Raw genomic sequence first — 57671 nt, 5'->3', positions numbered from 1 at the left:
TACGAAGGAACTGTATGAGGCCACGATGAAGATAACGCGTGAGTTAGCCGAGGAGTTTCAAGTAAGTATTCCGGCCATGGAAGAGATTCCGGCACATGCAGGTCGGCTAAAGCTCGTGTATACAAGCCGTTATTTTCAGCCTGAGGCGGAGAAGCTGGACGACAGCTTTATTTTCGCCGGTCCTTCGATCATACCGCGTCAAGATGCCCCGGCCTTCACGTTCGGGCAGCTTCGTGAACGATACCCGCAAACCGTGTACATTGCCATGGGAACCATTTTGAACAAAAACTTGGATTTCTACCGGCTTTGCTTTGAAGCGTTTGGAGATCTGCCGGTCCATGTCGTTCTATCTTCAGGAAGATACACGGATATGAAACCGCTGGCTGATGAGATTCCTGCTAATTTTATCGTCAAGCCATACGTGGCGCAGCTAGACATGCTCCAGCATACGGATGTTTTTGTTACGCATGCCGGAATGAACAGTACCAGTGAGGCGCTTTATTACAACGTTCCGTTGGTGATGATTCCGTTAACGTCGGATCAGCCTCTGGTCGCCAATCGGGTACAGGAGCTGGGGGCGGGTATCGCTTTGGATAAACATAACCTCAGCCCGGCTGTTTTGAGAGAGGCATTAGCGGAAGTGCTGAACAATCCGCTGTATAAACAGCAGGCGTGCCTCATCGGTGAATCTTTACGGCAGGCCGGAGGTTATAAGCGGGCCGCCGATACGATTATGAACCATTTTGCGAAGGTTTAATCGTCCTAGTCCGTACTCGAATACACGTCTTTTGGACTCCAGCGGCAGAGGTTTTGTGATTACGGCACGGATTGAAAAAAGCAGACCGGAGGGTCTGCTTTTCTGTTTTTACAAAAAGCGCTGCAGCAGCGCTGTTTTTGTTCATTGCGATTAAGTGACCGGGTGGCGCAGCCATACTAGAGGATGGACCTTAAAAAAATGAACGTTCAAGAAAACCGCGCTCTGCGCGGTTTTTTTTCGTGATACAGGAATTACTAAAGACAAAGTATTATAATAAAAACACTACCTTGACAGTCATAGTAATATGTCTTATCATGCTGATATGGAGGTGATTGAATGAGCGAGAACAAGATCACATCCGACCTGTTGCGCGGACATACGGATACGATGATTTTACGGCTCTTGTCCGAAGCGGATCATTACGGTTACGAGATTGTCAAGCTGATCTCCGAGCGTTCGGGCGGCGAGTATGAATTAAAGGAAGCCACGATGTATTCCAGCTTCCGGCGGCTTGAAGCGGACGGCGACATCGAATGGTATTGGGGCGATGAATCACAGGGCGGACGGCGCAAATATTTTAGGATTACCGATAAAGGCAAGGATACATACGCCCGCAACAAAAGCAATTGGGAGTATGCAAAGCGCGTGTTAGAAAATTTATTATAAGGGGATTTGATGGAATGAATCAGAAATTGACGAATTATTTGAACGGCATTTTTACGCCATACGACGGGGTCAAAAGCGTCACCGAATTAAAGGCCGACCTGCTATCCGATTTGCAGGAGCGTTACACGGAACTGAAAGCCGAAGGTAAGGACGATGAAACGGCGTTTAAGATGACCGTTGAGAGCATCGGCGATATTGAGGAGACGATTCTGGAGGTCGCCAACCTCTCCCGCTCGCTGGAGCGGCAGGTGCAGATCAACCTGAGTGCGATCAACTTGCAAAAGAGTGACTTCGCGGGCGTTACTTTGCACAAAGGAAAATTCAAAGTGAGCGAGATGCAGGGAGCCGACTTTGCCGGCGCTGACTTGACCGGCAGCTCGTTTGCGGCCAGCAATGCGAGTGAAGCCAATTTCGACGGCGCAAATCTGACGGACTGCACTTTTTCCACCCTTGACCTTACGAATGCGAGTTTTCATAAAACCATCCTTGTTCGCACCCACATCAGCACATCCGGACTGGACGGAGCAACATTTAAAGACGCAAAACTGACCGACGTCACGCTAACGAAGACCGACCTTAGAAAAACAATCTTTGAGAACTGTATTTTTAACGGCGTTGATTTCAAATTATGCGATCTGCGGGGGAAAAGTTTTGAAGGGCAGACCTTCGTCGGCGTCAAATTTGACAAGTCTGCACTGAACGACGTTTCGTTTAAGGGAGCGACCCTCAAGAACGTGTCATTCCGTCTGCCTTTTTCCGTGACCAATAAATCTTACCTTGCCTTCAAAACGGTCTGCTTCGACGGTGCGACGATGGATAAACTGACCTATGCCGCGCTTAAAGGCCTATGGGTTGCCGATTTGTCAAAAGTTACCGTCATTTAACCATCATTTAAGGGAGGGAATCCGATGCTAACCGTGCAAACCAAGGCCATTGAAGTAAAAGGACTGCAAAAATCCTACAAGCAGCATCAAGTACTGAAGGGCGTGGACTTCGAGGTGGAAAAGGGGAGTATTTTCGCTCTCCTCGGCTCCAACGGGGCAGGCAAGACAACGGTTGTCAAAATCCTCACCACTCTGCTCAAACCGGACGGTGGAACCGCGGCCATAAACGGGTTCGATACTGTACTCAGGCCCGATCATGTGCGGCAGGCGATCGGCCTGACCGGGCAATTCGCCGCCGTCGACGAAATATTGACCGGGCGGGAAAATCTGATCATGATTGCCAAGCTGCGATACCTCAAAAATCCGCGTCAAGTGGCGGATAACATGCTTGAACGCTTCGGCCTGACAGACGCCGCCGACCGCAAGGCCTCCACTTATTCAGGCGGTATGCGCCGCAGGCTTGACATCGCCTTGAGCCTTGTGGGTAACCCGCAAATCATTTTTCTGGATGAGCCGACCACCGGGCTTGATCCCGAGGCACGGATCGAGGTGTGGAAGATTGTCAAAGAGCTTGCCGACGGCGGGACGACGGTACTTCTTACCACGCAGTATTTGGAGGAAGCCGAGCAGCTTGCCGACCGAATTGCTATATTGCACGAAGGCAGGATTATCGCGGGCGGCACGCTCCAGGACCTAAAAAAGATGTTCCCGCCCACAGAAACTGTGTATGTTGAAAAACAACCGACACTAGAGGAAATCTTCCTCGCAATCGTCGGCAACCAGGAGGGGAAGTAAATGGAGACGGCGAAGAAACATTTCTTCATCGATATTAGCGTTATGCTCGGACGTTCCATGCGCCACATCTTTCGCAGTATGGACACCATCGTCACGGTCACCATCATGCCCATCGCGATGCTGCTGCTTTTTGTCTATGTGTTCGGCGGCGCGATTCAAACCGGAACGGATAACTATGTGAATTACCTGCTGCCCGGAATCCTCCTTATGGCGATCGCCAGCGGAATATCCTACACGTCATTCCGTTTGTTTACCGATGTGCAGAGGGGCATATTCGAGCGTTTTCACACCATGCCGATTTCGCGTTCCGCCTTGCTTTGGGGGCATGTACTGACCTCGCTGTTATCCAACGCCATATCGGTGGTCGTCATCATTCTCGCAGCACTGCTTATGGGCTTTCGTTCGTCCGCGGGAGTGCTGCCATGGCTTGTCGTAGCCGGCATCCTCGCGTTGTTTACTCTGGCCCTGACTTGGGTCGCGGCAATCGCCGGACTGTCCGCAAAAACGGTCGATGGCGCCAGCGCCTTTTCCTACCCGATTATCTTCCTGCCCTTCATCAGCTCCGCATTTGTGCCAACCGAATCCATGCCTACCGCCGTTCGCGTTTTTGCCGAAAACCAGCCTGTCACCTCAATCGTAGAAGCCATCCGTGCCTTGCTGTCCGGTCAGCCGCTTGGAAGCGATATATGGATCGCGATCGCTTGGTGTGTCGGAATTATGCTCTTGGCATATATTTTTGCAATGAGAGTGTATAAAAAGCGGATATAAAAAAAGATACATCAGCTTCTGTTTGCGGGTCACGATCATACCGGTTGTAAACGGTATACACATGTAGTGAAGCTTAAACTAAACTTGCGCCTTGTTTGCTGATTTTTGAAAATCGGTAGAGAGGGCGTTTTTTTGTTAGTTAAGTTGAAAGTAGTAAATAAGATAACTTAAATTTCGTGAATGATCTTAATTCTTATGTTGCTTATTTAGCTTATTGGAATTAAATGGTTTTCCATCTCAGTGCGAAGTGTTCTTAGATCTTGGGACTTTGCAGAGATTGCGAGTAGGGTGAGTTATACAACGGGTGATGGAGTCTATAGATGCTTGATTCTAACCCAAATTGGCGAGCCTATTATATTGGGTCACTTAATTGCCATTGAAAATGGCTCTGTCATTCAACTAACCCAGACAAATCACCTTGATTTTTCGGACTTTTTAATTAGCTTCAATACATATGACACGAAAATGAAATCACTCTGCAATAGGGGGGGGGAAATACGACGACTGGCTATTACGTTCAAAAAGTATCTGAAACGGTCGTAGCAAATATTCGAATATCACTCACTGAAAGTACAGAACATCTCCATATAATCGTGAAGCAATTTATTTTATACAACTTATTAAAAGAATTACAACAAGAACGACAAACAGATGAATACACACTGGAACAAAGAATTGAGCGTACGGTTACTTATATGCAGTAAAAATACAATCAAATGATTACAAGAGATGAGCTGGCAGCTATCGCCGGATACAGCCCATGGTGTTATTCAGCAAGGGACCTGATTCGATCGGTTCCGCTTGCTTGAAACCCTCAGCTTGAGCTTGATTTTGTTAAGAAAATAGCTATAATTACGTTTAATAGTTTAAACGAATGAACGAAATGGGTGGATCGTATGAGCCAGCAAACCGAGCATGTTCTCCAACAATTTAAAAATTGTATCCCTCTATTGGAAGTACTGACCGATGAAAACCGTCAAGCTATTATTATGCTGTTGGCACAGAATAAATCGGGACTTAATGTAAATACAATATCGGGCCATATGGATTTGTCCAGACCTGCTGTATCCCATCATTTAAAGGTGTTGAAACAGTCCGGTTTTATTACATCCGAAAAAAAAGGCGTAGAGAACTATTATGTATTGACTGTCCGTAAACCACTTGAACAGCTCAAATCATTAATTACTGCCGTTGAAGATGAATGCAAATGACGCCATGTTTACCCTAAGACTTGAAGGGGGAATACTGCAGCGGGACATTTATTTTGCACATTTGGTTCGTTCGTTTAAACTAATAATCATATATGGAGTGATTTCAAATGAAAGCTATGATCATTGAGAAATACGGGAAAAATGTCCCTTTAGTGTTGACAGAACAACCAACGCCTACTATCGGAGAACATGATGTGCTCGTGAAAATTCATGCAGCCAGCTTAAATCCGATTGATTTTAAAATTAAGGAAGGGAAAATGAAATTCCTGCTGAATTACAAGTTTCCGCTAATCTTAGGAAATGATTTCTCCGGGGTTGTAGTCAAGGTTGGCGATCGGGTGAATACATTTAAACCTGGAGATGAAGTTTACGGAAGACCCCGCAAAAATCGAATCGGAACATTAGCCGAATTTATTGCTGTTCACGAGGAAGATATTTGGCTGAAACCGCACAATCTAACCTTTGAAGAAGCGGCATCGATACCGTTGATTGGACTTACGACTTACCAGGCTTTTGTCGATCTATTACATCTTCAAAAAGGCCAGAAAATTTTGATTCACGCAGGTTCGGGAGGCGTCGGAACTTTCGCCATCCAATTGGCCAAGCTGATGGGCGCTTTTGTTGCCACAACAGCAAGTGAAAAAGGCTATGAATTGGTCAAATCGTTGGGGGCCGATCTAATTATTAATTATAAAAAAGAAAATTTTGAAGAAATGCTGACCGGATATGACGCTGTTTTTGATACTTTAGGAGGAGAAGCCTTGGAAAAATCATTCCGCATACTAAAACCAGGCGGACAAATTGTATCCATCTCCGGTATGCCAAACGCCAGATTTGGCAAAGAAGCGAAATTGGGTTGGATGAAAACAACCATTTTGTCCATCGCGGGCCGTAAAATCAAAACCCTCGAGAAGGGGAGCGGAACAAGGTATCACTTCCTTTTTATGAAACCGAGCGGAGAACAATTGAAGGTTTTAAAGGAATTTATTGAAGGAGGTCTCATTAGGCCTATTATGGATAAGGTGTATCCTTTGAAAGACGCCGGGCAAGCATTTAATTACCTGGAAAGCGGAAGGGCCAAGGGAAAAGTAGTCATCAGAATAAAGTAAGAGCCGCCGCCGCGGACGTTCCTGCATGAGCACATCAACCAAAATGCTCATGTTTACCGTTTTCAATCGTGTGGTATGATGGGGACATTAACCTATCTAAAGGATGAATAAATAATGAGCCGGTATTACAATCGTTCGCTAGGATTATGGACAGGTGGGCAAATATGAGAAAAGGCATTGTTCTTAAGCTTTTTTTGTTAACGACCGCATTATGTATGCTCATTCTGGCTATTATTTTTATTGGACAAACCGTATTTTTTAAACAATTTTATGTGAATCAAAAAGTGGAGGATGTAAACGCAGGTCTCCTGGCTTATAAAAACGAGTACCTGAAAAACGCCGGGGATGCACAAACAGCCGCTAGACTGGAACAACAATTTTATCAAAAGTATAACACGTGGTATGCCGTACTGGATTCACGTGGCAGTTTGACAAATACCGAAGATTTTTTTATGGAGATTAAGCTGAACCATTCGAACAATGATCCCGATTATTCGGGGCGTACGATAAAAATCCCACTCTATAAATTTCTGAATGTAGAGAATTTTTTCAGCGGAAACACGTTTACGGATCCATGGATCAAAGAAGGGGAATCGATTACCGTTGAAGGGGTAGAGATAAGCAACCAGCTCGATATTCAGCGGATGGGGTGGAGCTCTGCCAATCTTCGGGAAGAAAATCGATTGGAAAATCGGCAGATGGTGAACAAGGAATACGAAGTCGTTAGCCGATATCCAAGTCCTACCGAATATCATGAAAAGTACCCCAACATCTTGGCCTCCGGAACGATTACGAAAGTACAAATACCGGAAGGTGCAGGAAATACGCGTTATATGAACCACTTGTTTCTGGAGCGTATCAAAGCTTTCGAGGCTAATCTGTTATACGGTGACTATGATCCTACCCGTGACGCGAATCAAATTATAGACTATGAAGAAAATCACGTGAACTACAAAATGTTCGTGAATCGTTTCGAGGACCGGGGCGGAAATCCCGCCTACCTTATTGCGATGACATCGCTGCAGCCTGTGAATGAAGCCGCGGGAGTTATGCAGCATTATTATGTTTATACGGCCTTAGCGACTCTGCTGCTTGTGCTGCTGGCCTCGTTCTATTATTCCCGGCGGATCGCACGGCCGCTGCTGCGTATCACAAGGATGACGAAGCAAATGGCCGGCCTTGATTTTTCGGAAAAAATTCCGGTTACGACCATGGATGAGATCGGCGACTTGTCGAACAACATCAACGTGCTTTCCGAGAGGCTGCATTCCCATATCCTCCGTCTCAATGAAGACATAGAGAAAGAAAAGCAGCTGGAGCATACGCGAAAAGAATTTATTTCCGGGGTTTCGCATGAATTGAAGACACCGTTAAGCGTTATCCAGAGCTGTCTTTCGATTCTTAAAGACGGAATTGTCAGCCACAAGCGGGATTATTATTTTAACGCGATGGAAGACGAAGTCAAACGAATGAATCTGTTGATCGCGGATATGCTGGAGTTGGCCAAATACGAATCGGGAACCTATAAAATGAAGATGGGCTCTTTTTACATCGATACGATCATCAACCAGATATGCGGAAAACTGGCGGTAGACATCTCGGACAAGCAATTGCATCTGAACACGTCGGTTGGACATGTGGAAGTAGTGGGGAGCGAGCTGAGGATTGAGCAGGTCATCATTAATTTCCTTACCAACGCCATACGTTATACGACTGAACGGCAGTCCATCCTCATAACAACCATGGAAGAACAAGACAAGGTTAAAATTTGCATTGAAAATAAAGGAGCGCACATTCCTGACGAACAATTGGAAAAAATCTGGGATCGATTTTATCGGGTCGAGCCTTCTCGCCAGCGGTCAACCGGAGGAACCGGCCTTGGTCTCGCTATTTCGAAGAAGATTTTAGACATGCATGACGCGGCTTATGGCGTAACCAATACATCCGACGGGGTTCTCTTCTACTTTTATTTGAATAAAAAAGGAAAGTAGACGCAAAATTAGACTTCTGCATCTTATCTGCACAGTTCCCTGTTATGCTGGACAAGTGTATGTTGAACCGGCTCGGATCTTCCATTTCCCGCGTTTCTTGCGACAACATTTTCCTCACAGGAGTTTACCGGATGAATAAAACTGTTCTTATTGTTGAAGACGAACCCATTTTACGGGAAATCATGAAAGATTACTTGACCGATGAAGGATACAAAGTACTGGAGGCCGGTGATGGCAGAGAAGCGCTGGACTTATTCCACGATCATGAAGTTCATCTGATTCTGCTCGATATTATGCTGCCCGGCTTGGACGGCTGGTCTGTCTGTCAGCGGATCCGCAAAAATTCAACCGTTCCCATTATTATGCTGACCGCTCGTATGGATGAGGACGATACGCTGCTCGGGTTCGAGCTGGGAGCCGATGATTATGTCACCAAGCCGTACAGCCCGGCTATTTTACTCGCAAGAGCGAAGAGACTGCTGGAAGGACGCCAGGTTAGCGGGCAGGCAAGCGAACAGACGGGCAACTTGTTGTCCAGCGGCGGGATAACACTTAATTTTCTTTCACGCATGGTTACGGTCGACGGCGAGCCTTGCTTTTTGACTCATACGGAGTTCGAACTGCTTGCCTGTCTCATGCAGAACAAGGGCAATATCATTACAAGAGATCAACTGATCACTAAAATATGGGGCTACGATTTTGTCGGCGACGAACGCACGGTAAACAGCCACATTCGGAACTTACGCTCTAAACTGGGGGCCAAATCCGCCTGTGTCGTAACAGTTATTCGCTCCGGTTACAAATTCGAGGAGCCGCAAGAATAAGGCTTATCCTGACCGGCAGTAGAGGCCAGCCTACTTGAAATCCATAGAAACGCAAAGTTACAAAGCGGAGAGCTTACGGCTCTCCGCTTTTTCTATTTCATACGTTCAAACTTTAAGTGAACTGGATTTGGTCTGCATCTCATCTTTATACGGCTCTACTAAACTTTCAATTAACAGAGAGAGAGGAGTTGAGTAGAAATTGACCCGGCAACAACATGGCAGACCCAAACAAAGAAGAAGCATCGGCAGACGGAAATGGAGATTGGGATTGTTTACGGGGGCCTTCCTTGTGCTGCTTTATGGATTCTATGAGTTTCCTTCGTTTTTGGATAAAGCGGAGGCCTTGCAGAACGAGAAGGTGCTAGTAAATGAAAAAGCCGCTCAGCCGACGCCGTCAACATCCGGTAAGGTTGTGTACTTAACCTTTGACGATGGACCGAGCGAATTAACGAATCAATTTCTGGACGTGTTGAAGGAGAAGGGCGTTAAGTCAACCTTCTTCATGCAAGGGAGAAATTTGGAGCGGGAAAAGCTGCACTCCGCTGTCAAACGTGCGTCGCTGGAGGGACATTATATCGGCGGGCACAGCATGACGCATGTTTACAAGACCCTGTATGAAGATGGACAGTTTGTAAACGAAATGAAGCAAACGTTATCTCTCATCCGCGATATAACCGGCAAGTCGCCGCATCTCGTACGTCCTCCCTACGGTTCCGCACCGGGGCTGTCGGATAAGAAAATCCGCGACCAACTGGCCGAAGCAAAAATTAAAGTATGGGACTGGACAATCGATTCCAATGACTGGAATCTTAGTGGCCGGCCGCAAGAAATACTGACCACGATCAAGAATACGACCAAGCGGAAAACCGAGATCGTCCTGCTTCATGAAAAGCCGCAAACCCTTAAGGTTTTGCCGGACATTATAGACTTCTATAAAAAACAGGGCTATACATTCGGAGTCTATGACGATGCGAAGCATTTTTCGCTGAATTTCACGAAGGATGAACGGCTATGAGAACGTTTATTGAGCTGATTAGTACTGAAATTCAACCAGAATCGGAGAGGAACATAGATATGAAACCAATAACGACAACTTCAAAAACATCACACACAGCATATAAAAAATGGGCGGCGGCTGCATTTGCGGGACTTCTTGCCTTAAGCTTGTCGGCGTGCGGGACTGTCAAACAGGAGAGCGGGCAGACGATGCCTCTCACCGCATCGCAGTCTCCACTTCCCACATCCTCTACGTCTTCCTATAAAACGCAGTTTAAATCGGTTGTTTTCCTGGGAGACTCCATTACGGAAGGGTTATCCTTTCATGATGTTCTGGACAAAGCAAACGTTTTGGCCGGGGCCGGAAAAACGGCCGAGTTCTGCTTGATGACGGAGGATATAGACGATTTAACCGGACGTAATCCCAAGCAGGTGTTTCTCCAACTCGGTTCGGATGACATTTTATGGCCGACTGAAAATCCTAAGGAATATTCCTTGAAGCATTACAAGACACTGATTACAAAAATTAAAGAAAAACTCCCGAATGCAAAGATTACCATTTTGACCGTCACTCCCGTAACGGAAGCGGCGGAGAAGCAAGAACCCCGTTATAAAAATATCGCGGATTACAACCAGGGACTGAAAGAACTGGCGGCAAGCGAGAAGACCGGCTTCGTTGATCTGACATCGCTTATTCAATATAGCCCTGATTTGTATGATTCGGACGGCATTCATTTCAAATCCGGGTATTATACGATTTTTCTGGATGCTTTGAAAGCTTATGTGAAATAACGGCACCATAGAAAGACCTAGGAGGTAATAGAGTTGGTCTTCAGCAGTCTCCTGTTTCTTTATTTATTTCTTCCCCTGACATTAGTGCTCTATTATGTTTCTCCCAAACCATTCCGCAATGCAATCCTGCTTATCGTAAGTTTGCTGTTCTATGCGTGGGGCGAGCCCGTTTACATCGTCCTAATGATGTTTTCAACATTATTCGGCTATATGAACGGGCTGCTGATTGAGAAATACCGGGATCGGAAACGAATCGCCAGAACTGTCTTTATGGGATCTCTTCTTGTGGATTTGGGGATGCTAGGGTTCTTTAAATATGCGGGATTTGTGGTGAATAACCTGAATGAAGCCTTTGGACTTCATATGAACGCAACGGATCTTCCTCTCCCGCTGGGAATTTCATTCTATACGTTTCAGACCCTATCTTACATCATCGATGTTTATCAAAATAAAATACCCGCGCAAAAAAATCCGATTACCTTTGGCGCTTATGTGTCCATGTTTCCGCAGCTTATCGCAGGTCCGATCGTTAAATACGGGGACGTAGCCGGACAATTGAGGGAGAGGAGGGTGACGCTAAGCGACTTCGGCGAGGGAGCACGGTTGTTCATTCGGGGACTGGCCAAAAAAGTCCTGCTCGCCAATAACATCGGACTGCTGTGGACAAGTGTAAAAGCGGAGCCCTTCGCGGAACTCAGCGTCCTATCCGCCTGGATAAGCATCCTCGCTTTTACGCTGCAGATTTACTTCGATTTTAGCGGCTATTCGGATATGGCGCGGGGACTCGGGAGAATGCTCGGATTTGATTTTATGAAAAACTTTAATTACCCGTATATATCCAGAAGTGTTACGGAATTTTGGCGCAGGTGGCATATATCGCTCGGTTCCTGGTTTAGGGAGTATGTTTACGTTCCTTTAGGCGGCAACCGGATAGGACGCCTCAAACAATTACGAAATATGGGAATCGTCTGGTTATTAACGGGACTGTGGCACGGAGCGAACTGGAATTTCATTTTGTGGGGGCTGTATTTCGGCTTCTTCATTTCCTTGGAGAAATTGTATGTACTGAACTGGCTCAAGCGAAGACCCGCTTTCATCGGTCACTTGTATACACTCGTTATAGTGATCGTGGGATGGGTCATCTTCGAGAATGAACAACTGCCGCAAGCCGTTGTTTTTATCGGAATCCTATTCGGTATAGGAGGACACGTGATCACGGACATGGCCTCCATGTATGCTCTTTCGACCAACTTTCTCCTGCTGATTGTGTGTGCCGTGTGCGCCACTCCGCTTCCTGGGAAGGCTTTGTCTTCTTTTACGAAAACATACAAAAAAACCGGCGCTGTTATTCTACCGGGTTTATACGCCTTGTTCCTGCTCTTATCGACCGCTTATCTGGTCAATGCAACGTATAATCCCTTTCTATATTTCCGATTTTAAAGGGGAGAAGCGGCATGAAAAGATTTTTTAAACCCCCGGCTGCAAGCATGACGTTCGTTCTATTGACCGCAATCTATTTGATTTTTGCCGTTAATCTGCTGATACCCTCCCGGGATTTTTCCGAAGCGGAAAACCGCAGCCTCGAACAACGGCCGTCCTTATCGCTGGGGAGTCTGCTGGATGGAACGTTTACGTCCGATTTCGAGGCATACATCTCCGATCAGTTTATGCTGAGAGATATCTGGATCGGGATAAAATCGGGTACCGATCAGCTTTTGGGGAAGAAGGAGAGCAACGGGGTCTACATCGGCAAGGACGGATACCTGCTGCAGAAGTTTAACCCGCCTGCCGATAGCGAATTGCAGAAGAAGGCGGAAGCTTTAAACGGCCTGGCAAGCCTGGTACCTGGCGTACATACGTATGTCATGCTTGCACCTACGGCGCTCAGTGTTCTTACGGAAAAGGTCCCCCATTATGTTGCGGGCGAGAAGATGCTCGAAAAAATGGAGAAAGTACGCGGGCAGCTTCAAAATATCTCTTTCGTCGATGTGTATCCGGCGCTGCATACGAAGCGGAATGAAGAGATCTACTATCGTACGGATCATCATTGGACGATGCGAGGTGCTTTCTACGCTTATCGGGAGTTGGGTCAGCAGATGGGCTTCGTGCCTAAAGAAGAAAAAGATTTTACGATACGTGAGGTATCAAATGCTTTCTATGGCACGCAGTATTCCGCAAGCGGCTATAAATTCGTGCAGCCTGACAGTGTGAAACTGTTCCTTCCTAAAGTCCCCGACGCCTATACGGTAGAATATACCGCTGAAAAGCAGACGTCCGCTTCTTTGTACAATTTTGACTATTTAAGCAAAAAGGATAAGTATGCGCTGTTTATGAACGGCAACCATGCTCTCGTGAAAATCAAAACCGGCAGCCGGGAAAAGAGGAAGCTGCTTGTTGTCAAAGATTCATACGCCAACAGTCTGGTTCCTTTTTTGACTCCGCATTTCAGTGAAATCTTTGTGGTCGATCCCCGCTATTACGAAGAGGATATCCGGAAACTGCTGGAGGACAACCAGATTCATGACATGCTGGTGCTTTATAATTTACACACTTTTTTCGAAGATGAGTCTCTCTATAGAATGGCAGGGCCCGTGGAAAAAGGAAGGAGTTAACACCATGCTCAACAACCTAACGAACAGAAGCCTTAAAGGAGCGCTGCTGATTTTACTGCTTGCCGGCTTATGGATAGCTGCGGGATGCTCAGGCAAAGGGAAGAGTGAAGTTATTCCGGCCGATGAGATAGGAAAGCGTATCGAACAGTCCGTGAACTTAGATAATCTGAAGAAGGGAGACCTCGAAAAAGCACTGAAACTGTATGGTCTCGAACCGGACGTTGTGGAAGACGTTATTTTGTATACCGCTTCTTCCAATGTAAAAGCGGATGAAATTGCAGTCATTCGTGTGAAGGAAGAAGGGAAGTCCGATTACGTGAAACAGAGGTTATTGAAGAGAATTGACGAACAGACCGTAAAGTTCAAAGACTATCGGCCCGACGAATATGTTCTAATTAACAAGCATGTTTTGAAGGTAAAAGGGAGCTACGTTCTTTTTGCGGTTTCTAAAGATGCCCGGTTAATTGAACGCGCTTTTGATGAAGCTCTTGGCAAATGATTGAATGGAGGTAAACATAAAATACTCCCCACCTTTCAAGAGCCTCAAGCTCATGAGAAAATGAAGGCATCTTAAATGAGGAGGTTGCCTCATGACAAAAAGAGATCAACGACAAAACGAGTGGGCGAAACACATTGAAGCTTATAAGGCCAGCGGACTCACGATGGTAGCATGGTGCAGTGCCAATCAATGAAATAGAAAAACTTATTATTTGAGTAAAGTTCTTTACGCCGTTCTCCTCGTAACTGGGCATAGATCTGAGTAGTGGATGCCTTCTCATACCCAAGCATCCCCTGTATATATTTAAGCCCTATGTTTTGTACATTTTGTCTCCCCAGTTATAGAAGGTCAAAATATATCATTCATTCCTATGCGATTATCCATTTCTGAATGTTCTTATCCCTCATACCATGTGACGGAGGGGGTGATGAACAGTGGCAAATCCAGTTACTATTGGTTCGAATTGTATCGCTCACATTGGGAAGCAATTTTTTCTAATAGCAGAAATTGAAGCAAAAGCACCGGGCGTTGAAATCGATCCATTATTCGCTATTAGAGCGACGGCTGACCAAGCACGACGTCTTATACGTGCGGGTGTAATGCGATGCAAAATTCAAAGTACCGTTCCGAGACCGACTCGTGGAAAGAAAGTTGAGCTGAAGGGAGTACTATTCGCGAATGGTCAGATATTTTCTGTATTCGATGTAGAAAATTCTACCGATGAAGCGGTACTCGTAAGAATCAATGTGGCTCAGGCACAAAGACTGATTAGTAAAGGGGCACGCATTATTAAAGTTATTCGACGTCCTTTTATCTGATACAGAAATCAATTACAGAAACGTAAGTCAGGAATAATATCGAGAAGTCGTTCCAATAAGATCCCTAAAAAGCTCGGCCTGTTGACTGCAGTTCCAGCATGGGTACGCAGACTTTGGCATTCATGAGTTACCCTCCGTATTCAGGTTAATCTCATGATCTCATAGCTAAGTTAGTAGTTGAAGGTGTGGAGAGTTTGACGTTTACGAATGGAGAGAAGCATTTTATGCGATCCTCATTTTTGTGAACATTGAAAAAACTTTTAAAGTGCAAGCTGGCTCCGGGACCCTACCGGTACACCAGCTTGTTTTATTTTGACTGAAGAATCGATGCAAGCGTACGAATATTTATCAAACGATTGACCGGCTGCTGAGCCTGTTAAATGAAGAATTTTTTAATAGACTGTACCCGCCATGCTTTCCAACCTCAGAGTACAAAGGAACCCCCATGCCACTTAATTCTTGCAAATATCTAAGCATGGTTCGATAGGACACATGGAACTCTTGTGCCGGTTCATCGACCGTAAACTTCTGTATTTCGTAAATCCGAGCCATGACATCATGCAGCCGCTGTGTTTTAGTCAACTTTTTCACCCGTTCACATGATATTCTGACAGCATCTGTCATCGTTCTATTATAAAATAGAACATATAAACCAAGCCATGTTTATCTGGGAGGCGATACAAATGGAACAGAGGAATGAAGCCGGACTTATTACAAAAGAGTCTTTTAGTGCCGTTGGATTGAAATGGGCAGGTACATTCGAAGAGGCGAACGCGGGAGAAATTCGGGTTGTACATGACGAAATGCGCAATCGGTTAAAAGAAATCAAACATATCCTGAATCCGGAGCTTCTTCTGGGGCTATCTTACCAGATTACCGAGGGTGGATTTACCCATTATGCCGTCGTTGAAGTTGCTAAAGTCGAGGATATCCCGGAAGGAATGACAACCGTTACGCTTCCGACATTAACCTATGCTAAATGCGAGCACAAAAAAGGACAAAAGATTGATAGTTCCTATAACAATATGTATGCCTGGATTGAGAGTCAAGGTTATAAGCTTCATCAAGGGGATGTTAATCATTTCGAAGAATACCCGATGCATCAAGACCCCTACTCAAAGGACCCCGAATTTGTAATCATGATCCCTGTTGAAATAGGATGAAACTTAAGGTAACCGAACATAGAAGGAGGATCGGGCGGGGTGAAAATAAGCGAGTTGTCGCGATTGACCGGTGTAAGCATAAGGTCGATCCGGCATTATAATAACAAAGGCCTTTTGGATGCCGTCAGAATGGAGAACGAATATAGGGATTTCGGCGAATCGGCCGTAGGAAGAGTCAAGTCGATTCAACTATACTTGAAGCTCGGATTAACGACAGATGAGATCGGAACTTTGTTCAGAGGCGAAACCGCGGATCCTGACGAATATGAATTTTGCGAGGAAATGCTGGCGACATATGAACAGAAGCTCGGCCATGTGAATCATCAAATCGGAGCGCTTCATGATTTGAGAAGAGTATTGGAGAGGCAAATCGAAATAACGAAGAGGAAGAAAACCACCGTCTGACGCAGCGCGGTCCCGTCGGGCATGATGAAATGTTCCAGAGCCGGTTGTTCGTATTGACTTTGACACTAGTGTAATCCTTTATGATGGGCTTGAATTCATCATGAAGGGAGTTTTTACAATGAACCGTAATGCGCATGCATCCGAGAATCGCAAATCGGTGACTGTCATCGGCCTGGGTCCGATGGGCCAGGCTATGGCGGGCGTGTACCTTGAGCGCGGTTATCAGGTAACCGTGTGGAACCGGACCCCCGATAAAGCAGACGAGCTTGCAGCGAGGGGAGCCGTCAAAGCATCCTCAATCAACGAAGCGTTGGCCGCTAACGAACTAGTCGTCCTAAGCCTAACGGATTATGATGTCATGTACGCGATCCTCGAACCGGCTTCGGAACATTTGTCAGGCAAGGTTCTCGTTAACCTGAGTTCGGATACCCCGGAGAAAGTCCGTAAGGCGGCGAAATGGTTAACGGGCCGCGGGGCCAGCTTGATCACCGGTGGAGTGCAGGTTCCGCCTTCCGGAATCGGCAAGCCGGACTCTTCCACGAACTATAGCGGTCCTGAGGAGGTTTTCGAGGCTTACCGGACGGATCTGGAGGTCCTTACCGGTACGGACTATCGAGGTGAGGATCCCGGACTTGCCATGTTGTATTATCAGATCCAGATGGATATTTTCTGGACGTCCATGCTGAGCTACTTGCACGCGCTTGCTGTGGCGGGCGCGAACGGCATTACGGCAGAGCAGTTCCTGCCCTATGCTTCAGCAACCTTGTCGTCGTTACCTGCATTTGTCGAGTTTTACACGCCGCGACTCGACAGTGGTAAGCATCCCGGCGATGTAGACAGATTGGCCATGGGGTACGCAAGCGTCGAGCACGTCGTTCATACGACCGAAGATGCCGGCATCGACATCGCTTTGCCATCCGCCGTTCTGGATATTTTCAAGCGAGGTATGGAAAAGGGCCACGCCGGCGGCAGCTTTACCAGCCTCATTGAAATCTTCAAGAAATCATCCGGTGTTCGTACATAAGCAGGAGGCCATTCCTTACGGGGTGGCCTTTAAACTTGCCGCTGTACGAGCTGCGGGCGAATTGATCGGCGGCCTTCTCAGAGTTAACGGACAAAATTGCTCAGCAAGCACGACCGCATAAAAAAAGAGGTCGACCAGGAAGTTCCGGTGACCTCATACTACGATCGGCAGCAAAGATCGGCCGCATTCTGACGATGAACTATCCGTCAATACGAAGCGCCAACAAGCGTTTTAGGTTGTCATCAATAAATTGATTGTCGTCACGGTTGATTCCGCGACCGGCAAAATGCCCCCAGATCGACTCGATAGGATTAAAAACGGCATTAGGCATAAGCTTAGCCTCGTATTCGTTATCATTCGCCGGGCAGAAAAGATCCGTGCTCCCCGGCATGACGCAGGCATGCGCTTTAATACTTCTGAGCGCCTTATCGAAATCACCGTTATAGTCGGGGTTTGCGCTAATATCTGAATGCTGGCCCGTCCATAACATAGCGAGGACATTGTGCGGATCCATCTGCATAAAGCTATTTTCCCAGACGCCAACTATAAAATCCGCCAAGGAGTCAAATCCCATCTCCCGATAAAGTCCCTCTCTGTAAAACGCCTCCGATACGCCCCATCCCGCATAGACACGGCCAACGGCGCGCATGTCTTCAGAAGTCAACTCGTTTAGTTTACTTGAATCGAAGCGGACTGCAGCCATGAGCGGAGCTCTCATTCCTTCCAGAACCACATGCGTTTGGGGCCAAGTCTTGGCAACTCCCGCGAAAGGTGCGATTCGTTCCACCATGTCCGGATAACTTGCCCCCCATTGGAAGGATTGAATGCCTCCCATGGACCATCCCACTACGAGAGCGATCTTTTGAATGCCGAATTTTTCGGTCACCAGGCGATGCTGGAATTTAACGTTGTCATAAATGGTTACTTGCGGAAAATTAGCCCGGTCGAATGGGGCGGGCGTGTTGCTGGGAGAAGAAGATAATCCGTTGCCCAGCAGATTTGGAACGATAATGAAATATTTTTGCGGATCAAGTGCCATGCCGTTACCAATCAGCCATTCATTCTGCACATGGTGGTCGCCAAAAGCAGTTGGATAAACGATGACATTATCTTTCTTTTCATTCAATCTTCCATAAGTCTTATAAGCAAGAAAAGCGCTCGGTAATATCACTCCCGATTGCAAGGTTACGTCACCCAAATCAAAAATTTCATAATCCATCGTATAGTCGCTCCCTTCAAAATGAAACCATTCGGTTAGAATGTATTTCTTGTTGTTAGTATAAATCCATGATACTCTCAATAAAAGTGAATAAAATTCATAGTAGTTTTCAATAATATTGAAAGTAAAAGGGGGATGGGAGGATGGAATTGCGCCAACTGAATACGTTCCGTACGGTTGCATTCACTTTAAACTTCAGTCGGGCTGCGGAAGTGCTGAACTATGTTCCCTCCAACGTCACGATGCAAATAAAAGCATTGGAGGATGAGCTTGGCGTTCGTCTCTTTGACCGCTTGGGCAAGCAGCTCGTTCTCACCACGGCGGGGAAGCGCTTTTTAACTCATACTCAAGAGGTTCTAAACAAATTGGACGAAGCCCGCAGTGACGTTCATGACACTGAAAATCTAAGCGGCACCCTAACGATAAGTGCCAACGAGGTTCTTTGCGCCTATCGGCTTCCCGTTGTCTTTCACTTATTTCGTTCGCGTCATCCGGGAGTTCGTCTCATTTTTCGTTCCGTTCCCAACCAAGAACTCAAGCAAACGCTCTTTGAGGGTACCGCGGATGTCGTCTTTGTGCTGGACGAATCCATTCGTTCAAGCGGACTTGCCGTGGAACCGATGCTGGAAGAAACTTTTCGTTTTTTCGCCGCTCCCGATCATCCCCTTGCGAAACGAACTGACCTGCAGCTGGAAGATTTTCAAGGGGAAGTGTTTCTGACGAATGAAAAAGGTTGTCCTTATCGAACCATGTTTGACAGGCCATTTGAGAAAGAGGGCATTGACAGCATTACGTATTTAGAGTTTCAAAGTGCCGAAGCCATTAAACAATGTGCCATTACGGGAATCGGTATTGCCTTTCTTCCAGAAATAACGGCGAAAGCCGAAGTTGAACGGGGCGACCTTGTCGCTCTTCCTTGGCAAATTCCGGACTTGCACGTGTACACACAAATGTTATGGCATAAAGACAAGTGGCTTTCACCCATCCTGTTATCTTTTATAGAAACGGCAAGGGAGGTTATCGGAATAGAGGAAGAGAACAGAATTGTTTAGCCTATTCAGCGATAGATCCCAATAAAAAGGAAGTGCAAATCATGAATCTGGAAACGGTTATGGGAGAGCTTGAAGCTCTCGGCAAGGAACGCACGAAGAAAATATACCAAGCCAACGGCGCGCACGAACCGCTTTTTGGCGTGGCCACAGGTGCAATGAAGCCTCTGTTCAGGAAAATAAAACGCAATCAACCGTTGGCCGAGCAGCTCTATGCTACTGGAAATTATGATGCTATGTACTTTGCCGGCATGATCGCGGATCCTGAAGCAATGACTGAAGCGGATTTTGAACGGTGGATGGATAAAGCTTATTTTTATATGTTATCGGATTATGTGGTAGCCGTAACTTTGGCAGAAACGGATATAGCGCAAACCGTTTCCGATACATGGATTGCAAGCGATACGGAGCTAAAAAGGTCGGCAGGCTGGAGCTGTTACTGCTGGCTGCTCGGGAATCGTCCGGACCGTGAATTTTCGGAAGAGAAAATAGCCGGTATGCTGGAACTTGTTAAAAACACGATTCATGATGCCCCCGATCGTACGAAGTACGCGATGAACAATTTCATTTACACGGTGGGAGTATCCTATCTGCCTCTCCATGATAAGGCGGTCGCGATTGCGAAGGAAACAGGCCCGGTGGAAGTCAATCGCGATACCGCAAAAAGCAAGTTTTTGAACGCTTCCGTTACTATTCAAAAAGCGGTAGATAAAGGGCAGATCGGTTTCAAACGAAAATATGTCAGGTGTTAGGTATGAAATAAGATAGGTCTTGTTTTCAAGGAGGTAAAACATGGACTCCACTTCACCGATTGAATCGGAGGGACAGGTGAAACAGTGGCCTAAAGTGACCCTAGCGGCTGGCCGTCGTCATACCGTTGGTCTTAAATCGGACGGAACGGTGACGGCTGTAGGAGATAATACATACGGTCAATGCGATGTAACCGGCTGGCACGATATGGTGGCGGTTGCGGCAGGCAATGTTCATATGGCGACGAACACGGGTAACGCTCATACAGTCGGCCTTGTATCGGACGGAACGGTGGCGGCTGTGGGTTGGAATAAGCATAACCAATGCGATGTGAACGACTGGCGCGACATTGTGGCGGTGGCTGCGGGTTGGCGTCGTACCGTCGGGCTTAAATCGGATGGTACGGTGGTGGCTGCGGGCCGAAATCATGAAGGCCAATGCAATGTAAGCGGCTGGCGTGATATAACCGCGGTAGCGGCGGGCGACTGGCATACCGCCGGGCTTAAATCGGACGGCACGGTGACGAGTGTGGGGAATAACCGGTATGGCCAGTGTGATGTGAGCGGTTGGCGCGATATGGTGGCGATTGCGGCAGGCTACCTTCACACCGTCGGACTTAAATCGGACGGCACGGTGGCGGCTGTCGGTTTGAATAAGCATGGCCAACGTGATGTAAGCGGCTGGCGCGGTATTGTAGCGGTAGCCGCGGGCAGTTATCATACCGTCGGTCTAAAAGAAGACGGTACTGTAGTGGCTGCGGGCCGGAATGAGCATGGCCAATGCAACGTATGCGGCTGGCGTGATATGGTGGCGGTAGCGGCTGGCTGCGCTCATACTGTCGGACTTAAATCGGACGGCACGATGGTTGCTGTGGGGGATAATGAATATGGCCAGTGCGATGTAAGCGGCTGGCGCGGCATCCGACTGCCCATAGATTAGATTCTCAATATAGTAAGTCGCATCTTTGCGGCTTTTTTTGTTTTAGGTTGTTTTTCTAAAAGATTGTTATTTTAAAGGGGAATTTTGTCAATATCCTATGTTAGAATAAGTGAAAACGGGGGTGTTAGTAATGAGAATGAAACTCCTGAAAGAAGAAGAGAAAGACTAAGGCACGAAGAATTAAAAAGTAATCCGACCGGAAATATGAGCGATGCGTTTAATCGGGCTGAAAATGGAAACCTTGCTGATTTAACAGGTAGTTTAGGTTGGAAAAGCACTGGAATTCTTATTCTTGTCATCATCCTAGGAATTGTGGCTGCATCCATAGTCTTAAAGTAAGATGAGTCGCTCCAAAGCAAAAACAAGACCTTCCCATTAGAGTGGCGGTCTTGTTTTTCTATAAGAGAGGGCAATCCTTACTGATTCGGTACTGCCGTGTCTCGCAAAAGTACTTTTGGAACAAGTCGAATATACAGTAATTCCCCAATCAGTTCTACAATTGTTTGCGTTACGATTACTGCAGACGCCACTCCGTTTAGAGGTTCAGGCAGCGCCAGGGCAAAGGGAAGAACGACAAGAGAATTGCGAGTTCCCGCACTAAAGATAAGAGCCCGCCCCGCCCCTGTATCTAAACGGAAAATACGAGAAACTATACGGGCCAAAATGGGTATGATGATCATATATGCGGCATAGGCGGGAATCACCCGGATAATTGAATCAAAAGAGGTATACACTTTAGAGATTTGTGAGGCAACGACAACAAACAGGGTTAGTGCCATAAAAGGTACGGGAAGCCATGCTGTCGCATCAAGAAAACGTTCTCCCAGCGGTTGTCGTCTTGACCACCATTGAGTAAGAAGAGCAAGAACCAGCGGAACAACAATAAGACCTAAGAATGCTTCGAGAAACGGCCCGACGCTCACTATTTCTGCCGCCGTCTTGCCCATAAAAAGCCATAGATAGACCGGTAATAAAAGCATTTGGGTCACGAAAAGTATAGGGGTTGAGACCAAGATAAGCTTCTCGTTCCCGCGCCCAAGATGTGTAAAGACAATCACATAGTCAATGCAGGGAGTAAGCAAAACAAGAAGTACACCTAACAGGATTGCCGGATCGTTCGGAAGAAAACGGGTTAATCCCCAGACTAGGATAGGTACGACTATGTAATTCGTAATCAATAGCGCGTAGATGAACTTTCGATTCGTTAGCGCCTCTTTCAAACGAAAGAAGGGGATTTGGGCAAACATTCCATACATCAAGATGGCAAGTACAAATGAAATCATACGGTCTAAGTTTTCGCTGGAATCCGGCCACAACAAACCAAATCCAGCGGCGATGATTAGTACGAAAGCATAAAGCCATGCTTGATTTTTTTCTAATTGATCTCTTGAAATCATTTCTTGCACGGTCCTTTCTAACATGAGTCACTCTGGAACGAATCGAGATCGGATCAACCTTCGCTTTAGCACTCATCTTAACATAATTAATAACGTTAACTATTAATATCTCTAAATTAAAAATCGGCCCACATCATCTTCCGCAAAAGGATGTGCTACTTATGAAGGATGACATCCTCTCCTCTCTGCTGGAAACAGCCGAGTTGAAAATTTTGACGTTCGATATCCATCACCGTACGGAGATGAACTATAGAAAGAACATCATTAAAGAATTTTATATGATGACTTATATAAGAAAAGGATCGGCCAAACTCAGAGTTCAGAATCAAATCTATGACATTGATCCGGGAACTGTCATCTTTATCCCTCCCCATCTGGAATATGATCAATACAAAGATAATGAGGAGGAGACTGAGTTTCTATGGTGGAATTTCACTTTTAAGATTCAGAATGTGGTTGATGTTCTGCCGCTTCTACAAATCCCCTACATTTATCCGCTGAAAAATCACAAAAAGTTCGAAGCCGTATTTGACGAATTTATGCTCTCCAGGACACAAGGGAGTTCCATATCCAACATCATTTTGCAAAAAGCCAAATCGCTGGAGTTGCTGTATTTATTAGTAGACAATGCTTTTGAAAATGTTCACGCCGTCGAGATGAGGCAGCAGTCTCACAGCTTTTTATCCATTTTACTGAAAATCGTATCTCAGCCGGAGGCTTACTTTTCGTTATCGGATCTAGCCGAGGAATTACATATGAATCCAACCTATGTCAGTAACCGTTTCAAAGAAATGTTCGGCAAATCGCCCATCCTGCTGCATCGGGAGATCAAAATTGAAAAAGCCAAATCGCTTTTAAACATACAGGAAATGAACATGACGGAAATTAGCACCAGCCTTGGTTTTAACGATGTCCAAACCTTTACCCGTCTTTTCAAAAAGTACACGGGTATTTCCCCAAGTCAATACAAGGGATTGTTTAATAAAAACCTCTAATAGTCATCCGACATTTTGACCTGTATAAGTGTTAAATTTCTGCAAAACCATGCTCTTCTTTTCTTAATCCGAAGGATCTAAGCTAATCACAAAGGTAATTCATCCCTTCGGAGGAGGAATGAAGATGGAAACATTAAGTATCGTTTTCGCTGAAAAACAAAAGGTAGAGATTCGCAAGGAATCGTTCGATTCCAAACTCGGAAAAACAGAAATTTTATGCGCGGCTATCACTTCACTCATTAGTACAGGTACGGAACTTCAATGTCTTAGAGGTGTGTTCGACAAGGATACTAACTGGGCCAGTTGGGTTAAGTATCCGTTTTCCCCCGGCTATTCGATGGTCGCTGAAGTACTTGATGGCGGTGAGGATGTCCGGACCGTTCACAAAGGCGATCGCGTATTTTTTGATGGACCGCATACCCAATATTTTAAGACAGAAGCCACCCAAGTAACCGTGCTTCCCGATGAAGTCAGCTCCGAGGAAGGCGTATGGATCAGTCTTGCCAAAACAACGCAGCTTGGGGTAAGGAGAGCGGAGTTATTTCTCGGAGAAACGGTCGGTGTGATCGGGCTTGGACTCCTTGGACAATTGGTTACCCAATATCTCTATCTGTCCGGGGCCAAAGAGATATACGCCATAGATCCGGCGGAAAGCCGAATCCGGCTCCTTCCCGAGAAGGCGAGCATCCATCGGATGGCAATGGATGCGGCGACAGCTAAGGGCGAAATTTCAACGAAGACTAAGGGGAAAATGCTTGACGTTGTCTTCGATATTACGGGGCATCCGGCTGTATTGGCTCATGCCACGCAACTCGTCAACAATTTCGGACGCGTGATTTTACTTGGGGATACCGCTACTCCTACTGCACAGGGAATGGGAAGCAATGTGGTGTCCAACTCCGTTGCCATTCTGGGCATCCATGGTACCATGAATTACAAAGGTTGGGATCATCCCGATATGACGGCTCTGTATTTGAGCTACATTACGCAGGGAAGAATGAATGTAGCCCCATTGATTACCCATCGCTATTCTCCGCTAGAGGCCGCTGAGGTCTATGATTCACTGGTGCAAAACCGAAGTACGGCCATGGGGGTTCTTTTTGATTGGACGAATTTAAAGGATCAGAGCTAAGTAAGGAATTAAATTCAATTCATAAAAGAATGGGCAAAAGACATTTTGCTCATTCTTTTTAATTTCCATATAAAAAACTAAAGTTTGCTAAGTAAGTATGGCTGTATAATAGACACAAGGAAATTCATGGCATTAAATAAACGAGGAGTTAGTGCCCTACATAAATGTTTTAGAAGAAATCGAATAGGAGAGGTATATTTCTTGGGGAATCATTCATCGAACGATCAAAAAAAGAAAAGCTATATGCTAGTCGTGCTAGCATTGTTAGTCATTATTCTGTCCGGTTCGCGCGTTTTGTGGATGGAGATGTTTCGTGATCAAAAGCATGAGCCCATTAAAAACGGGCAACTCGATTTGCGTTATTGGAATGCGGAAGACGGAAAAGTTGTTTTACTTGATGGGGAATGGGAGTTTTATCCTTCTCAACGACTGATGGATGGCAGGCGGCCGCAACAATTTGGCGAGAGTCAGCCAAAGCTTATTCAGGTTCCGGGAAAATGGAATGAAGCGTTGCATGCCGAGAAGTCAACTCCATACGGATTTGGGTCTTATCGCTTGCGAGTTTATGTAAATCCGGAAAAGGACCTGAATTATAGTATTCGTGTGCCCAGCGTACGCACTTCATCGGAATTGTACGTCAATGGCCGATTGCTTGCAAAATCCGGACGGGTGGCGGAATCGGAAAATGACTCTATGGCGAAGAACCTTCCTTATTCTACCACGTTTACGGCAGACAAAAACGGTGTCATCGAACTCGTGATTCAAGCGGCCAATTATGTGGATAGTCGAAGCAGCGGCATTGTTCGATCCGTTAAATTCGGTTCAGAAGAAGCGATTACGAAGGAAATCAAGGTTTCCATTTCTATGCAGCTTCTGGCATCCGTCCTATTTCTTATGCATTCTGTCTATTCGCTTATTTTATTTTTACTCGGAAATAAGGAAAAGAAGCTGCTTTATTTTTCTTTGCTGACATTTTCGATCCTGCTTACGAGTGTATTAAGCAACGATGAGAAGTTGTTTCATCAAATCGTGTATATCGGCACCGTTTGGGATTTCCGGTTAACTAATGCGGCTTTAATGATTGGAGTTTATGCCCTGCTCGGATGTACGAATCATCGCGAACTTCCTTACTGGAGCAGGATATATCCTGTATATAGGGCAGTGGTTTTGGGGACTGGAGGCATTACGCTGTTTTTAGTTCCTTATCAGGTGACGATGCTTTTCCCCGTTTATTACCTGCTCAGCGGGATTGCGGTAGGGATCACGATGATTACGTTTCTGAAAAAAGTAATCAAGGATGCAAGAGGAAATTTTTTACTGCTTGTTTCATTCCTTGTGCTGATTCATCATTTTATATGGCTGCTGATCTGGCGTGAAGTCGGTTTTAGTCTAGTCTATTATCCGTTCGATTTGATTATTTCGATGGGTTGTATAGCCGCCGTATGGTTTAAAGATTATTTTAACATGCATGCGAACACGAAAGAGCTTGCGACAACCTTGCAAAGGATGAATGACCATAAAGATCAATTTCTGGCCAATACTTCACATGAATTTAAAAATCCGCTTCATAGCATGCTTAACATGTCACAATCCGTTTTAAAACGGGAAGGACATTTGTTGCAGGAAAGGAGTATCAAAGAGCTTGAAACGATTTTATCGGTAGGACGCCGAGTGACATTGACCATCCATGATTTGATTGATGTGATGAGTTTACGGGAGGGCAATCCGCGTATACAGAAAAGAGTCCTGTTTATTCAGCCGATTGTGACCGGCGTGCTTGATATGCTGCAATTAAATGCAGAAGTGAAGGCTCTGCAAATTGTCAATCAAATTCCTGAAGATTTTCCTCCCGTACATGCGGATGAGAACCGGGTGACTCAAATTATGTTCAATCTACTTCATAATGCAGTGAAATATACGAATGACGGGGTCATTTCGATTCGAGCTTATGTGGAAGAGGGACAAGCCTATATCGTTATTGCGGATACCGGGATCGGAATGGATGAGAACATGCTTAAGCGCCTATTCCGTCCGTATGAGCAAGCCAGCACGAATGAGACCATGATTGAAGGCGGCTTCGGGTTAGGTTTGAGTATAAGCAAGCAGCTGGTCGAACTTCAGGGAGGTACGTTAGATGTATCTTCTGTTGCAGGAGAAGGCTCTGAATTTACATTTTCATTAAAGCTGGCGGACTTGGAGGTGGAGGAAGAGAACGATGGGACGAGCTCACTTGAGCCATGGCCAGTACGATCCGTGCCGATTCAAGAAAATCTCGGGATAAACGTGGAAAACGCGGATATCACGCCGGCAGTGAAACCAACCATTTTGTTAGACGTGCATCGCGATCGTCCGCACTTATTAATTGTTGATGATGATCCTATCAACCTTCAAGTGCTTGAAACCATTCTACCGCCGGAAGAATATGAGGTGACGATGGTAACGAGCGGCAAAGAAGCGTTAGCGGTACTGGATACCAAGGAATGGGATCTGATCATTTCTGATATTATGATGCCGCAGATGTCCGGTTATGAGCTGACGCGGATCATTCGGGAGCGATTTACACTCGCAGAACTTCCTATCCTGCTCCTTACCGCAAGAAGTCAACCGCAAGATATTCAGAGCGGATTTTTGGCGGGGGCAAACGACTATGTGACGAAGCCGGTGGAGGCCATAGAAATAAAGTCTCGGATCGAGGCTCTAACCACGATTAAACAAGTCGTTCGTGAACAATTGCAATTAGAAGCCGCATGGCTCCAAGCGCAAATTCAGCCTCATTTTTTATTCAATGCCTTAAATTCCGTCATAGCTTTAAGAGACATCAATTTGGATAAGATGGGCAATCTGCTCCATGAGCTCAGCAATTTTTTGAGAAATAAATTTAAATTCGAAAATCCGAATGGACTTGTTCCGATTGAAGAGGAGCTAAGTCTAGTTCGCTCTTACTTATATATCGAAAAGATCCGTTTCGAAGACAGGCTGCAGATCCATTGGGAGATAGATGACTGTGCGGGGTTAGAAATCCCGTTTCTTACGATCCAGCCTCTCGTTGAAAATGCGATAAGACATGGAGTTATGAATCGCCCCCGCGGAGGGAAGATCGTTATCCGGGTTTCTGTCTATGGCACGCATACAGAGATAACCGTAGAAGACGATGGGATTGGAATGGACAAAGATCAATTACAAAGAATACTGGAAAGAAAAGCGGACAGCAGTTCGGGAGTCGGATTAATTAATACGGACCAGCGATTAAAACGGCACTTTGGAACAGGACTCGACATACATAGTACGGCAGATTCAGGGACAAAGGTAACTTTTCATGTGCGTAACAGGTCAAATAATGAAGATACGATAGACCCGTTAAGCTGAAAAGGGTATCGCAAATAGCAGTAAAGCGGATGAACCGGGTAGGCTGTTGCTTGCCCGGTTATTTTCATGCTCTGCGAACCCAACCGGGCAGCGCCGGAAGAAACAAGCCAAAGGCTGCTATCACACTTCGGTTGCTTCGCCCATTAGTCGGAATTTACGTCATAGAATTGATCCAATAATGAAACAAGTCCTTTGGCCGCAGGAGAAAGATGCTTTTGACGATGATAGACATAACAGATCCCCCTGGTGAAGGTAACCCCTTTTACGGGGATTTTGACGATTAATCCGTGTTTAACTTCTTGTTGAATGGCAAAGTTAGAAACAATCGACACGCCAAGTTCATGAATGACCGCTTGTTTAATTCCTTCCAAGTTGCTGATTTCCAGATAGTTGGGTGGAGTAAACCCTAATTCCTCAAACTTTCCTTCCAAGTAACTTCGGGTGGCCGATTTGTCGGGTTTGATAATGAATGTTTCGTTGGCCAAGTCCTGTAGGGTACAAACCGGCTTTGCGGCCAGCGGGTGCAGAGGATTGACAATGAGGACAAGCTCGTCCTCGTAAAAAGTTTTACGTTCAAAACGGGATTCATCCATGGAAACCCGATCAGAAAGTACAAGAAATTCGACTTTATTAGATTCCAGCATGTGAATAAGATGGCTGGAAGAAGTAATGCTCATGTTGATTTTAATATTTGGATACGTTTTGGAATAATTGCGCAGGATCATGGGGAGCAGATAGACACCCACAAAATTGCTCGCACCGAACGATAATGTTCCATAGGATAAGTCTTCCAACTGCCTGATATGATCTTTGGCTGAATGCAGCAGGTTGATCATTTGCTCCGCATAAGGCTTGAACTCTTCGCCTTGTTTCGTCAGGTAAAGCTTTTTGCCGATCCGGTCAAAAAGTAATACTCCCAACTCCGCCTCCATGCTTTGAATTTGCATGCTTACGGACGGTTGGGAGCAATAGAGCAATTCGGCCGCTTCCGTAAAATTCAAGCACTCGGATAGAGTGAGGAACGTTTGCAGTTTGCTGAAGTTCATGGACAGTTCACCTTTCAAGAAAATTGGTTTATAATGATTTGTTATTGTTTACAAAAGATAATCAAATTGATTGATACAACTATCGTTACTATACTAAACATGCAAACGAAAATAAATACAAGGAAGGGACTCCATGTATGAATGATGGTTGCCAGAGAGGCGGGAATGATATCAAGAAGTGAGGATGACAAGAATAAAACCGGATTGATTCAAGAAAAAATGTTATCTATCATGAAAGCGCTAACATTAGACGGGGAGGACACGAGATGTCTGAGGTCAAAAAGAACTTGGAAAGTGATGTCAAACAGCCGCCGATCAAGAAAAAGAGCAAGATGGAAGAAAGCATGAAGAAGTGGGGGATTCCCCTGGCCCTAACGGTCGTATTGCTGCTTTTCTTTATGCCGGCGCCTGAAGGCATGAGCGCGCAGGCCCAAAGTTCGATCGCCATATTCACCGGAGCGCTCATTCTTTGGATTACCACCCCGATTCCTATTTATTTGACGTCCATTATGGCCATTTTGCTGCTTCCTTTAGTCGGAGCAGTTAAGGATCAATCGGTCGCGTTCGAAACATTAGGGTACGACGTCATCTGGCTGATGGTCTCCGCGTTTATTCTTACCGCTGCTATGATCAAGTCGAATTTGGGCAGAAGATTATCGTTGTGGATGGTCACAAAGTTTGGGAAGACGCCGAAAACGACGTTATTTTTATTGATCGTCATCAATTTTATTCTCGCCTTCTTCGTTCCTTCCACTACGGCCAGAGCTACACTTATGGTGCCGATTTGCTTAATTTTGTTGGAAGTTTACAAAGCGATACCGGGTAAAAGCAACCTTGGAAAGACGATGATGCTTCAAGGGATTCAAGCGGACGCGATTGCGACATCGGGTGTCATGACGGCTACTTCGGGAAACATTATCGCAGTCGGATTCATTAATGATCAGGCAGGGGGCAGCATCGGCTACATGGATTGGCTTCTGGCCTCTATGCCTACTGCGATCGTTACAATGCTCATCACATTCTTCGTCGGATTAAAGCTGTTTTCATTCAAGGATGAAAACAATTTCACAAGCGCAATGGATACACTCAGGGATGAGTTAAAGAAGTTGGGTTCCTTCTCCCTGGATGAAAAGAAGGCTGTGGCAATCTTTATTTTTACTGTCGTTCTATGGGCGACCGGTGACTATCACAAGGGTTGGTTTGGTTTCGAAATCAGTACGGAACAAACGGCCGTGCTCTCTGCGCTCCTGTGTCTCTTGCCCCGAGTCGGTTTGCTGACATGGAAAGAGACCAACATCAAGTGGGAGCTGATGATTTTCGCGGCAGGTGCCTACGCGGTCGGCAATGCGCTGGATAAATCGAAAGGCGCGGAATGGATCATCGGCAAGGTTGTCAACGCTCTGGGGTTAGAGCAGATGAACCATGCTCTGGTTTATATCGTGGTGGTGTTCCTCAGCATGTACAGCCATCTTATCTTTACCAGCAAAACCGTACGAGTGACGATATTGATACCGGCATTCATCGCACTGGCCAAAACGCTCGGACTTGACCCTGTCCCGCTGGCTTTAGCCGCAGCCATGACCATGACGTACACCATTACGCTTCCGCCGCATTCCAAGGTGAATACCATCTATTTCGGCACAGGATATTTTACCGTATTGGATCAAGTGAAATATGCGGTCGTGACATGCTTTATCGGTGCTTGCGTGATCAGCTTGGCCGTATTCACCTGGTTTAAAGTCATCGGAATATAGAACATAAGGAGGCTGCCATGCTGCAGAGAAAAGTTATTTTAGCCATTGCTGACGGGGTAGGGGACCGCCCCCACCCCTTGCTTAATCATGAAACGCCGTTGGAATTCGCGAAGACGCCTCATTTGGACAAGCTGGCTTTGATGGGCATTTCAGGCATGATGGATTTGATCGGTTCGGGCATTCCCGTGGGGACGGATATGGGGCATATGATTTTATTCGGCTATCAGCCGCATCATTATCCCGGACGAGGGCCGATCGAAGCTTTGGGAATCGGAATGGATGTTCAAGAGGGAGATGTCGTGCTTCGGTGCAACTTCGCCACGGTGGACGACAACGGAATCGTTGTCGATCGCAGAGCGGGACGGATACGGCAGGGAACGGATGAAATCGCGGATGCGATCGACGGTTTGGAGCTTGAAGGAGTAAAGGTGCATTTCAAACCGGCAACGGAACATCGGGCTGTACTTATCCTGCGGGGAGCCGGACTGAGCGAAAATATCAGCGATTCGGACCCTAAAGCGCCGAACGACGGATCTCCTTATCAAGAGGTACGGCCGCTGGACGATTCCGAGGAGTCCAAGAGAACGGCATCGATCCTGAGTAAGCTTCTTTCTGAATTTCACGCCATCTTATCGGATCATCCGGTCAATGCAAAACGTATCGAACAGGGCAACCTGCCCGCTAATTTTATTCTTACCAGGGGAGCCGGGAAGATGGCTCGTCTTGAGCCGGTCACGGATGAACTAAACATAAAGGGAAGCTGCATCGCGGGAGAAAGTACGGTTCTCGGCGTTGCACGGCTGGCCGGTTTTAAAGCCATCACGGATAGTACTATGACAGGAAATATCGATACGAATATCGAGCTGAAAGCAAAACTGGCGGTCGAGGAAATCGCCCACAGTGATATGGTTTTGGTACATTTCAAGGCGCCCGACCTGAACGGTCACGATAATGAACCGCTAGAAAAAGCAAAAGCGATCGAGCAGTTTGATAAAATGGTAGGGCTTATCGCACAGGGACTGCCTGATAACACCTATCTCGCACTTGCTGCCGATCACTCAACGCCTTGTGAGGTAGGTGAACACACCGGCGACCCGGTTCCGGTTCTGATCTACGGGCCCAGCGTCCGAAGAGACCGGAATTGGCGGTACAATGAAATTGATTGTGCTTATGGAGGGCTAGGGCACTTAACCGGAAATGAATTTGTCCGAACGCTCCACGGGCTTATGGGCCGAGTGAAAAAGCTGGGGAATTAGCTATTTCGCAAACACAACGCTTAATCTACCTCGTAAAAACCTTAATCGTCATCCAAGAGAGGCCGGGAATTTACCCCGCCTCTCTTGACATGTTACGGCGGAATCCCATGTAAAGACTTAGCTGGAGGTCTCTCTGACATGGACTTACCTAAGTATGTAGCCCTTTTCAACTAACGGGCAGGATAATGTGGAAGAAAATAGAATATTGTTAACTTGAGAGGTTAAAACCTTAGGGGTCAAACAAAACTAACTTGGGGTGGTCATAATAACTAGTGTGAAGGAAGTTCTACTCGATCAGCTGGCTGCTTGTCATGATGATGAAAGTTGGTTTAATTCGTCTAAAACAATTTTAGATGATATATCAGTTGCTGAAGCGATCTGGAAAACAGCAGGTCATCCACATTCCATCTGGGAGATCGCGAACCACCTCATTTTCTGGAACGAGATGTGGCTAACACGTTTTATTAATGATGAAATGTTTGAAATTGAAAATGTAAATAATAAAGAAACATTTGGGTTGGATCACCTAAAGATAAACGAAGAAAGTTGGTGTAAAACCATTCACCGATTAAGTAAGGGCTTTTCCGATTGGCGTGACATTATTGCTAATTGTGAAGTGTCAAAACTAGAAGGCAGAATACCTTCCTACTTCAATGCTCAGTGGTGGAACGTCGTTTCAAATTTGTGTATCCATAATGCGTATCATATCGGACAAATGATGTTTTTGAAAAAGATAGTAAGGCTTAACGAGACGAACGTGCAAGGGTAACTTCGTTCAACTATCGGGAGGGACAGTGAATTTTCACGAATAAGGAACAGAGCTATGATTAAGAATCTATACGAGACTCATTTACAAGTGAAAGATTTGAATGCTTCTATTGAATTTTATAACAAGTTGGGACTGGAACTTTCATTATTAATTGAGGAAAGAGGAATTGCATTTTTTTATATTGGAAAGGAACGTCAATTACTTGGTCTTTGGGAAGGCGGCAGCTATTTATTTTAACGATCCTGATGGTAACGAATTAGAGTTTATTTCGTCGCTGCCGTCTGAACCTAAAAATTTGGGATATGCAGTTTATTTAAGTGAGTGGAACGATATGGTAAAGTCCGAAAAATCACAAAATTAGTAGTAACTGGTTTAGTAATTCATTCAAGTTCCAACCGCCTGAAGGTAACAGATTATTCCGTTAAAGCGAAATGTTGATTGAAAGACTAAAGGCTGCCTTATGGCAGCCTCAAAAAAACTTATTATTGTTGATATTGCTCCTGAACCGCCTTCGGCAACTCTGCGAAGGTAACCTCTTTCCAGTATGTTACGCCCCGAATCAACGTGTGATATAGCTGAACATAAGCTCCTTCTCCCAATTGCTTTCCTGCCGAAAAACCAAGCTTCTTTTCATTCCCTCCCTCATTATAGGAAGTCAGCTCATACTTATAACGCCCATTCTCATCTTGCACACCAAGTCCGGTTATCATCGCATAATAGATTGTTTTTCCCGCAGAAGTCTCAGGATTCAGCTTCTCCGGATTGAAGAAGAACATCCACAAGCATGTTCCAATCACGATCATGAGTCCCAGCACTAGCAACATTTTTTTCATTATAAATTCCTCCTAAGCGCAATCAGGATGTGACGATATCTTTACTCTTCAACCGGCGAATAGACATCGACGCGAAAATGATAATAAAAGCCAAATTAATCATCCAAAATAGAAAGATCTGCATATCAGTCAATTTATCCTGACTCATCACACGCATGCCAATGTTGAGTAATGAGAATGGGAACAATATTCCGAGCTTGGCAATATACATGCCAAGACCAATAAATACCGCACACAGGCTAATGCCGATAGGCGTAGCGAAGCTGCGGATCTGCAGCGAAAGTCTCAATTGAAGAGCGCTAATGGACATACATGCGTACCATCCACATATCGTCCAATCTATCGTCTCTACAGGGAAAGGCCCTGGTAAGGAGAGCAAGGTACCTGCAAGCCAGTAGAGTCCCAAGAACAGCGCTTGCGCGAACAAGATTAAAATGCTAACGACAATCCATTTGGCAAGAAACACACTGGCAACTGATACAGGAGAGGTCATTACCATATTCCAATTTCGGTTTAAATGCTCCAGTCTGCATATGTAGGAACAACAGATGGCAATGAGAATAGGTAGGAAAAACACACCGTAAAACAGACTGACCTGGGTCCACAGGCTATACCAACCATTTTGCAGGGCGCCCTGGTTCAAATAATAATTCGCACATCCAATCAACAGACTTATGATTGGAAGTACAGCGATGACAAGACTGATCCGGGAATGACGCAGTTTGAGCCATTCAGCAGAAATACTTCGTTTCATCAACTTTCCTCCTCAGATTTCCTGCCGGCTTACATGGATGTTCCCGGCGATATAGAACAGGACGGTCATTATCAACGCCCCCACTACAATTCCAAAGCTTAATGGCTGTACTAGATAGGCGCCCGCAGACTCGGAGTATCGATAAGTAACCGGACTGAGATCCAAATAGTAAGACCAGATAAAAATATGTCTAATCGCAGCCGGAAATAATCCGGCGGTCATTCCGATGAAACCGCCTAGCATGCCCATGCACAGCGCAAAAGCCTGATTTTTAATAGCAAAAGAAATCCATTGCTGAAGTGCTGTGACAGCGAGAGTTGTCAGTAGGGTCCCCCCAATGAACCGGAATAGTAGATCAATAGGAAGCGTACCGGGGAAATCCTTTATGACCCCAAACACGATGATGAATAAAGCTTGTACACAGATGCCATACAGGAGCAGAATATTGGTGCTAATATACTTTGCCGCGTAGAGATGCCTGCGTCCCACATTGGTCGCAACAAGCATTTTCCAGGTCGATCCCTTATGCTCCATATCACAAATGCGCGAGACAACAACGGCTGAAATAATCGGCATAAAAAAGCCATTCATGGAGGATATACTAAAAAAAATAGATTCCCAAACGGCGTGATCCGGATTGCTCGCAATGGACCGGCTAATGGACATAAAAGCCCACAGCATCTCCACGACAAGAAATAAGATAATCATAATCCATATTTTTTTGCGACGGATTTTGAAATATTCCAGTCCTAATAACTTGATCACAAGCTCCGCTCCTTTCCTGTCAACTCAAGGAAGATATCCTCCAGACTTTTCTTCTGTTCCTCGATCCGAGTGACAGCGATTTGATGCTCAACAAGCATTTTGTTCATTTCCGCCACATCCGAATCCTGAATATTGCTAAGCTCAAGTCGGCCTCCGCTTTGTGTTGGACGGTATCCTTGCGTGAATAGTAGCTGCTCCGCTTTGGCATTGTCCCCCGTTTTCATAAAAATGGCGTTTCTATTTTTTTGCCGCAGGCTGTCCATACTGCCCTGATACAACAGATTCCCTTCGCTGATAATGCCTACTGAGGTAGCGATCTGTTCGATCTCAGAGAGAAGGTGGCTGGAGAGCAATATCGTTATTCCATAGCGTTCGGGTAACAATTTGATAAGCTCCCGAATTTCACCAATGCCTGCGGGATCAAGACCGTTCGTCGGTTCATCGAGGATCAACAGCTTGGGGAAGGCCAGCAGGGCCATTGCGATTCCCAGCCGTTGCTTCATTCCTAGCGAATATTGTTCAGCTTTTTTGTTCTTCTGATTTTCTAGCCGTACAATACGAAGCGCCTCATCTACGTTTTTATCTGGCACGTTCCGCAGGCGCTGCATGACCTTCATATTCTCAAGCCCAGTCAAATGTCCGTAGTAGGAGGGAGATTCAATTAGTGATCCGGTACGTTGCAGTATGGATGGTCGATGTTTGCTCAGGCTTTCCCCGAAAATGTTAATTGTCCCTTCAGTAGGCTTAATGAGTCCGAGCAGCATTTTTAGCGTAGTCGTTTTCCCCGCTCCGTTTGGGCCCAGAAACCCATAGATTTCTCCCTCCTGTACATGTAAATCAACTTTATTCACACTGTGAATTGCCCCATACGTTTTGGACAGATTTTGCGTTTGCACAATTGCTAATGCGCTCATAGAAAGTCAGCTCCATTCAAGTCTTTTAAATATTTCCCTCTCTTTTAACAGTAAGGAATCCACCTTTCCTTAATCTTTAGAAGACCTTACGCCAACCTTAAATAGAATCTGAAAAACACAGCTATTCCCTCTGTTCATGTATAATAAATTCAGGTGGTGCAGCATGGAGAATTTAAAAGACAAAAAAATATTAATTGTAGATGATGAAACGGATATCAGAATTATGATAGAAAGATTTTTAAGAAAAGAGGGATTTTTCCGCATTTTCACAGCAGCCGACTGTGCTTCAGCTCTATCGATCTGCCACACAGGCAAGCCGGATATCGCGATTCTCGATGTCATGCTGCCTGATGGCGATGGATTCTCGCTTCTGTCTTCCATCAGACAGTTCTCGGAAACTCCTATTCTTTTTCTCTCCGCACGGGGTGAGGATGAAGACCGATTGCTTGGGCTAGGTTTGGGGGCAGATGATTACATTGTGAAGCCGTTTCTACCGCGGGAGCTGGTATTACGGCTTATGGCAATACTAAAGCGGGTCTACTCCTCTCCCGTGGTGGAGCGCTTGTCTGCTTTTCGATTGGGAGAACAAATCATTGATCTGGATAGCGCTGTTGTGCACAGGAATCATAAAGAGCTGCCATTGACGGCAAAGGAACATGCGATTCTTGTAAAGTTGTACGAAAACCAGAATCGCATTGTCACAAGTGACGCCTTATGTCAGGCCGTTTGGGGAGATGACAGCTACGGATACGAAAATACATTAATGGTCCATATCAGGCGGGTACGTGAAAAAATCGAGCTCGATCCCTCCAAACCGATTCATCTTCTCACCGTCAGAGGACTGGGATATAAGTTGCTGGTGAAGGAGATACGTTAGTGGAAGGAATTATTCGCATATTACGCCGGTTTGTCGCCACGACCATTTTTATCTCGATATTTCTGCTTATTTTTAATTTCGTACTCTTGGGCACGCTGGTGTTCTCAGAAAATTACCAGCACCCGTCCCCAGAAGGCATGGTTAAGCAAGTGGCCAAAAGTTTGGAGAAGCAGGACGACAGCTTTCAACTGGACGAGCAGGCTACCGAGCTTCTGAAGCAGAATCATGCCTGGGCCATGCTGCTCGGTGAAAAAGGTCATGTGAGATGGGACTACCATCTACCTCATGATGTTCCTAAATCCTACAATCTAGTCGATGTAGCCAAGTTCTCGCGGTATTACCTTATGGATTATCCGGTTTATACGTCGGAACATAAGGATGGTCTGATGGTGGTAGGGTATCCCAAGGAAAGCCACTGGAAATATCAATTGGATTTTCTTACAGAGTGGATAAGTTCGTTGCCTCTGCGGATTGTACTATTGCTACTCTGTAATTTAGCGTTGGCTCTGCTGATATCTGTTGTCATTGGCACGCGTCTCATAAGAAAGATACGCCCTCTGGTGGATGGCGTTCACAATCTAGCCAGGGAGCAAGAATCGGTTCAGTTGGATGCCAAAGGTATATTCGGTGATTTAGCCCAGAGCATTAATTCCGCGTCAGCTATACTTCAGAGCAAGACAGCCGCGCTGCAAGCTCGGGATGAAGCACGCTCCAACTGGATTGCCGGGATTTCTCATGATATTCGGACACCTCTCTCGCTCGTGCTCGGTTATGCAAGTGAAATGGAGGATCATTCAGACTTGCCAAAGGAGCAGCGGCATCAGGCCGGTATTATCCGGCGGCAAGGCGAGAAACTTCGTTCACTTGTAAGTGACCTGAATCTGGTCTCCATGCTCGAGTATGAAATGCAGCCTTTGCATTTGAAGCCCATCCGACTATCGGTTTTGGCAAGACAGGTTGTCACGGAATTTTTGAATAACGGATTGGATGACCGCTATGTGATTGAATTGAAACTGACCGATGAAGCGGTTCAGATCCATGGGGACGAGAAATTGCTTCTTCGGGCAATCAGTAATCTTGTCCAGAACAGCGTGCTTCATAACTCGCAGGGCTGCAAAATCATCATAGAAGCTTCTTTATCCAATGACCGATCCCATTATCTCTTTATCGTAAGAGATAGTGGACGAGGAATCCTACAGGAGCAATTGGCGGAGATTACCGAATTGCACTACTCAACGAGGAGAAAGCGGCCTGATCAGCAAGGTCACGGCCTGGGGCTTCCGATGGTGGCAAGGATTGCGAAGGCGCATCATGGCCGCCTCATTCTTACAAGTGGCGTAGACCAAAGAGGCCTAAGAGCGGTACTGGAATTCCCTGTACAGTCACCGAATGAAAAAGTAGACAATGAGGAAATTTGATTTTACATGTGGTTTTGGTGCGAAGCGGTAGGCAAGTCTAATCTATGAAATAACACTTGTAGAATTTGACTAAGTTCATGTGAGAAAACCCGGGGGGAAAACATTCTTGATCAACAGAAAATAGCTAGCGACATAAGCTTGTTTATGCGTCGTTTATTCAGCTAACGGGGAACGATAGTTATACATAAAGAGTTCCACATATTAGTCATGTACAATATGTAGAATTCTTTATTTTATCTGACCTGGAACGGGAACAAGTACCTCACGGTATACTGTTTTTGCTGTGAAGGAGGAGAGCATTATGCTTTATATCTTTAGCGGGTTGCCGGGCACCGGAAAGTCCACGCTATCATCCGCTCTGGCTGGAGAGTTACAGGCAGCGTATCTGCGAGTCGACGTCGTGGAGCAGGCTATGCGGGATGCCGGAACTTGGGTGGATGGACCTGCGGGTTACCTCGTCTGTTATGCGATTGCATCGCAGAATCTCCGGTTGGGCCTTGACGTCATAGCGGACACAGTCAATCCTATCGAAGAAACGCGTCAAGCTTGGCGCAACGTGGCAGAATCTCTTGAAACTCCGTTTGTGGAAATCGAAGTGATCTGCTCTGACGATCGTGAACACAGGCATCGAGTCGAAACGCGCGCAGCCGATATACCTGGTCTGGTTCTACCTACTTGGGAGAAGGTAAGGAACCGGCAGTATGATGCTTGGGACCGAGATCACATCGTCATCGACACAGCTCATCAAACTGCGGCCGAAAGCTTGATGACGTTGCGTGCACTGTTGGATCGGGAACGCAGAGTGTGTTCTAATGACTTTACTTATTTAAAATAGGTATTTCTCCAAGCAGTTTCCTCTATAGATTTGGTGCTGTTCATTAACTCTTGGGTATCAGCCGTTTTAATACCTAGTCGTTGAATGGTTTCTGTATCCAGATCTGTTTGTACATTTATACCCGCAATAAACACATTATCAGGGTTTAGAGGAATTTTTACATGTTTGGCGAACTCTTCATCACCTTCTCCCAACAAGTTCCCGAGAGGTAAGGTATGCCCATAATCATACCCGACAATTCTGCCTAAATCGCTGTGAGCATCCATCCAAACCAAACCTAATTTCCCCTTATATCGTTCGTTTAAATAGGCGAAAGGGGCTTGTTCGACTAAGCAGTCACCACCAAACATGACAATACGATCGGGTTTATAAGCATCAATGATATGATGAGCAGCCTCTAATTGCTCAAGCAGTTGTTGTCTTCCATACGTACCGTTCTCGTTTTCAAGCGGAATTCCGTCATAAGCCTGGACGGGGACATGAATAAGGGGCTGATCATCATTGTCAGGAGCTAGCCAAGCAAGGAGTTCGGCTCCAAAAGAGTAGTTAGGATTGTCTCCCCCTTGCCATTGCGGCATCAGCAGGCGTATGGTTTGTTTAGTCATTTTTTTCTCTCCTTTATTTAAAGTAAAGCCTGTATAAAATGTGGACCCGCAAAAAAAAACAGTACGCACTTCATTGATAGGTACTTCCAGAAAGGATAGTGTAAGCATGAAAACCGTGACAGTGCGATGAGTCCGCGGGATCCGGAAGGCAGGCTGGTCGAACTCCGGGAGAAATAACGAGTTTGGTTGGACAGGATGAATAGCGCCATGGAATAGACCGAAACAAACCTTCACCTGCTGAAGCTTGACGTAATCAAGCATTATAGTTATTATAGACTTGTTAAGTCTGTGTTTGAGGTGATTATGAATGAAGTACTCTAAGGCTACCGATTATGCCCTTCATACGATGCTCTTTCTTACTGCGGCGACTCCCCAAAAACCAATTGGTGTACAGCAGTTGGCGGAGCGGCAAAGTGTGTCTCCAACCTATTTGTCCAAAATACTGACCAAGTTGGTGAAGGCGGGCATGATTGAATCGATAACGGGAGTGAATGGCGGCTATCGACTCAAACGTAATTGGGAAAATATTTCGTTCCTGGATATCATTCATGCGATTGAAGGCTCGGCCTCCTTGTTCGATTGCAGTTTCGAACACGGACCCGGTTGTCCGATTCAAAAGGTGGTATTATCGGCAGAAGAGAAGATGGAAGAACAGTTGAGAAATCAGAAAATGTCTGATCTTGTGCGGGAATTGAATATAGTCATCTAAACATTTCTTTTTTTGAGTTAATTAAAGATATTATTTATCTTTTATATCGTTAATATTGTTTTATAATGGCTAGGATTGATTCGAGAAGGGGGGTGAATGGCGCGGCTATCGGCTCAAATGAAATGAGGGAAATAGGATAACCCTGATAATTGGAAAAGAGAGGAGACTATGAATATGAAAGCCATTGCGCTTGGACAATACGAGGACGCGAAATATCATCCTTTCACGTATATTGATCACGAATTACAAGCCATATTTGAACAGGCTATGGACGTTGAATGTACGGATAATTATGCGGTGCTTCAGGAGGATAAGCTGGAGGGCTATGATCTGTTCATATCGTACACGGACTTTTCGGATCTGGAGATCCCCGAAGATCAGGTACAAGCGCTCCTATCCTATGTGAAAAACGGCGGGGGTCTGCTAGCTATTCACAACGGCATCTCTCTGCAGCAAAGCGAAGAGCTTGAAAAGTTAATCGGCGGAAGGGTTACGGGACATCCGGAATATACGTCACTGCCAATTCGATATAATCATGGGAGTCACCCGATTGTGGAGAATTTAAGCGATTTTGAGATAGATGAAGAACCTTTCCGGTTCGAGCTGAGTCCGCATGACTCGGCGGTTATACTTGCCGAATATGTCCATGATGGCCAGCGGTGGCCTGCAGCGTGGGCACATACCTATGGCTCTGGACGCGTGGTATATCTGATGCCGGGGCATCATCTTCCATCTTTCCGGGTAGAATCCGTACGTAAGCTGATTCGAAACAGCGGAATGTGGGCTGCCCGTGGGTTCGTAGAGTAATTAACCAGGGGGAGAAATCCCCCGTTTAACCCCTATTATCAAAAGGAGACCGAGAAGATGGACGTACTCAAAAACCAGTATGAATTGATCCAACGCACAAGGGAATCCTTGTTTCGTTATTGCGAAACCATTTCCCCTACAGATTATGTTAAAGAAGTTGAAACCTTAGGCGGAGATTCTATTCGCAGTCTGCATGCTCATGTAGCCGATTGTTATCGGGTATGGTTGGGGAGTCGCGCTCTAGGTAAATCCCTTCCCAAAATAAAACCGGAATCCGTCGACAATGTACAGGAAATGCGTGAAGTTTTTAAGAAAACGGATGCTCTGGTTCATGAATTTCTGAGTGATTTTAAAAACAAATGGGACCCTACCGTTCAAGCCTCCTGGCAGAGTGACAGCGTAGAGTTGACGGAATTGTGGCTATTTACGCACACCATCACCCACGAATTTCATCATAGAGGACAAATGTTAAAAATGGGCAGGCAGCTCGGGTATATCCCGCCGAAAATGAACCTCGCTAAATCTAAGTGATTTCATTAAACCGGGAACTGAATGTAGATACATAACGCTTTTTTTAAAAGCAATTAAAGATATCTAGTGCCTTTAAAGTCTTAAATATCAGATTTTAACCGGGAGAGTGGAGAGTATGCAAGCAGTGGCGACAGAAGCACAGCATAGTGCGGTGCAAAAGTAAAAAGTTATTCCGATCCTGGTTTCCTTACTGTTAAGCGGATTTATTGGGATGTTTAACGAGACGGATTTAAATGTAGCGCTCAGCGATTTAATCAACCTGTTTCATATCACCGCCGCAACGGCCCAATGGCTGACGACCGGTTACTTACTGACCCTGGGCATATTGGTCCCGGTATCGGGGTTGTTTCTTCAATGGTTTTCAACCAGGCAATTGTTCACGGCTTCGCTCCTGTTGTCTTTACTCGGCACAGCGGTGGCGACGGTTGCCCCTGGATTTGAGCTGCTCATGCTTGCCCGGGTTATTCAAGCCGCAGGCGTAGCGCTCATACTGCCGCTGATGTTTCACACCGTGCTGGTCATTGTTCCACGCTTGGCTTCGGCGGAATTGTATTTGCCTTGAGCAGCGCCGGAGAAGGAGAAGGGGGACTTGGGTCGCCCAAGGTCTTGATTCCGCTTATTGTCGGCATATTGGCCCTTGTGATATTTGCGGTGCGGCAATTGCGAATGAAACAGCCCATCATGGATTTGAAGGCATTCAAACAGCCCATGTTCACGGTTGGCACGGTCATGCTTATGATTGCCGTAATGGTGATGATGGCAGCTATGCTTATGCTGCCCCTGTATTTGATTAGAGGCCTCGGTCTAAACGCTTTTTCGACCGGACTAGTTTTGCTGCCCGGCGGGATTGTGAACGCGGTCATGCAACCGATTATGGGCAGATTATTCGATAAATTCGGGCCAAGATGGGTCGTTCCCGCAGGAATGGCCTTGGTATCCGTCGTGCTCTGGTTTCTCTCCGGAATTACGACAACGGCGACCATCCCCCAAATCATTGCGCTGCATACTTTCTTGATGATCGGGATTTCCATGGTCTGGATGCCTTCGCAGGCGAATGGTCTGAACCAGCTGCCTCCTTCACTTTACCCGCACGGCAGCGCAATTATGAATACGGTCCAGCAGGTGGCGGGTGCGATTGGCACAGCGGTTGCGGTAAGTATCATGTCTGTGGGCATGAGCAGCTTTCTGAAGCAAACGGAAGACCAGTCGGACCCGGCCAACATGACGCTGGCTTTGACAGCGGGCATACAAAATGTTTTCGAAATTGCGATTGTCGTTGCGATTATAGGTTTCGTCTTCTCTCTTTTCATGAAACGTGTTCACATACCGGAGCAGAAATAACGACAGCTAACGGCAAAGGTTTACGCGGCGAAAATTGCTGCGGACCGTTGCCGCGATACCAAGGTTTGCGTCAATTGACTTCCGCTATCCAAGGGCTTCGTTTTAAGCCTTTATTAGGAGAAAAAAGGGGGATAACTACGATGAGAAATGAACTCTTTGATTCGGCGGTATGGGAAAAAGCCTGGAAGGAAGATCCGTATACGGGAGTAAACAAGATGAAGAGAGCCGGCATCGATCCGGCGCATTCACTTGATTCAGCAGCCGAGTCGTTCAATAAAGAGGTGTTCAGCGAAGAAGGCAGGCGAAGGGCCAAACGGATTATGAACTGGCTGGAGGAACAGGGCGTTGAATTTTCGGGATCTACTGTTCTGGATATAGGTGCGGCGTCGGGTGGCTTTTCCGTACCTTTCGCGGAGCGGGGAGCGGATGTTACGGCAGTTGAAACTTCCCGTCCACTGATCGAGCTCCTGGAGCAAAATAGTTCGGGCTTGACGAAGGGAACAGTCAAGGTCGTGCACGAACCTTTCGAAAACATCGATCTTGAGGCAAGGGGTTGGGAGCGGGCGTTTGATCTCGTCTTTGTTTCCATGTGCCCGGTTCTGATCGATTGGGCCAGTGTGGAGAAGGTGCTGAACTGCGCGAAAGCGTTCTGCTACATGAGTTTGTCGGTAGGTTCCAGGAAGCACAGCCTGGTCGATGAGGTATGGCCGCTTGTCACGGATCGCCCCCGAGAGACCGAGCATTTGGAGATGATTTACCTGACCCAATTACTGCTGCTGAAGGGATACTCGTATCAATCGTTGGTAACCGAAGAAATGAAAACAACGACAGTCTCAAAGGAGACGGCATTCAAGGATACGATCAAGTGGTTGAAAATGTACGGTATCGAGACGGACGAGAGGGTTCGTCATATTGTCTCCCGTCATTTGGACACGCGCTATCCCGGCGAACAAGTGGAAATCCGGCAAGGCGGCCGGTTCGGCAAAGTGCTTGTTCGTCTGCAAAATCTGCATATGTACGACAGAGAAGACCGGATCTAGCCTGCGGTCGCCATAAATACCGAATAGCATACTAACGAGGAGGACTAAACAATCATGAACAAAGTGGATGTAGCGATTATCGGGGGAGGTCCCGCAGGTTTGAGCGCCGGACTTATGCTGGGACGCGCAAGGAAGCAGACGATCGTCATTGACGAGGGACGTCCCCGCAATAAGGTGACCCGGGAGGCGCACGGGTTTTTGACGCGGGACGGAATCAGCCCGCGTGAATTCCGTCGTATTGCGCAGGAGCAGCTGCGCGTCTATCCATCGGTTTCCCTGGCGGAAGATACCGTTGTGTCTATTTCGGGCGAGGACGGATCCTTCTTGCTGGAGACGGCCGCAGGGATGAAGATCGCCAGCAAAAAGCTGCTGTTTGCCGCAGGCATGAAGGATCGCAAGCTCGAGATTCCGGGATTGGCCGAGGTCTACGGAAGGAGTGCATTTGTTTGCCCGTATTGCGATGGTTGGGAATTAAGGGATGAGCCGCTGGTTGTCATTAGCAGAGGAGCGGCACTCATGCATTTCGCTCCCTTATTGTCGGGGTGGACGAAGCGGTTTGTCGTCTGTACGAATGGCCCCGATGAATTGAGCGAGTCTGAACGCGATGAATTGCGGGATCATGGTATTCCGCTATTCGATACGCCGATTCGTGCCATTTTATCCAGCGAGGGTATGGTGAACCATGTTACGCTCGAGGATGGAATAGAAATTCCATGCACGGGAATCTTCTTCAAATCGGAGCTGGTTCCGGGAACGGAATTGCCACTGTCCCTTGGCTGCCGCACAACGGATACGGGGATGATTGAAGTCGACGAATTCGGAAAATCCAGCGTCCCTGGCGTTTACGCGGCGGGTGACGCGTCTTCACTCATGCATCAATCCATCGCGGCAGCCGCATCGGGGGCTGCAGCAGGGGCAGCAATCAACGGAGAATTAAATCAGGAAGCTTGGCGGAAACGCAATAAATGAATGATCCAATCGTCGGCTGGCAGCTCTGGATTTTGTCCGGAGCTGCTGTTTTTTTGGAGGCCCCAATGTGCCCACCGTTGACGAATCTAGGAATCTGCTGTATTTTCATAGAATGTTACATATCATATGTGGACATCCGTTTCCGGGGTACGCTGTAAACAGGAGGAGTTGTTATGCTATCTAACCGGGGCACCCAAATCGGTCCGCCGCGTTTCGGCGTTGCCGTGCATGCTTTGATTCTGCTTGCCCAATGCGAAGGAATGCTGTCCAGCGCGGCCATAGCCGGCTGTGTACAATCGCATGCGACCTTCCTCCGCAGAGTATTGGCGCAGCTCACTCACACCGGTATTGTCGAAGCGAGAGAAGGGCGTGGCGGAGGCTACTATTTGAAGCGCCGGCCGGATCAAATTACGCTGGCAGATATATATATGGCTGTCAAATCGGATTGCTGTGAACAGGGGGTTGAACACGATTGCGCCACCGGTCTGCAAATCGATGCGAAGCTCGAAGCGATTATGGGAGAAGTCCAGAAGCAGACTGTCGAACTGCTCAAGCAGCATACGTTAGCCGAATTGATGCAAGGTTAAATTCCGGATTGCAATGTGAGCCGGAACGTTATATACTGTAATAAAATGGATTGCAGTTGATCGTTCGGCTGCATTTTTATTTAAAATATACTGTGCCTAACTTAGGCGCAGTAATTATTGAGGAGGAGAGAATGATGTCCGTTACACAACCATCTCTAACCGTGGAGCAGCAGCAGTTTTTCGATGTTATTAAGGATCGCCGGTCCGTCCGCAGCTATGATCCCGAAGTCAAGATTTCGCGGGAGGAAATGAACGAAATCTTGCAGCAAGCGACGCTGGCTCCTTCAAGCGCCAATTTGCAGCCGTGGAGGTTCCTCGTTATCGACTCGCCGGAGCTGAAGCAAAAGCTTTTTCCGATCGCGTATAATCAGCAGCAAGTGCTCGAGGCATCGGCCGTCATTGCCGTGTTAGGAGATTTGGAGAGCAGTAAATTGGCTGAAAAAATTTACGGCATGGCAGTTGATGCGGGTCACATGCCTGCAGAGACGGCTAAATCGTTCGTTGAACGCTACCAAGGAATCTTCGCGAGCATGCCTCCGGAGACTGTTCGCCGAATCGTTTCCATTGACGGTGGATTGATATCCATGCAGCTCATGCTTGTAGCTCGCGCCAAAGGTTACGATACGGTTCCGATGGCCGGCTATGACGAGGCCAAGTTTGTGGAAGCCTTCCATATTTCAGAAAGATACGCTCCCGTTATGCTTATCGCCATCGGGAAGGCGGCGAAGCCGGGACATCCGACGTTAAGATTGCCGATTGAGGATGTCACTTTCTACAACGAAATGCCCCAGGCATAACCATATTCAGTACGAAATGACGCCGGAGGAGCCGATGGGATCCCGGTGTCTTTTTTGTTTTGCCGGCGGCTTTAAAGGACAGCGGTTTAAGGGTTCAAGAGCAAACGAGGGGTCTGGAGCCGTGTTGGCGCTTGAGGCGGCAAGCTTACTGGGGGATCGAGTTACGAAGCTCTATCTGTATGAACCGCCGTTCATTATTAATGACAGCCGCAAGCATGTGCCTGCTGACTATGTCCAACAATGGTAATCTGATTACCTTTTTTGGTAATCAGATGACAGGATACATAGCCGGTCTAGAAGTTAAGAAAATGTAAATGTATAATGTGAATGTAATATTTAGTAAAATATCTTAAAGATTGGAAGTGATTAGAAGACAGTTATTATCACAAAATTTAATTCAGGTATTGGAGTAAGTAGTAAAGTCGTGGTTTTTTAAGAAATTGCTGAAATTCATTATGAATCCAAAAAAAGGAGTGTTACACAATGAAAAAGAATTTTTCAAAATTAGTGGCTTCTGCAACTATCCTTTCAACTGCTTTATTAATTTCCGTTGCACCTGCGAGCGCTGCTACTACACTTTTTGCTGGAGATTCTAGTGCTGTTTCGGTAAATGCAGGTTTAAAATCCATAGGAATTACTCCATATGCAATCAAGGATACACTAACTTGGGATTTAACTGGTAATGTAGTGGACCCAAGCACAACTTATTCCGTAACAGTTGGATATCCAAATATTAAACTGTACGCAAAAAATACAGGATCAAAAGATTTTAGAATCGAAGTAAAGCACGATGCTAAGAATAAGGTTATTTTTGACAAAACCGTTGAAGCAGGTAAATCGGTTGAAGTAATCAATAATGATAGCAGTCCAACGGTTCCTTCAGGTAATTATACCGTGACTATTTACGGTGGGTCGGGTCTTCCAAAAGGACAAGTTGTTCTTAAAAGCTCTGACACTAAGTGGCAATAAAAAATAAGGACGACAGAAGCGATATGATCTTGCAATGCAGGTACAACATCCGTTGTATCTGCATTGTTTTTTTGCAAAAGCTTCACAGGATACCGTACTGAATCTGAATCAGCCATTTCATCAACGACAGAATGCAGACAGTGCGATCATGCCGTGCATATTAATAAGCTAGGCTGAAATCCAAGACTTGTTCAAAATAATACGAAAGGGGCTGCTAAGGCAGCTCCTTTCGTATTATTTTGCCAATAGTCCCCTTAAGCGCTGAACCGTTTCATAGTCTAATCCTCATGCCGCATTAACTTTGATAGGGGAGGGTACAGCACTTCCGTCATCGTTCTAGCGATAGAAGTCAACCAGATCGCCAAACAGCCGCTTGGTAAATTCAAGCTCGGCCTCGGTATATTTCCCCAAAAATTCGTTCATTCTCTGCGCTTCCTTATCATGAAGCTCGTCATGAAGTGCAAACAGCTTCTTTCCGACCGGCGTCAGCCGAAAATACACTTCTTTCTTATTGTCGTTGAGCTGGGCTTTTCGAACCCACCCTGCATTCAATAATTTATGAGTGACCTTAGAAGTGTTCCCTTTGCTTAAATTTAGCATGGCCGCGATGGAGGTAACGTTAATCGGCTCCTGTTCTCCGATGCATGCAATAGTGTGCAGTTCCGTCATGTTCAAGCTGAACTCCGCACCTATGATTTTTCGGATTTCCTCCAGATAAGATCCGGTTATCCGGGATTCGTACTGCTCTTTTTGCTGAAGAATTTGAATAAAACATTCATGAATTGCGGCTTTGTTTGTCTTGATTGCATCCATGATTTTGCTGGCACCTCGTTTTGTTTAGTTTGTTTATTATATCACAAATTATTTCCTGTGAAACAATATACTCTCTTGCAGGTTGACAGAAAGAAAAGAGGGGATTACACTATTATTGTTTCACTTGAAACTATAATTTAATTCTTAGGTGAAATAAACCGTTTGTTTTAGCTGATTTTCTTTTGTTCAATCGAAACTATAATTAGGATCGGAGGTTTTTATGAAGATGCGGCCCGGAGTAAATTTACGTTGTTTTGCTTTTGAACAGCCATTCGTTAGAGAAGAAGGAGTGCTCCTGTATGGAACTATTGAATCCGAAGACACTGACGGATAAAGTCACATCTGTCATATCCCATGTCGTTGTAACTACGGCCTCAAAGCTAGCCTTCATCTCAGGTCAAGTGGCGGTGGATGAAACAGGAAAACTAATGGGTTCCGGGAACTATCGCACACAAGCGATTCAAGCGTTCACCAATCTCAAGTATGCGTTGGACGCTGCCGGATCGGATCCGCTGCATATGGCTAAAATGAACATTTTTGTGGTCAATCACAGGCCGGAATTGGTCTCGGTCATATTTGACGCCGGGCTTCAGGTATTTGGAGCGAACTGGCCGAAGACGGCAAGTACATATATAGGCGTTCAATCACTGGCCGATCCTGCTTGGCTCATCGAAGTAGACGCTATCGTTACTTTCCCCTAATAGTTAAGAAAAGAGGTTATACGTATGGAACATGCCTATGAAGTTATTGTAATCGGCGGCGGGCCCGTCGGCATGATGCTGGCAGGAGAGTTGGCATTGGCCGGCATAAAGGTTTGCGTTGTGGAACGGTTAAAAGAAACGACTCCTTTCTCCCGCGCGCTTACCGTACATCCACGGACACTCGAAATATTGGATATGCGGGGCGTGAAGTCGAAGCTAATGAGTAAAGGACGCCCGCTGCCAAGGGGGCACTTCGCGGGACTGGACACTCCATTGAATTTTTCGGTGTTGGATTCGACCTCCAACTATACGCTTTTTCTACCGCAGAGTGAGACGGAGAAAGCGCTCGAAGAATGGGCTCTTGGCCTAGGCGCAGAGATCCGAAGAGAGGTTGAGGCACTATCTGTACATCAGGATGAGGATGGGGTCGATGTTCAACTTGCAGGCCCTGACGGAGAGACGGCGTTAAGAGCGCTTTATGTGGTCGGAACCGACGGGGCCAAAAGCTTGGTTCGCAAACAAGCCGGCATTTCTTTTGAAGGAACCGATGCGACCTTCACCGCTATTCTGGGCGATGCCGTTCTGGCCGAGCTGCCTTCCATGAGCGTTGTATCCCGAATTTCTGAAAAAGGTTTAACCAATGTCGTGCCGATCAATGAACATCTCTATCGGGTTTTGATCATTGATCCGGAACGTTCCCATGTATCTAAGAACGAACCTTTGACGTATGAAGAATTTCGGTCGTCGCTAATCCGCACGGCAGGAAGTGACTTTGGATTAACCGAGGCAAGATGGCTCTCCCGGTTCGGTAATGCGACACGGCAAGCGGGCCGCTACCGGAATAACCGATTGTTCTTGGCGGGAGACGCGGCGCACATTCATTTTCCGGCCGGCGGACAAGGAATGAATGTCGGTCTTCAAGAAGCGATGAATTTAGGTTGGAAGCTTGCCGGCGCCATTAAGGGCTGGGCTCCGGACTGGCTGCTGGACAGTTATCATACGGAACGCTTCCCATGGAATACGGCCTTGCTTCGAAATACCGAGGCCCAGACCTTGCTTTTGGATACGACACCTCCGATCCTGGAAATGCGAAGCATGTTGTCCAAGCTTCTCTGCATACCGGAGGCTAATTATCAAATCTCCGCACAGATTGCAGCAATTGATGTGCACTATGCGCCAGACGCCGAAGCACCGCCCCATCCACTAAACGGGAAGCGCGCTAAGGACATTACGCTAAGGCTGAAAGACGAACAACGGGTTAGCATGTACCAGCTTCTGCACAAAGGCACTTTTCTTCTCTTGCAACTTAATTGTGATAAACAAAATGAACACAATGAACAGAATTGGAAAGAGTATCGCAACCTTCAAGTTGTGTCTGCATCGTTGGATGTAACCGGCGACGATTGGAACGATGTCCACTCGGCACTCATCAGGCCGGATGGTCATATTGCCTGGGCGATATCCCGCTCAAATCCAAATCCAGGACAAACTATGAAGGAAGGGATGGCCCGCTGGTGCGGAAACGTTACTTCCCGGTTCTAAACAAAATAGCTTCCGCCTTAAGTAATAGGCGGAAGCTATTTCTATTCGATGAAGGTAAAAGCACGGAGCCTATAAGCTCAGCTTCTCGAACCGGACTTTAATGTCCTCAACCAGCAGCTTGGCCGCGATAATGCCGCCCGATGTATTCCACACCGCTTCATTGACATTAAAAGCCCGTTGTTTTTTTACAACGTTCAGATTTTGTCCGAGAGGGCTATTCAGCCATTCGTCCGCGGTTTTGGAGGCATCGGTTTCACCTTTGCGGTCGGAAGTGAAATAGAAGAACACATCGCCGTCAAGCACGTTCATTTGTTCCGTTGTAAGATCGTCGGTGAACTTATCTTTGTTTTGAGCCTCCGGGCGGGCAAAACCCAACTGTTCAAAGACGACGCCGGCAAAATTGTTTTTGTAGTAGACGCGCACTTTACCGGGTTGGAATCGGGCCAGCGAAACACGCATGTTCGTTTTATCGCCCAGGGCCGCTTTCGTTTGCTCAATGGCATTGTTGTAGCTATCGAGAGCCGCTTTTCCTTCGGCTTCTCTGTTTAGCGCCTTCGCATATAGTTCGAAGTTTTCAATCATGCTATCGCCGAGATTTTCCGTAAAGACGGTTGGCGCGATAGCGGAAAGCTGCGGATATATTTTTTCGTGGCGGACCTTGGTTCCTAAAATAAGATCCGGTTTCAGACTGGCAATAAGCTCCAGATTGGGCTGCGTCTCGTCGCCGATAACTTTGACGCCGTCCATTTTATCTTTGATATGATCAAACCAGGGCTCGCCAATCCACGACTTTACCGCAGCGACCGGTTTAATGCCAAGCTCCAATAAAGATTCGGTGCCCTGGTTCGTCAACACGACGACGCGCTGCGGCGTTCCGGTAACGGGCGTGTCGCCCATCGCATGTTTAATCATGCGGACCGGTGCTCCGCTGCTTTTCTCTTCCGGCGGCTGGGATGCGTTCGGTTTGGCGCAGGCTGCGACAAGTAAGGACATGAGGAGGAGGAGAGGCAGCGCCATCCATTTTTTTGATTTTCCCAACAGTAATACCCCTTTCGGTTTCCCTAATTTGTAAAAATGATTATCATTCTCAATAGAAGTTTACATACGACTCCCTTGATTTAAACGATGCGTCTCTCCATGAAAACAAACGTTACAGTTGTCACACGTGTGATCCTTGTTTACCTTAATATAAAACCTTTTGGGTTGCAATGCTTGTCGAGGAAATGGGAGTAAAAATAGACACTTAAGAGAATGTGTCACACTTTCAATGTTTACTTTACTTTGCGGATCGTAACAGGCAAGGGTGTCCGTTTAAGGCGGCAGGAAATCTGCCCGTTCGTTCGGGGACAACGAGAACGAGAGCATCGCGCCGCCCGAGTAGCCCAAGCGCGGCGCGATGTCGCGTGCCCATTTTTTTACCGGCAAATCTACGTATAAAACGGCTCTCCTTTGGAAACTTTTTCGCAGCAAGATGGTTTTTTGTACAAGCATTCCTGCTGCAAGTGTAACCTATGGTATAGTTGTATCGGTTACGAGAAAGCTTTTCATGTGGCGACGGTTGAATGAATAAGATCGGAATTTACACGATAAGAGGATGTGGCACACGTTGAACGCGCAGTCAGGTAAGCTTGCTCTACGATCGCAGGAATGGATTCAAACGGCTTTGTTTCAGCTTATGGAAAAAAAAGAGTACTCCCACATATCGATCACCGAGATCGCGGATAGGGCCGGGCTTGCACGGCAAACCGTTTATCGCAACTTTCAAGACAAGGACCTCATCCTGCTAAACTATTTGGACGGTTTTATGAAAGGGATGTGGCATGATGTTGGCGTGGGGATGAAGGCCACGTTCGACGAAGAGATGTTCGTCCTGCTGTTTCGCAATTGGCAGCGCAATGCCCCCGCCGCCTTAATCCATAGTATTTTGACCAAAGACCGCAAGATCAGGCAGCTCATTTATAAAAGCATTTGTGACTACTTCGACGAGCTGCTCGCGACCAGAAGAGGTGAGCCGGGCGGAAACGGGGAGGAAGCGCTTCATACACATGGGCTGTACGCCGGCAAATCGCTATCCTCCATCGTGCATATGATGCTGATCGAATGGACGCTGAACGATTTTCATCTGACACCGGAACAAATCGGACGTGTGGTTAGCGATTTGACCGCTTCGATCCGGGCGTACCTATAAAGCCGAAGCGGTCCTGCTCGCTAGGAAATGAGAGGCCCGCTCTTTGTCACCGAATAATGACCGGCCGGCGAATGCGGCGATGGGGGCACCGAATAAGCAAGTTCCCGCAGATGGGCGGTGTTTCCCTTTTTTTGACCCAAAAAAAGCAGGATCGGGGAGTGCCCCTATCCTGCTTTTTTTGCTTGTTATAGGTTACTACTGTACCAAATGATCCAAATCCGGCTGCAATTTGTTCCGCAAAGCATACAGCATAATGGCACCGACAAGGAACGCGACGGCATCCGCAATGACGAGCGACCAGACCACCCCGTGGAAGCCGTTCATCCGATTGGCGATATAGAGCACTGGAATGAGAGTAATTCCTTGAATCACCGACATAATAAACGCGGCGGTTCCTTGCGCTGTCGCTTGGAAGATTCCCGTAAACAACGTGGTCATTCCCGTAATGAACAAAGATAAGAACGTCACATGCAGAATGTAGCTGCCCATTTCAATCAATTGCGGGTCATTCGTAAATAAACCGATCAAGTGGCCGGAAATCAAATAGACGATGATGCCGAATACGACCGCTAATGCCAAAATTACTTTGATCGTAAATCCAATGGTATGTTTCATGCGTAATTTATTCGCCGTAAAAGAGAAGGCAATGAGCGGCACGACACCCTCGCATAACCCCATCAGAATAAACTCCGGAAATTGCAATAAACGTGATGAAATTCCGTAAGCCGCTACGGACTGATCCCCATATTCAACAAGAAAATGGTTAAAGATGAGCGACATGGCACCCAAAAAGATACTCATAATAAAGACGGGAACTCCGATTTTAATCACATTGCTCAGAATGTCCTTGGTAACCTTGAACCATTTTATGGAGACGGTTAAGAACTGGCTCTTAGATCTCATATGAAAGGCGTAGAATATACTCGCAGCCAAGTTAGAAACGACCGTAGCAGACGCAACGCCGATCACGTCCCAATGGAAGACGAAAATGACTAGCGCATCGAGAATAATATTTACGACAACACTGAGAATCATACCGATCATCGATGTCATTGCCGCCCCCTCCGAGCGCACGATATTCTCCAGCGTGAAGAATAAAACGACAAATGGTGAACCGATCAGCATAATCGTGACATAGTCTTTCGTGAATCCGAAAGAGTCTGGCGTTGCCCCCAGGCCATGAACGATTGAATCGATCAAGGGGAGGCCGGCGGCCATCACGATAAGACCCAGAACTAAACTGCTGTAAAAGGCGAATGAAGACACATGCTTTACATCCTCATATTTTTTCTCTCCCAGCAAACGGGAGATGAATGTACCGCTGCCGATGCCAATCAAGTTGCCTAGCGCCATAATGGCTGCAAATAACGGCAAAGTTAGTGCGAGTGCGGTTAACATGGCCGTATTGCCCAGTGTACCGAGGAAATAGGCGTTCAAGATGGAATAGATGACACTCATTGACGTGCCTAGCATCATCGGTACAGCGAAATGGGCTACGGCTTTTGCGATCGGTGCTTTTTCAAAGTAATGGAGGTTCTCTGCATCCATGTAGGTCACTACTTTCTTTATATAATTTGGAATACGACCATCTAACACTGTAAGGTTGAACCTTACAGTGTTAGATGATATCATGAACTTATAAACCTGTAAAGCATAAACTTACACTGTTAGATAAAAGGGCGGATACCGATGAAAAAGCAGCAGCCTCAGATTTCGGAGGATAAGATTTTGGAAACCTCCTGGGAACTTCTAGGAGAAGGTGGCATCGAGAAATTCAGCATGAGACGATTGGCCGACCGGCTTGGGATCCAGGCTCCCTCTCTGTACTGGTATTTCAAGAGCAAGCAGGATCTGTACCAGCGTCTGGCCAATCAGGTATCGAAATTGATCCTGGAGGAGTTCCGCTCCGAGGGGGATTGGAAGGAGCAGTTGACGGGACTTGCGGTAACGGTACGGAGTGTGCTCAGCCGGTATCCTTGCTCCACACAGCTCATGATGATGACGCTACCCCACGAACCGGATATCATCCGGTTCACCAACCGTATGCTGCTCTGCGTGGAGTCAACGCCGCTTGACCAAGAGCAGAAGATGCAAGTCATTCTCACCCTTGTGAACTACGTCTACTATTTCGTTCTGGACGATTATCAGCATCAACGCAACGTTACCGCTATCCTGAAGGACCAGAAGGAGCTTCCGGTCGGGGAAATGGACCGTCTTCTGGACTCCATGAGCGAGACGGATGCGGGACTGTTCCGGAGAATGTTCACGAACGGGCTGTTCGAACTGATGGGGACTGACAAGGCGTTCGAGTTTGGCCTTAGGCTGATTCTGCTCGGGATTGAGCAGGTGATCAAGGAGCAGGAGAAGTAGGATGCAAAAACGCTCATCCGGTTATCGGAATGAGCGTTTTCAATATGGTTTATAATCTTTTGCCCTCTGTAAACGGGGGATCAAAGAAAGGGCCGTTCCGCAAACTTTTATGAAGCCAGTTTAGCTGGTTACATACGTCCTCTTATATAAAACGGGTATGGCCGCCGCTATAAGGATCATCCCCATAAAAGCGGGTGCGGCATGACCAAGTGATACATAGATTTGACCTCCAATGACAGGCCCGACCATTCTTGCCAAAGCCTGAATAGATTGGCTGCCTCCTTGAATCCTTCCTTGTTCACTGGAATCGACAGACTTGGAGAGCATCCCGTTGAATGAAGGCCCAAAGATCGAATCGCCAAACCCAAACATAAACATACCCGCGATTAGAAGAGGATAGAAGGAGAACAAAGCAGACAGCGCAATAAGACTGTAGCCTATAATCTCCGAAACCATTCCAAGAATCGCTATCTGTTTATCAGTAAGCTTTCTCAACAGCTTCGGCATGATGAAACCTTGTGAAATGATATCTTGGACGCCCATGATTGAGAACATAAGTCCGATCAGTGCGGGTTTCCAGTTGAACGTATCCATTGTGAATTGTGAAAAAACGGCCTGTAAAGATCCGTTAGGTACCCAAAGCAAGAACGCTGAGACAAGCAGCCTTCTTAAGTTTTTCATGGAAAGCAGGCTTGCAAGCTGTGTAAATGGATTCAGTCTTCCAAAGGTAATCTCTTTCAGTCTATTCTTCGCCTTAAGACTCTCAGGCATAAAAAAGAATCCATAAACAACATTCAATAAAGTTATGACGGCTCCAAAATACATCGGTACAGAATAACCGAACTTGGCAAGTAATCCGCCTACAGTCGGGCCGATGACGGTGCCTACGCCTACGATCGCGCTTAGCCAGCCAAAGTATTTGGTTCTCTGTTCCGGAGGAATGATATCGGCAAAATAGGCGAAGATCGTGCCAATACTCCCGCCTGTTATACCTTCTATGATGCGCCCGGCAAATAGTACCCATAGAGCTCCGCCTATGCCAAAAACGAAGTATCCGACTGCGGAACCCAAGAGGCATATCAAGAGCAATGGACGACGGCCATATTTGTCGCTCAAAGCTCCAAGTACGGGGGCTGCAAAAAACACGCACAAGGCATAAACAGAGGTCAGCAGCGTAACAACTATAGCTTGTTCTCCCGGATTGCTTATATAAGGCTGCACTAAGAACGGGACGACAGGTGTGATAATACTGAAGCCTATTCCGCAAAGAGATACAGAGATAAGACCGAATAGTAAAGCGTGTTTATCTATGGTTTGTTCTGGGTCCTGTTCATGGTGTGATCTGAATTTGAACATGACATTCTCCTCTCAAAACTCGTTGTTTTGATTCCTCGGAAACAAACTTATCGTATTACATTTTTGTTTCCGCGTCAACAAAATAAAAGCCATAAAAAGGCAGCCCGCTCTAGATAGAGCCCGGCTGCCTGTGATTTCATTTTCATGATTCAAAATTTTATTCCGACTCAATACTTATACCACGTTTCTTAATTTCAGCATCCAAATGTCTGCTGTACGTTTCCACAAAGCTAAGCATACTGTCAAATTGCTCATCGGTTATCTGTTCGAATACCGCTTTATCCCGCTCTTGAAACTCTTTGTGCAGGTCCTCATGAATGGTATAAATGACTTTCCCTTTCTCAGTAAGCCTAAAATAAATTTCTTTCTTGTTATCCGGCTTCCGGTAGCTTTCGATAAGGCCTTTTTTTAAGAGCTGCTTAGTTATTTTACTGATGGCACCGCGAGTCATATAAAAGGACTCCGCAAGTTTTGTCACGTTGGAATCCACATTTTTTTCAATGTATTCGATGCAGTGTACTTCAGAAGGCTTATACCCCTTAAGACTGTTTTCCATCTTCCCCTTATTAAGCCAAACCAGCTTGTTAAATAAGTCCCTGAAACCCGTTAGGACCTGTTCTTCTTTGTTCATGGCCTGTCCTCCAACCCGTTGCGCATTAACACTAGTATATTCAAATTTTTGTTTCTATTTCAACAATATTAAACAATTATTTGAGGGATAGAGGTTTACGTCAAAAAAGAGCCAAAAGTTTCCGGAGTTGGAGTACAGACCGTCCGGGCTATGCGAGTGGCATCGTAGATGGAACATTCAGGCCAGATGCTTTCTTGATAAGTTATGAGAATAATGGATTGCATCTGTAGAAAGGATTGGGGAACAACCAGAGAGTAAGTGCAATACCAGTCAAGTCTGAAATGTCAGGGGAGGGAGGGGAGAGATAGATCAATGTACCAGGCAACGCAGAAA

Annotated in this window: 56 protein-coding genes and 5 pseudogenes (1 of these 61 only partly in view); 46 read left to right on the top strand and 15 right to left on the bottom strand. The window is 46.3% G+C overall.

The annotated features are described in order from the left end of the window. From KVT34_RS10970 to KVT34_RS10900, 16 genes are all read left to right on the top strand, one after another. A protein-coding gene (locus KVT34_RS10970) for a macrolide family glycosyltransferase (RefSeq protein ID WP_217558654.1) crosses the window boundary here: on the top strand, window positions 1–757 show its 3' portion. Its footprint begins 455 nt before the window's first position; 757 of the gene's 1212 nt are visible here — the last part of the coding sequence; its start codon lies off the left edge, out of view; its stop codon occupies window positions 755–757. 336 nt (window positions 758–1093) lie between these two features. Beyond that, a complete protein-coding gene (locus tag KVT34_RS10965) occupies window positions 1094–1423 on the top strand; it encodes a PadR family transcriptional regulator (RefSeq protein WP_217558653.1) in 330 nt (109 codons plus the stop codon). A 14-nt stretch (window positions 1424–1437) separates the two neighbouring features. Beyond that, window positions 1438–2307 carry a pentapeptide repeat-containing protein gene (locus tag KVT34_RS10960; protein ID WP_217558651.1) on the top strand — a complete coding sequence of 290 codons (870 nt, stop codon included), beginning with the start codon at window positions 1438–1440 and terminating at the stop codon, window positions 2305–2307. A 24-nt stretch (window positions 2308–2331) separates the two neighbouring features. Further along, complete coding sequence (locus KVT34_RS10955; RefSeq protein ID WP_254634775.1) at window positions 2332–3102, top strand: ABC transporter ATP-binding protein; 771 nt, start codon at window positions 2332–2334, stop codon at window positions 3100–3102. Continuing rightward, window positions 3103–3870 (top strand): ABC transporter permease, encoded by a 768-nt coding sequence (locus KVT34_RS10950; protein WP_217558650.1) that lies wholly within the window; start codon window positions 3103–3105, stop codon window positions 3868–3870. It begins immediately after the preceding gene. An 896-nt stretch (window positions 3871–4766) separates the two neighbouring features. Next, a complete protein-coding gene (locus KVT34_RS10945; protein WP_217558649.1) occupies window positions 4767–5081 on the top strand; it encodes an ArsR/SmtB family transcription factor in 315 nt (104 codons plus the stop codon). Window positions 5082–5188: 107 nt separating this feature from the next. Beyond that, window positions 5189–6190 (top strand): NADP-dependent oxidoreductase, encoded by a 1002-nt coding sequence (locus KVT34_RS10940; protein WP_217558648.1) that lies wholly within the window; start codon window positions 5189–5191, stop codon window positions 6188–6190. A gap of 164 nt (window positions 6191–6354) precedes the next feature. Then, a complete protein-coding gene (locus KVT34_RS10935; RefSeq protein ID WP_217558647.1) occupies window positions 6355–8181 on the top strand; it encodes a sensor histidine kinase in 1827 nt (608 codons plus the stop codon). A gap of 131 nt (window positions 8182–8312) precedes the next feature. Then, on the top strand, window positions 8313–9005 hold the full coding sequence (locus KVT34_RS10930) for a response regulator transcription factor (RefSeq protein WP_217558646.1): 693 nt from the start codon (window positions 8313–8315) through the stop codon (window positions 9003–9005). A 262-nt stretch (window positions 9006–9267) separates the two neighbouring features. Further along, window positions 9268–10020 carry a polysaccharide deacetylase family protein gene (locus KVT34_RS10925; RefSeq protein ID WP_483311436.1) on the top strand — a complete coding sequence of 251 codons (753 nt, stop codon included), beginning with the start codon at window positions 9268–9270 and terminating at the stop codon, window positions 10018–10020. Window positions 10021–10079: 59 nt separating this feature from the next. Then, the gene (locus KVT34_RS10920; RefSeq protein ID WP_254634774.1) at window positions 10080–10793 is read left to right on the top strand and encodes a GDSL-type esterase/lipase family protein; all 714 of its coding nucleotides are present in this window, start codon (window positions 10080–10082) and stop codon (window positions 10791–10793) included. A 33-nt stretch (window positions 10794–10826) separates the two neighbouring features. Beyond that, window positions 10827–12233, top strand: a complete 1407-nt coding sequence (locus tag KVT34_RS10915) for an MBOAT family O-acyltransferase (protein WP_217558645.1) — start codon at window positions 10827–10829, stop codon at window positions 12231–12233. A gap of 14 nt (window positions 12234–12247) precedes the next feature. Further along, window positions 12248–13405, top strand: coding sequence for a DHHW family protein (locus KVT34_RS10910; RefSeq protein ID WP_217558644.1), 1158 nt, complete (start codon window positions 12248–12250; stop codon window positions 13403–13405). 4 nt (window positions 13406–13409) lie between these two features. Next, window positions 13410–13904 (top strand): DUF4358 domain-containing protein, encoded by a 495-nt coding sequence (locus KVT34_RS10905; protein WP_217558643.1) that lies wholly within the window; start codon window positions 13410–13412, stop codon window positions 13902–13904. Between the two features lie 91 nt (window positions 13905–13995). Continuing rightward, complete coding sequence (gene tnpA, locus KVT34_RS32945) at window positions 13996–14097, top strand: IS66 family insertion sequence element accessory protein TnpA (RefSeq protein WP_483311434.1); 102 nt, start codon at window positions 13996–13998, stop codon at window positions 14095–14097. Between the two features lie 241 nt (window positions 14098–14338). After that, entirely contained in the window at window positions 14339–14722 is a 384-nt protein-coding gene (locus tag KVT34_RS10900) for a hypothetical protein (protein ID WP_217558642.1), read from the top strand. A gap of 390 nt (window positions 14723–15112) precedes the next feature. Here KVT34_RS10900 and KVT34_RS10895 read toward each other — a convergent pair. Next, a pseudogene (locus KVT34_RS10895) lies at window positions 15113–15304 on the bottom strand (HTH domain-containing protein); the annotation flags it as partial. 101 nt (window positions 15305–15405) lie between these two features. Between KVT34_RS10895 and KVT34_RS10890 the strand changes: the two are divergent. The 3 genes from KVT34_RS10890 to KVT34_RS10880 all read left to right on the top strand — a co-directional run bounded on the left by KVT34_RS10890 (window position 15406) and on the right by KVT34_RS10880 (window position 17314). Further along, complete coding sequence (locus KVT34_RS10890) at window positions 15406–15885, top strand: GyrI-like domain-containing protein (protein ID WP_217558640.1); 480 nt, start codon at window positions 15406–15408, stop codon at window positions 15883–15885. Between the two features lie 39 nt (window positions 15886–15924). Next, the gene (locus tag KVT34_RS10885) at window positions 15925–16290 is read left to right on the top strand and encodes a MerR family transcriptional regulator (protein ID WP_217558639.1); all 366 of its coding nucleotides are present in this window, start codon (window positions 15925–15927) and stop codon (window positions 16288–16290) included. Window positions 16291–16408: 118 nt separating this feature from the next. Further along, window positions 16409–17314, top strand: a complete 906-nt coding sequence (locus KVT34_RS10880) for an NAD(P)-dependent oxidoreductase (protein ID WP_254634773.1) — start codon at window positions 16409–16411, stop codon at window positions 17312–17314. Window positions 17315–17513: 199 nt separating this feature from the next. Here KVT34_RS10880 and KVT34_RS10875 read toward each other — a convergent pair whose 3' ends face one another. Next, on the bottom strand, window positions 17514–18533 hold the full coding sequence (locus tag KVT34_RS10875; protein ID WP_217558636.1) for an alpha/beta fold hydrolase: 1020 nt from the start codon (window positions 18531–18533) through the stop codon (window positions 17514–17516). A gap of 143 nt (window positions 18534–18676) precedes the next feature. On the opposite strand from KVT34_RS10875, the gene KVT34_RS10870 reads away from it, so the two are divergent. The 4 genes from KVT34_RS10870 to KVT34_RS10855 all read left to right on the top strand — a co-directional run bounded on the left by KVT34_RS10870 (window position 18677) and on the right by KVT34_RS10855 (window position 21610). After that, a complete protein-coding gene (locus KVT34_RS10870; protein WP_217558635.1) occupies window positions 18677–19585 on the top strand; it encodes a LysR family transcriptional regulator in 909 nt (302 codons plus the stop codon). Window positions 19586–19626: 41 nt separating this feature from the next. Continuing rightward, entirely contained in the window at window positions 19627–20334 is a 708-nt protein-coding gene (locus tag KVT34_RS10865) for a DNA alkylation repair protein (protein ID WP_217558634.1), read from the top strand. 40 nt (window positions 20335–20374) lie between these two features. Then, complete coding sequence (locus KVT34_RS10860; protein ID WP_217558633.1) at window positions 20375–21271, top strand: RCC1 domain-containing protein; 897 nt, start codon at window positions 20375–20377, stop codon at window positions 21269–21271. An 84-nt stretch (window positions 21272–21355) separates the two neighbouring features. Beyond that, entirely contained in the window at window positions 21356–21610 is a 255-nt protein-coding gene (locus KVT34_RS10855; RefSeq protein WP_254634772.1) for a DUF6366 family protein, read from the top strand. A gap of 77 nt (window positions 21611–21687) precedes the next feature. Here KVT34_RS10855 and KVT34_RS10850 read toward each other — a convergent pair whose 3' ends face one another. Continuing rightward, window positions 21688–22668 carry an arsenic resistance protein gene (locus KVT34_RS10850; RefSeq protein ID WP_217558631.1) on the bottom strand — a complete coding sequence of 327 codons (981 nt, stop codon included), beginning with the start codon at window positions 22666–22668 and terminating at the stop codon, window positions 21688–21690. A gap of 161 nt (window positions 22669–22829) precedes the next feature. On the opposite strand from KVT34_RS10850, the gene KVT34_RS10845 reads away from it, so the two are divergent. From KVT34_RS10845 to KVT34_RS10835, 3 genes are all read left to right on the top strand, one after another. Beyond that, on the top strand, window positions 22830–23663 hold the full coding sequence (locus tag KVT34_RS10845; RefSeq protein ID WP_217558629.1) for an AraC family transcriptional regulator: 834 nt from the start codon (window positions 22830–22832) through the stop codon (window positions 23661–23663). Between the two features lie 124 nt (window positions 23664–23787). Further along, window positions 23788–24795, top strand: a complete 1008-nt coding sequence (locus tag KVT34_RS10840; RefSeq protein WP_217558627.1) for a zinc-dependent alcohol dehydrogenase — start codon at window positions 23788–23790, stop codon at window positions 24793–24795. 201 nt (window positions 24796–24996) lie between these two features. Further along, entirely contained in the window at window positions 24997–28161 is a 3165-nt protein-coding gene (locus tag KVT34_RS10835; RefSeq protein WP_254634771.1) for a hybrid sensor histidine kinase/response regulator, read from the top strand. A 143-nt stretch (window positions 28162–28304) separates the two neighbouring features. Here KVT34_RS10835 and KVT34_RS10830 read toward each other — a convergent pair whose 3' ends face one another. Next, complete coding sequence (locus KVT34_RS10830) at window positions 28305–29207, bottom strand: LysR family transcriptional regulator (protein WP_217558625.1); 903 nt, start codon at window positions 29205–29207, stop codon at window positions 28305–28307. 266 nt (window positions 29208–29473) lie between these two features. On the opposite strand from KVT34_RS10830, the gene KVT34_RS10825 reads away from it, so the two are divergent. From KVT34_RS10825 to KVT34_RS10810, 4 genes and pseudogenes are all read left to right on the top strand, one after another. Continuing rightward, window positions 29474–30961: an SLC13 family permease gene (locus tag KVT34_RS10825; RefSeq protein ID WP_217558624.1), complete on the top strand. Its 1488-nt coding sequence runs from the start codon at window positions 29474–29476 to the stop codon at window positions 30959–30961. Window positions 30962–30978: 17 nt separating this feature from the next. Beyond that, on the top strand, window positions 30979–32217 hold the full coding sequence (locus KVT34_RS10820; protein ID WP_217558623.1) for a 2,3-bisphosphoglycerate-independent phosphoglycerate mutase: 1239 nt from the start codon (window positions 30979–30981) through the stop codon (window positions 32215–32217). A gap of 274 nt (window positions 32218–32491) precedes the next feature. Beyond that, window positions 32492–32986, top strand: coding sequence for a DinB family protein (locus tag KVT34_RS10815; protein WP_217558622.1), 495 nt, complete (start codon window positions 32492–32494; stop codon window positions 32984–32986). A gap of 54 nt (window positions 32987–33040) precedes the next feature. Further along, window positions 33041–33347 (top strand): annotated as a pseudogene (locus KVT34_RS10810) (VOC family protein). Window positions 33348–33468: 121 nt separating this feature from the next. Here the strand turns inward: KVT34_RS10810 and KVT34_RS10805 are convergent. From KVT34_RS10805 to KVT34_RS10790, 4 genes are read right to left on the bottom strand one after another with little or no spacing between them, the layout of a single operon-like run. Beyond that, window positions 33469–33819 carry a YxeA family protein gene (locus KVT34_RS10805; protein ID WP_217558621.1) on the bottom strand — a complete coding sequence of 117 codons (351 nt, stop codon included), beginning with the start codon at window positions 33817–33819 and terminating at the stop codon, window positions 33469–33471. 22 nt (window positions 33820–33841) lie between these two features. Next, window positions 33842–34573, bottom strand: coding sequence for an ABC transporter permease (locus KVT34_RS10800; protein WP_217558619.1), 732 nt, complete (start codon window positions 34571–34573; stop codon window positions 33842–33844). A 12-nt stretch (window positions 34574–34585) separates the two neighbouring features. Then, window positions 34586–35338, bottom strand: a complete 753-nt coding sequence (locus KVT34_RS10795) for an ABC transporter permease (protein ID WP_217558618.1) — start codon at window positions 35336–35338, stop codon at window positions 34586–34588. Continuing rightward, entirely contained in the window at window positions 35335–36252 is a 918-nt protein-coding gene (locus tag KVT34_RS10790) for an ABC transporter ATP-binding protein (RefSeq protein ID WP_217558617.1), read from the bottom strand. The genes KVT34_RS10795 and KVT34_RS10790 overlap by 4 nt, the downstream gene beginning before the upstream one ends. 163 nt (window positions 36253–36415) lie before the next feature. Between KVT34_RS10790 and KVT34_RS10785 the strand changes: the two genes are divergently transcribed. The 3 genes from KVT34_RS10785 to KVT34_RS10775 all read left to right on the top strand — a co-directional run bounded on the left by KVT34_RS10785 (window position 36416) and on the right by KVT34_RS10775 (window position 39382). Further along, window positions 36416–37129, top strand: a complete 714-nt coding sequence (locus tag KVT34_RS10785) for a response regulator transcription factor (RefSeq protein ID WP_217558616.1) — start codon at window positions 36416–36418, stop codon at window positions 37127–37129. Further along, window positions 37129–38547 carry a sensor histidine kinase gene (locus KVT34_RS10780; RefSeq protein WP_217558615.1) on the top strand — a complete coding sequence of 473 codons (1419 nt, stop codon included), beginning with the start codon at window positions 37129–37131 and terminating at the stop codon, window positions 38545–38547. The genes KVT34_RS10785 and KVT34_RS10780 overlap by 1 nt, the downstream gene beginning before the upstream one ends. A 301-nt stretch (window positions 38548–38848) precedes the next feature. After that, complete coding sequence (locus tag KVT34_RS10775; protein ID WP_217558614.1) at window positions 38849–39382, top strand: P-loop nucleotide/nucleoside kinase family protein; 534 nt, start codon at window positions 38849–38851, stop codon at window positions 39380–39382. Between the two features lie 17 nt (window positions 39383–39399). Here the strand turns inward: KVT34_RS10775 and KVT34_RS10770 are convergent. Next, window positions 39400–39987: pseudogene (locus tag KVT34_RS10770) on the bottom strand (arginase family protein); the annotation flags it as partial. A 307-nt stretch (window positions 39988–40294) separates the two neighbouring features. On the opposite strand from KVT34_RS10770, the gene KVT34_RS10765 reads away from it, so the two are divergent. From KVT34_RS10765 to KVT34_RS10725, 9 genes and pseudogenes are all read left to right on the top strand, one after another. Beyond that, window positions 40295–40696: an Rrf2 family transcriptional regulator gene (locus tag KVT34_RS10765; protein ID WP_217558613.1), complete on the top strand. Its 402-nt coding sequence runs from the start codon at window positions 40295–40297 to the stop codon at window positions 40694–40696. 174 nt (window positions 40697–40870) lie between these two features. Further along, the gene (locus KVT34_RS10760) at window positions 40871–41503 is read left to right on the top strand and encodes a ThuA domain-containing protein (protein WP_217558612.1); all 633 of its coding nucleotides are present in this window, start codon (window positions 40871–40873) and stop codon (window positions 41501–41503) included. A 57-nt stretch (window positions 41504–41560) separates the two neighbouring features. Further along, a complete protein-coding gene (locus KVT34_RS10755) occupies window positions 41561–42034 on the top strand; it encodes a DinB family protein (protein WP_217558611.1) in 474 nt (157 codons plus the stop codon). Window positions 42035–42203: 169 nt separating this feature from the next. Next, window positions 42204–43375 (top strand): annotated as a pseudogene (locus KVT34_RS10750) (MFS transporter). A gap of 140 nt (window positions 43376–43515) precedes the next feature. Then, window positions 43516–44415, top strand: coding sequence for a class I SAM-dependent methyltransferase (locus KVT34_RS10745; RefSeq protein ID WP_217558610.1), 900 nt, complete (start codon window positions 43516–43518; stop codon window positions 44413–44415). Between the two features lie 54 nt (window positions 44416–44469). Then, on the top strand, window positions 44470–45384 hold the full coding sequence (locus KVT34_RS10740) for an NAD(P)/FAD-dependent oxidoreductase (RefSeq protein ID WP_217558609.1): 915 nt from the start codon (window positions 44470–44472) through the stop codon (window positions 45382–45384). A 173-nt stretch (window positions 45385–45557) separates the two neighbouring features. After that, the gene (locus KVT34_RS10735) at window positions 45558–45971 is read left to right on the top strand and encodes an RrF2 family transcriptional regulator (protein WP_217558608.1); all 414 of its coding nucleotides are present in this window, start codon (window positions 45558–45560) and stop codon (window positions 45969–45971) included. Window positions 45972–46105: 134 nt separating this feature from the next. Continuing rightward, window positions 46106–46768: a nitroreductase family protein gene (locus KVT34_RS10730; RefSeq protein WP_217559266.1), complete on the top strand. Its 663-nt coding sequence runs from the start codon at window positions 46106–46108 to the stop codon at window positions 46766–46768. A 483-nt stretch (window positions 46769–47251) separates the two neighbouring features. Next, entirely contained in the window at window positions 47252–47737 is a 486-nt protein-coding gene (locus KVT34_RS10725; protein ID WP_254634770.1) for a hypothetical protein, read from the top strand. A gap of 336 nt (window positions 47738–48073) precedes the next feature. On the opposite strand, the gene KVT34_RS10720 is transcribed toward KVT34_RS10725, so the two are convergent. Continuing rightward, entirely contained in the window at window positions 48074–48550 is a 477-nt protein-coding gene (locus KVT34_RS10720) for a MarR family transcriptional regulator (protein WP_217558607.1), read from the bottom strand. A 299-nt stretch (window positions 48551–48849) separates the two neighbouring features. Here KVT34_RS10720 and KVT34_RS10715 point away from each other — a divergent pair, with 299 nt between their 5' ends. Together KVT34_RS10715 and KVT34_RS10710 are read left to right on the top strand one after the other, a co-directional pair. Further along, window positions 48850–49251 (top strand): RidA family protein, encoded by a 402-nt coding sequence (locus KVT34_RS10715; RefSeq protein WP_217558606.1) that lies wholly within the window; start codon window positions 48850–48852, stop codon window positions 49249–49251. 24 nt (window positions 49252–49275) lie between these two features. Beyond that, the gene (locus KVT34_RS10710) at window positions 49276–50793 is read left to right on the top strand and encodes a monooxygenase (protein WP_217558605.1); all 1518 of its coding nucleotides are present in this window, start codon (window positions 49276–49278) and stop codon (window positions 50791–50793) included. A 69-nt stretch (window positions 50794–50862) separates the two neighbouring features. On the opposite strand, the gene KVT34_RS10705 is transcribed toward KVT34_RS10710, so the two are convergent. Continuing rightward, window positions 50863–51810 carry an ABC transporter substrate-binding protein gene (locus tag KVT34_RS10705; RefSeq protein ID WP_217559264.1) on the bottom strand — a complete coding sequence of 316 codons (948 nt, stop codon included), beginning with the start codon at window positions 51808–51810 and terminating at the stop codon, window positions 50863–50865. 259 nt (window positions 51811–52069) lie between these two features. Beyond that, window positions 52070–52210: pseudogene (locus tag KVT34_RS10700) on the bottom strand (diadenylate cyclase); the annotation flags it as partial. 189 nt (window positions 52211–52399) lie between these two features. Here KVT34_RS10700 and KVT34_RS10695 point away from each other — a divergent pair. After that, the gene (locus KVT34_RS10695; protein ID WP_217558602.1) at window positions 52400–52981 is read left to right on the top strand and encodes a TetR/AcrR family transcriptional regulator; all 582 of its coding nucleotides are present in this window, start codon (window positions 52400–52402) and stop codon (window positions 52979–52981) included. Between the two features lie 195 nt (window positions 52982–53176). Here KVT34_RS10695 and KVT34_RS10690 read toward each other — a convergent pair whose 3' ends face one another. Then, window positions 53177–54529, bottom strand: coding sequence for an MATE family efflux transporter (locus KVT34_RS10690; RefSeq protein ID WP_217558601.1), 1353 nt, complete (start codon window positions 54527–54529; stop codon window positions 53177–53179). Window positions 54530–54670: 141 nt separating this feature from the next. Here KVT34_RS10690 and KVT34_RS10685 point away from each other — a divergent pair, with 141 nt between their 5' ends. After that, entirely contained in the window at window positions 54671–55351 is a 681-nt protein-coding gene (locus KVT34_RS10685; RefSeq protein ID WP_217558600.1) for a TetR/AcrR family transcriptional regulator, read from the top strand. A gap of 120 nt (window positions 55352–55471) precedes the next feature. Here the strand turns inward: KVT34_RS10685 and KVT34_RS10680 are convergent, their stop codons facing one another. Together KVT34_RS10680 and KVT34_RS10675 are read right to left on the bottom strand one after the other, a co-directional pair. After that, window positions 55472–56707: an MFS transporter gene (locus tag KVT34_RS10680; RefSeq protein ID WP_217558599.1), complete on the bottom strand. Its 1236-nt coding sequence runs from the start codon at window positions 56705–56707 to the stop codon at window positions 55472–55474. 157 nt (window positions 56708–56864) lie between these two features. Further along, complete coding sequence (locus tag KVT34_RS10675) at window positions 56865–57338, bottom strand: MarR family transcriptional regulator (RefSeq protein WP_217558598.1); 474 nt, start codon at window positions 57336–57338, stop codon at window positions 56865–56867. Window positions 57339–57671: the final 333 nt, after the last annotated feature.

Source organism: Paenibacillus sp. GbtcB18, from assembly GCF_019091125.1.
GTDB classification, from domain to species: domain Bacteria; phylum Bacillota; class Bacilli; order Paenibacillales; family NBRC-103111; genus Paenibacillus_F; species Paenibacillus_F chitinolyticus.
Note: the sequence above shows the minus strand (reverse complement) of the source record. Positions and strands in the feature narration are given on the sequence as shown.

Excerpts from the sequence above, each read along its gene's own strand:
- KVT34_RS10740 (WP_217558609.1), top strand. The coding sequence starts at position 44,470 with ATGAACAAAGTGGATGTAGCGATTATCGGGGGAGGTCCCGCAGGTTTG.
- KVT34_RS10790 (WP_217558617.1), bottom strand. The coding sequence starts at position 36,252 with ATGAGCGCATTAGCAATTGTGCAAACGCAAAATCTGTCCAAAACGTAT.
- KVT34_RS10935 (WP_217558647.1), top strand. The coding sequence starts at position 6,355 with ATGAGAAAAGGCATTGTTCTTAAGCTTTTTTTGTTAACGACCGCATTA.
- KVT34_RS10715 (WP_217558606.1), top strand. The coding sequence starts at position 48,850 with ATGGAACTATTGAATCCGAAGACACTGACGGATAAAGTCACATCTGTC.
- KVT34_RS10830 (WP_217558625.1), bottom strand. The coding sequence starts at position 29,207 with ATGAACTTCAGCAAACTGCAAACGTTCCTCACTCTATCCGAGTGCTTG.
- KVT34_RS10905 (WP_217558643.1), top strand. The coding sequence starts at position 13,410 with ATGCTCAACAACCTAACGAACAGAAGCCTTAAAGGAGCGCTGCTGATT.
- KVT34_RS10930 (WP_217558646.1), top strand. The coding sequence starts at position 8,313 with ATGAATAAAACTGTTCTTATTGTTGAAGACGAACCCATTTTACGGGAA.
- KVT34_RS10845 (WP_217558629.1), top strand. The coding sequence starts at position 22,830 with ATGAAGGATGACATCCTCTCCTCTCTGCTGGAAACAGCCGAGTTGAAA.
- KVT34_RS10735 (WP_217558608.1), top strand. The coding sequence starts at position 45,558 with ATGCTATCTAACCGGGGCACCCAAATCGGTCCGCCGCGTTTCGGCGTT.
- KVT34_RS10960 (WP_217558651.1), top strand. The coding sequence starts at position 1,438 with ATGAATCAGAAATTGACGAATTATTTGAACGGCATTTTTACGCCATAC.
- KVT34_RS10955 (WP_254634775.1), top strand. The coding sequence starts at position 2,332 with ATGCTAACCGTGCAAACCAAGGCCATTGAAGTAAAAGGACTGCAAAAA.
- KVT34_RS10850 (WP_217558631.1), bottom strand. The coding sequence starts at position 22,668 with ATGATTTCAAGAGATCAATTAGAAAAAAATCAAGCATGGCTTTATGCT.
- KVT34_RS10910 (WP_217558644.1), top strand. The coding sequence starts at position 12,248 with ATGAAAAGATTTTTTAAACCCCCGGCTGCAAGCATGACGTTCGTTCTA.
- KVT34_RS10805 (WP_217558621.1), bottom strand. The coding sequence starts at position 33,819 with ATGAAAAAAATGTTGCTAGTGCTGGGACTCATGATCGTGATTGGAACA.
- KVT34_RS10800 (WP_217558619.1), bottom strand. The coding sequence starts at position 34,573 with ATGAAACGAAGTATTTCTGCTGAATGGCTCAAACTGCGTCATTCCCGG.
- KVT34_RS10680 (WP_217558599.1), bottom strand. The coding sequence starts at position 56,707 with ATGTTCAAATTCAGATCACACCATGAACAGGACCCAGAACAAACCATA.
- KVT34_RS10940 (WP_217558648.1), top strand. The coding sequence starts at position 5,189 with ATGAAAGCTATGATCATTGAGAAATACGGGAAAAATGTCCCTTTAGTG.
- KVT34_RS10890 (WP_217558640.1), top strand. The coding sequence starts at position 15,406 with ATGGAACAGAGGAATGAAGCCGGACTTATTACAAAAGAGTCTTTTAGT.
- KVT34_RS10950 (WP_217558650.1), top strand. The coding sequence starts at position 3,103 with ATGGAGACGGCGAAGAAACATTTCTTCATCGATATTAGCGTTATGCTC.
- KVT34_RS10675 (WP_217558598.1), bottom strand. The coding sequence starts at position 57,338 with ATGAACAAAGAAGAACAGGTCCTAACGGGTTTCAGGGACTTATTTAAC.
- KVT34_RS10860 (WP_217558633.1), top strand. The coding sequence starts at position 20,375 with ATGGACTCCACTTCACCGATTGAATCGGAGGGACAGGTGAAACAGTGG.
- KVT34_RS10720 (WP_217558607.1), bottom strand. The coding sequence starts at position 48,550 with ATGGATGCAATCAAGACAAACAAAGCCGCAATTCATGAATGTTTTATT.
- KVT34_RS10965 (WP_217558653.1), top strand. The coding sequence starts at position 1,094 with ATGAGCGAGAACAAGATCACATCCGACCTGTTGCGCGGACATACGGAT.
- KVT34_RS10760 (WP_217558612.1), top strand. The coding sequence starts at position 40,871 with ATGAAAGCCATTGCGCTTGGACAATACGAGGACGCGAAATATCATCCT.
- KVT34_RS10705 (WP_217559264.1), bottom strand. The coding sequence starts at position 51,810 with ATGGCGCTGCCTCTCCTCCTCCTCATGTCCTTACTTGTCGCAGCCTGC.
- KVT34_RS10755 (WP_217558611.1), top strand. The coding sequence starts at position 41,561 with ATGGACGTACTCAAAAACCAGTATGAATTGATCCAACGCACAAGGGAA.
- KVT34_RS10880 (WP_254634773.1), top strand. The coding sequence starts at position 16,409 with ATGAACCGTAATGCGCATGCATCCGAGAATCGCAAATCGGTGACTGTC.
- KVT34_RS10870 (WP_217558635.1), top strand. The coding sequence starts at position 18,677 with ATGGAATTGCGCCAACTGAATACGTTCCGTACGGTTGCATTCACTTTA.
- KVT34_RS10725 (WP_254634770.1), top strand. The coding sequence starts at position 47,252 with ATGAAAAAGAATTTTTCAAAATTAGTGGCTTCTGCAACTATCCTTTCA.
- KVT34_RS10745 (WP_217558610.1), top strand. The coding sequence starts at position 43,516 with ATGAGAAATGAACTCTTTGATTCGGCGGTATGGGAAAAAGCCTGGAAG.
- KVT34_RS10875 (WP_217558636.1), bottom strand. The coding sequence starts at position 18,533 with ATGGATTATGAAATTTTTGATTTGGGTGACGTAACCTTGCAATCGGGA.
- KVT34_RS10685 (WP_217558600.1), top strand. The coding sequence starts at position 54,671 with ATGAAAAAGCAGCAGCCTCAGATTTCGGAGGATAAGATTTTGGAAACC.
- KVT34_RS10840 (WP_217558627.1), top strand. The coding sequence starts at position 23,788 with ATGGAAACATTAAGTATCGTTTTCGCTGAAAAACAAAAGGTAGAGATT.
- KVT34_RS10865 (WP_217558634.1), top strand. The coding sequence starts at position 19,627 with ATGAATCTGGAAACGGTTATGGGAGAGCTTGAAGCTCTCGGCAAGGAA.
- KVT34_RS10690 (WP_217558601.1), bottom strand. The coding sequence starts at position 54,529 with ATGGATGCAGAGAACCTCCATTACTTTGAAAAAGCACCGATCGCAAAA.
- KVT34_RS10945 (WP_217558649.1), top strand. The coding sequence starts at position 4,767 with ATGAGCCAGCAAACCGAGCATGTTCTCCAACAATTTAAAAATTGTATC.
- KVT34_RS10765 (WP_217558613.1), top strand. The coding sequence starts at position 40,295 with ATGAAGTACTCTAAGGCTACCGATTATGCCCTTCATACGATGCTCTTT.
- KVT34_RS10730 (WP_217559266.1), top strand. The coding sequence starts at position 46,106 with ATGTCCGTTACACAACCATCTCTAACCGTGGAGCAGCAGCAGTTTTTC.
- KVT34_RS10775 (WP_217558614.1), top strand. The coding sequence starts at position 38,849 with ATGCTTTATATCTTTAGCGGGTTGCCGGGCACCGGAAAGTCCACGCTA.
- KVT34_RS10710 (WP_217558605.1), top strand. The coding sequence starts at position 49,276 with ATGGAACATGCCTATGAAGTTATTGTAATCGGCGGCGGGCCCGTCGGC.
- KVT34_RS10785 (WP_217558616.1), top strand. The coding sequence starts at position 36,416 with ATGGAGAATTTAAAAGACAAAAAAATATTAATTGTAGATGATGAAACG.
- KVT34_RS10820 (WP_217558623.1), top strand. The coding sequence starts at position 30,979 with ATGCTGCAGAGAAAAGTTATTTTAGCCATTGCTGACGGGGTAGGGGAC.
- KVT34_RS10825 (WP_217558624.1), top strand. The coding sequence starts at position 29,474 with ATGTCTGAGGTCAAAAAGAACTTGGAAAGTGATGTCAAACAGCCGCCG.
- KVT34_RS10920 (WP_254634774.1), top strand. The coding sequence starts at position 10,080 with ATGAAACCAATAACGACAACTTCAAAAACATCACACACAGCATATAAA.
- tnpA (WP_483311434.1), top strand. The coding sequence starts at position 13,996 with ATGACAAAAAGAGATCAACGACAAAACGAGTGGGCGAAACACATTGAA.